Genomic DNA, 50,489 nt, shown 5'->3' with positions numbered 1-50,489 from the left:
GATCGGCAAGATCGACGAGAAAACCCTCCGCACGATTGCCCTCAAGTATGGCGGCGCGAACAATGTCGAGGGCGGCGGTGTTCTTCTCCTCAACAAGGACGACCTGATCGCGTTCGGCGACATTCGCGGGACCAGCGAGAAAAAGGCCGTTTACGAAATTGAGTTTTCCGAGAACAGCACCACCACGGGCACGATCAAGGACGGCGGCCTCGCGGTGAAATTCTGCATTGTGGACGAGCTCCCCGCCCTCTCCAAGACCACCTCGGCGGCGGGCTCCTATTGCATGGCATACGGGAAACCCCTGGCCTATCAGCTCGACTTGTTCGGGCCCTACACCGTGGAAGTCTCCCGCGACTATAAGTTCGCGGAGGGCCTCCTCGCCGTCATGGGCGAGGCTATGATCGGCGGGAATGTTATCACCGAAAACGGATTCCTCCGTATCAAGAAAAAGGCCAGCGCCGGGGCGTAAGGAGGCGGAGCATGAGCGAGAGCACGGGCCGGAGCCCCGCCGCCCGGGAACCCGCGGCGGACGTCTCGGAGGAGTATCTCGCCGCGGGGAGGCAGGCTGTACGAACGAAGTCGACAGCGTTTGACGGGGAGATCGTGGACCTGATCCGCGCCGCCCGGGAGGACCTCGCCCTCGGCGGAGTCCTCCCCGAGCGGGCCCAGGACGAGGAGGACCCACTCATTAAGCGGGCGGTTATGAACTATATCAAGGCGGAGTTTGGCCTCGACAATGAGGACGCGGAAAAATTCCGGGCCGTCTATGAACGCCTCAAGGTCTCCCTCGCTATGTCCTCGGACTACGTCGGCGGGGAGGTGTAGCCGTGTACTGGAGAGACGAGGCCGCCCTCATTCGAGAGGAAAAAAGGGTAAAACCGAACGGCTACAAGGAAACGGTCAAGACGCGGCGGGAGGTATTCGCCAACAAAAAGACCGCCACGCGCTCCGAGTTTTACACGGCAAAACAGGCCGGGGACAAGATCGCCCTCGTCCTGGAGGTGCGGGGCGCGGACTACCAGGAGGAGACCCTCGTGGAGTACGAGGGCCGCCTCTATGAGGTCGTGAGGGCCTACACCGAAAGCGGCGAGACCTACGAGCTAAACTGTAAAGAGGCCCAGGAGCCGCCAGAAACGGCCCAGGAGGGGCCGGACAAGGAGGGGGAGGGGTGAGTATCAATGAAACCTTGCGGGCCGTCCTGGAGCCTATAGCGCCCGCAGAGGCGGACGCCTACGAGGGCAAGAAAGCGGTTTACATCACGTTCAATTACCACACAACCCCGATCAATTACGGGGACGACGAGCCGGAACAGGAGCGGGTCTCCGTCCAGGTCCATCTATACGCCCCTCTCGGCTATGACATTACCGCAAAGCGGCGGGCCGTTAAGAAAGCCCTCGCCTCGGCGGGCTTCACCTATCCGGCCTATACCAACGCCTCGGATAAAGACGGTCAGCACCATGTTTTTGAGTGTGAAACCGTCGAGGGCTTAGAGGAGGAATGAAAGAGAATGGGACGCCTCACCGTGAATGGGCTCGACGCCCTCTCCGACGATTTCGCCGCCCTGGCTCGCCTACCGGATAGCGTGGTTGAGGGGATTCTTGAGGCCGAGGCGGGCGTTATTCTCCCGGCCCAGCGGGCGGAGATTGAAAAACAGTGGACAGGGCCGCACTCTTTGGGGATTTCCTCGAAGTCAGTCAAAAAGGGGAAGGTCAAAAAGGATCGGGACGGGCGCTCCCTCACCATCTACCCCCAGGGGACCCGCAAGCGCGGCGGGAGGTCCACAAGAAACGCCGAGATCGCTTTTATCAACGAATACGGGGCCCCGGGGCGGCACATAGCCGCCCGCCCCGCGATCGACGCCGCGAACAAGAAGAAAGAGAAAGAGGCGATAGACGCCGGAGAGCGGGTCTATAACCAATTTCTCGACAGCAGAAACCTATAAATTTTAGGAGGTTTTACTATGGCAAGTTTTGGGGCGAAATATCCCTATTTTAACCCCGTGGCGGAGGAGCCGGAGGGCAAGCTCCCGGTCTATAAGGACCAGGACCCCGTCCGGGTGGGCCGCCTCGTCAAGGCGGACCTCACCGTAAACCTCGCCTCCGGCAAGCTCTTTGCCGACGACGGCCTCGCCGAGAGCGTGGAGGAGTTTTCCTCCGGCTCTATCGCTATGGAGACCGACGACATGGAGGACCCCGTCGCGGGCGTCGTGTACGGTTGCACCGTAGAGGGGAAAATGGTCCGCTACAATGTCGGGGACGATCCCCCGGCGGGCGGCCTTGCGTACTTCAAGAAACTTATGAGGCGGAAAAAGGTCCTTTACAAGGGCTATTTCTATCCCCTCGTCAAGGCCGCCCTCGGAAACGACACCGCGCAGACCAAAACCGACAGTATCACATTCGGGACCAACAACACGACTTTTACAGTGTTCGCTTGTGAGACGGGCGACTGGAGGTTTACGGAGGAGTTTAAGACGGAGCCCGAGGCGATCGACTGGATCAAGAAACAGCTCAAGGGGAAGAAACGGGCCGCCACGCCCACGGCCACGCCCGCGGCGGGTGCGGTCGCCAGCGGCGCGACCGTTGCCCTCGCCACCACCACGCCGGACGCCGTGATCCGCTATACCACAGACGGCTCCGACCCGACCGAGACCTCCCCCGCCTATTCCTCCCCCATTGAGATTACGGAGGAGACCACGATTAAGGCGATCGCCACCGCTGAGGGATTCGCCGCCTCCGACGTGCTGGAGGCTCACTATACCCTGACGGAGTAACACACAGGGAGGCGGGACAACCCGCCTCCCTACAAGAATTTACAGGAGGGCGCTATGAAAAGCGTAAAAATCAACCTTGCGGGCCGGGTGCGATACCTCGCCTTTACCGTGGAGGCTATGTTTCAAATTCAAGAAGTTTTCGGCGGGTCCGGCGAAATGATCGAAGCTATCAAGGGCGACACACGGGAGGGATTTTCCGCCGCTTGCAAGGCCGCCGCAATCCTGGCAGAACAAGGAGAGCTCGTCCGGCGCGGCCTCGGGTATGACCCGGAACCTATGACGGACGCCGAGACAATCGCGGCGACAATGGCTCCGAGTGAGATCGCCGCCCTCAAGGTTGCGATCCCATCCGCCCTGACCCTCGGCTATGGCCGGGAGATTGAGGCAGACGCCGACGAGGTGGACCTCGGCCTTGCGGAGCTCAACACGCAAAAAAAAACGTAGTAACCCGCGCCCATTACATCCGCATGGGGACAGCGGGCGGCCTCTCAAAAAAAGAGACCCTCCTCTCCACACCTGGAGAGATCGGGGACCTTTGGGAGCTTTACCTCCAGGCCCGGGGCGTAAAGAAGGAGCGGGAGCCGGAGGACGAATAAAGCCGGAGGGGCGAACCCCTCCGGCGGCGGAGATTATTCGTGATAAGCATAGTAAACGACGGGGATTTTTCGGGCGGTATTCCATTCTCCATACTCAAAGAACAAGGTTATTTGATCTCCGGCGGAAAATTCGGGGATCGGAATAAGAAAGGAGTCAACAAAAAGATCGCCGTATTCAGTAGAAAAGCGGATCATTTCCGAATTTCTGACCTCTACCCATTCGGAGACTGTACCGGATATATAGAAAGTATGCCCCTCGTACTCCTCCGTATCATTGAGAACAGAGGGACCGGAAAACACCCCCTCTGGAGCGGGATTAAAAGCATTTTCAGGGAAAGACGTCTCTTGTAACGTGGTTGGATCGGGGATTGATTTCGTATCGGGAGACACGCCGGACAAGTAATAATATACCTCCTCGGGCGTCATAAGCCGCATAGATAAATCACCATCGGGCTCCATGAGCCGCCCGGTATCTTCATCAACGCCGAGAGTGTATGTTAGTACAGGATCACCGATTTTGTCTCCGTTACGCATAGCGGTGTAATAAAAAAACGATATGTCCCCAAAAGAATAATCGTTATATTCCCCCGGCAATTCAATAAAGCGTGTAGCAAGAGAGGAAACAATCAAACCAAAATCGGCACGATCGGCGCTATTCGACAGGACTTCAACAAAAGAATTGATAGTCCCGGACGTGTTCGAGACGCTTATATCCGCCTTGTCACTGTCACAAATACCATAAAGAGCCGCCTCCAGGCGTGGGGCGATTTCCTCCGCTTGCGCCTCTCGCTCGCGATATTGGTCGAGCAATTCCTGATCCGTCGCTCCCTCCCCCGCGCTTGTTCCACAAGCGGAAAGGACAAACGCAAGCATAAGCACAAAACACAAAAGATATTTTTTCCGCATAAAAACACCTCCAATAATAGCGCGAAAATGTTGCATTTCACAAGGGAAATTATCACCCGAAAATATGGTAATGTCAAGTAAAAAATTGATTATTGCCATAGAAAGGAGCCGCCGCGCATGGCAAGGACAATCTCGACAAAACTCGCCGTCGAGGGTGAGGCCCAATATAAACAGGCGATCGCCGCTTGTAATTCCGAACTGTCCACGCTCAAGTCGGGCCTTGCGCTCGTGGAGAGCGAATTTCGCGGAAACGCTAACAGCATGGAGGCCCTCACGGCCAAGGGGGCCGCCCTGGATTCCATGTATAAAAAGCAACAGGAGAAGGTCTCCACCCTGGAGGCCGCCCTCCGCAACGCCCAGCGGGCACAGGAGGAATACTCCTCCCGGGTATCAACGGCACAAAGCAATATAGAGCGGTGTGAGCGGGCCCTTGAAACCTTGCGGAGGTCCACCGGGGACACCTCCAGAGAGCAAGAGGCCCTCACAAAGGAACTCGACAAATGGAACGCCGAACTTGAGGAGGCCCAGGCCGGACAGGCGGCGGCGGAGCGTGGGGTCCAGAACTGGCAAAAACAATTAAACGGAGCAAAGATTGAACTCAACACTTTATCCGACGAGATAGGGAAAAATAACGGATATTTGAGTGAGGCAAGGGCAAGCGCCGACGGGTGCGCGAACTCCATAGACAAATACGGGAAGGAGACAAAAAAAGCAGGAGAGGAGTCCGGGAAATTCGGCGAAAGAGCAAAAAGCGCAATCGACAACCTCGCCACCGTATTAGCGGCGGCGGGAATTGCTAAAACCGTGAAGGAGATCGCAGACACTCTTATGGAGTGTGCAAAGGCCGCAGAAAGTTTTGAAACTTCTATGGCGAAGGTCTCCACACTGGCAGATACAAGCGTCGTCCCATTGGAAACCCTCAAAACGGAACTTGTGACCTTGTCCGGCGAGACAGGCGTCGCCGTGGGGGCACTGGCCGAGGCGGCCTATCAAGCCCTCTCGGCGGGTGTGGATACGGCGGACGTTGTGAACTTTGTCGCCACGGCCACAAAGACCTCGGCGGCGGGCTTTACGGAGGCGTCGACGGCGGTTGACGTTCTGACAACCGCGATTAACTCCTACAAGCTGGAGGGAACAGAGGCCGAGCGCGTGGCCTCTATGCTCGTAAAGACACAGGACGAGGGCAAGACCTCCGTCGGAGAGCTGGCCGCCAACATGGGCCGCGTGATCCCGTCCGCCGCCGCCTACAACGTAAGCCTCGAAAACCTGACGACCGCCTATGCAATCCTTACTAAAAGCGGAACAAATACGGCTATTTCGACGACGAACCTCGGCGCTATGTTTGACGAGCTGGCAAAGAACGGCTCCAACGTGGCCGGGATTCTGGAGGATCAAACCGGAAAGAGCTTCTCCGAACTCATGGCGAGCGGCTCCAATCTCGGGGACATTATGGCGATCCTCTCCGATAGCGCGAACGGGGACGCGACCGCGTTCTCCAACCTCTGGAGTAGCACCACGGCGGGCAAGGCGGCCCTCTCCCTCCTCAATACCGGGGCAGAAGAATTTGACCGGACCCTCGGCGTTATGGCGAACAGCTCCGGGGCCGTCGACCGCAATTTTCAGATCATGGCGGATACAACGGAGTTTGCACACCAGCGAATGACAAACGCCGCGGAAAATCTGAAAATCGCCGTCGGAGACCAATTAAATCCGTCACTTGAAAGATTGTACGACGTAGGGACGGACGCTTTCACATGGGCGGCAGATTTCGCAAACGAACACCCAGCGGTCGTGAAAGCTGTTGCGGCGGTTGTCATAGGGCTCGGCACACTTGCGGCGGGAGTTACTGCCGTGGTAGCGGCAACTGCCGCGCTTGATGTGGTTATGGAGGCTAATCCGATAGGGTTGATTGCGGCGGCCACCGTTGCGGCTGTTGCCGCCGTCGGCGCATTTGCTTTTATGATGACCTCCGCGAGCGAGGAAACAAAAGCCTTTACGGGGTCACTCCAGGAGACAAAGGCGGCCTATGAGGAATTGTCCGAGACAATGGAGGCGGAGCAGGAGTCCACCGCCGCAAGCGCCGCCGCACTGGAGGAACTCCTCGCCGTAGAGGAAAAGTCCGCCGCACAAAAGGCGGCGATCTCTGAACTCGTAAACCAACTAAACGAAAGCGTCCCCGGGCTCAATCTCGCCTATGACGCGGAGCGGGACGCCCTGGAGGGCCTCACCGCCGCCGAGGTTTCGGCTATGGTCGAAAAGGCCGCCGCACAAGAGGAATATGAGGCCCAGGTCGCCCGCTTGTCTGAACTCTACACAGAACAGTCGGAAATATCCGCCCGCCTGGAGGAGGCTCAAGAGGCATTAAACACCGCCCAGGAAACAGGCTCCGGGAACACCAGGACACTCCAAAATGATATTAACGAACTCACCGCCGCCCAGGAAGAAAACGCCGCACAGATCGCGGAACTGGAGGAGGCGTCCCGGGAATACGGGGAGAAACAGGCGGAGGCCGCCGCCAAAACCCAGGAAATGACCTCCCGCGTGGAGGATATAACCGCCAAAATGGAGACCCTCCAAGCGGCCTATGAGGAAAGTTATAACGCCGCTATGGAGAGCATAGACGGACAACTCGGCCTCTTTAATGAGCTGGACGGATCGGCGAAAACCTCCATTGACAACCTGATCGGGACCCTACAAGGACAGGTCTCCTATATGGAAACCTACGCGGCCAACATTCAAAAGGCTATGGAGCTCGGTGTGGACGAGGGCTTAATTAAAAAGCTGTCCGACGGCTCCGAGGAGTCCGCGCAAATTTTGGCGGCCATTGTGGAGGGCGGCGAGGAGGATATAGCTGCCCTCAATGAACAGCTCGCAAAGGTGGAGAAGGGCAAAGAGGCGTTTTCCGAGACCGTGGCCGAAATGGAAACCGATTTTTCGGATCAAATGGAGGAACTTGTCCGGGACCTGGACGACGCGATCCAGGATATGGACCTATCCGACGACGCCTATCAGATCGGCGAAAACAATATGCAAGGGCTCATAGACGGAACGGCCAGTAAAAAGGCGGAGCTCGTGCGGAAGTATGCCGAAATGGGCCGCGCCGCCCTCGCCGCCTACAAGAAGGAGGTCGAACAAGCCTCCCCCTCGAAGAAATTCAACGAGGCGGGCCGCTTTGATATTCAAGGCATTATAAAGGGCGCGGAGGCAGAAAAGGCCAACCTCGCGGAGACCTACGCAGACGCGGGCCGGACCGCTTTGTCGGCTATGGAGAAAAGCCTCCCCTCCAGCGTGGAGGAACCGCCAACCTCGGCGGCCATCAACAGACAGACCGCGGCGATCGTGGCGGCGGTCCGGGGCCAGGACGGCGGAACAACTGGAGGTATCACTATCTATGTGGACAAGCTGGAGGTCCGGGACGATTCCGACGTTGAGCGGGTCGCCCGGGAACTCTACTATCTCACGGAACAGAAAAAGAGGTCGAGAGGAGGCGGCAGTTTATGAGCGGTTTTTCTTTCCGGGGCGTCCATAGTAGCAAATTCGGAATTTATACACAGGACACGAGCCGGATCATTCTCCCCCCGCGGCGGGAGGGAAAGGTCGTGATCCCGGGCCGCTCCGGCTATTATGACGGCGTGGCCGGGAATGTGTACGACGAGCGGGCGGAGACGATTCATTGTGCGTTTAAGTGCCCGAAAGGGAAAACCGTCCCGGAGGTATGCCGGGAGATCGCCTATTGGCTGTCCGGCACCGGGCGGCTCGCCTACGATAAAGAGCCGGATAAATACTATACGGCCCGTATCTCCGGCGGGCCCCCTATGGCGCAACACCTTAAATACGGGGAGTTTGATCTCACGTGGAACTATAACCCGCCTTTTGCCCTCGGGCGGACCGTGACCCAGCCGATCACCTCCGGGGAGAACCCGGTCGACTACCGGGGCACAGCGGAGACCCCTTGCATTATCGTTTTGAGGAACCTCTCCGACGCGGACGTCCTCACCATCACTATAACAGCTATAAAAAGGAGTGTTTGACTATGGACAAAAACAAGATCAAAGAAACGCTCGAAAAGCAGTTACAGCTACTTTCCGAGCGTTCCGCAGAAACAAAAAATCGGGATTATATGGAACTTGCGAAACTATCCGAGTCTATGTGCTTGCTGGCAGAGACTATCAATCGGATTTGTCCGAGCGTTCCGTGAAACGCTTTTGAAGCGTTTCAATAAAATCCGCGATCTCGTTTGCGCTGTCTACGTCGATAGGGTATCTATCGCCGCGGGCCGCGCAAAGGATTTTAGCAATCTCGATTGAATTTGTGATTGCCGCGTTTTCGTTCATTGGAATCATTCGTATCACCCCCTTTTCTGGAAGAAAGTTTACCACAGAAAGGAAAGAGCGGCAACGGAGAAATGCGAAAAGGAGTGTTTAATTATGTACGCTTGCGACTACCTGGAAAATGGGATTTTGAACGCCCTCCGCGGCGTCACCTTTGCGGCTCCGGCGAAATGCTACCTTGCCCTTTACCTCAACGACCCAGGGGAAAGCGGCACGGCAGGAACAGAGGTAAGCTATACCGGATATAAGCGGATGGAAATTGACTTTTCCGCCCCGGCGGATTCCAACGGCGGGATCGGGGTCCAGAACCTCACCGACATTACTTTTCCGACCCCCGTCTCGGCGGCGGGCACCATTACCCATATCGGCGTCGTGGATTCCCTCACGGGCGGGAATATGCTCGCCCGGGGCGAGCTTGTGGAGCCCCTCATTATCGGGGCGGAGGAGCCTCCCGTATTCCTGGCCGGGGACGTGCTTTTCTATCTCACCGGGAACCTCTCCAAGGCGTGGAAAACAAAGGTTTTGAACGTCCTCCGGGGAAACTCTATCCAAGGGATCACACCCTATTTTTCCCTCTGGAACGGATCGCCGGAGTCCTCCGGCTCCGAGCTGTCCGGGGACAATTACCAGCGCGTCCCCCTCACATTCGGGGCCCCGACGGAGCAAACCTCCGGCCAGATTATCGCCCGCAACTCCCAGGCGGCGGCGTTTCCAAGGCCCTCGACCGCGTGGGGGACCTGGACCTATTCCGCCCTCTACTCCGCCGAGACCTCCGGCGAGCCCGTCTATATTAAGCCCCTGACGGAGTCCGTGGAACTCAAGCGCGGATATATGCCCACGATTGCGGAGGGGGCCGTGGAGGTAGGGATCAACTAATCATGTATAACGATAGACGGTATAGCCTCGCCCGGTACTCCGTCAACCAGGAGGCAAAGACGGTCGAGATCGCGGAGAGCTTTTCCGAGGCTATGGGGGCGGTTGCCGGGGCCGCGATCCCCGTTGATTTCCGGGACAAATACGCGGAGGCCCTCCAGGGCTCCGCGCGGGGGACGGTCTCTGTTATTTCCACGTTCTCGGCGGCTGACCGCCTATTTACGACGGCGAGAATGTCGGCGGACGTAGTGACACGGGCCGCCCTCTCCGAGGCCATCCAGGGCTCCATATACGGACAGAAGAACACGCCCGCGGCCCTGACCGTCCGGGACGTGCTGGCCGCCCGGGCCCAGGGCTCGAAGAATGTCCCCGCGCCCCTGGAGCTTGCGGACCGTCTCACCGCGGCGGCGGCGGGCTCGAAGAATGTCACGGCCTCCCTCAAGGTCTCCGAGGTCCTGACCTCCATGTTAGAGGCGACCTCACAGACCACGGAGCGGACAACCCTCCAGCTCACGATCCCGCCCGGGGGAGAATTGCGGATTGACAGCGAGCTTTTTCTCGTTCTCTTGAATGGGGAAAACGCCTTGCATACACAGTCCGGGGACTGGATCAACGTATCCCGGGAACTCCTCCGGCTCATTATCGAAAGCGCCTCCGGCGGCCAGCTCCGGGGACAGCTCATTTATACGGAGAGATACCTATGATAGAAATTTTTGATAAATCGCGGCGGCGGGTAGCGATCGCGGAGAACGCTCACGCCATTTCAGAACAGGAACGGATTAACGCCGTTTGGTATTTCTATTTTTCCCTCCCGTATAAGGACCCGAAAAATGAGTATTGCAAGCCCTTCTATTACGTCCGCCACAACGGCGGGGAGCTTTACCGGATCATGCCCGAGACCCTGACCGTGGACGAGTCCGGGAGCGTGGCCTATCAGTGCGAGCACGTCCTCGCAACTCTGATTGACAATATTCTTTTCGGGTATCACGTTGTCGGGAACCTCGGGACCTATACCCCCGACGTGATCCGGTACGTCCTGGATCACCAGCTTGTGAAAAATTGGGTCCTGGACGAGTGCGACTATAGAAACCAATTTGAATATGGGTGGGAGCAAGAGTCCCTCCTCTCCGCCCTATTTTCCGTGGCGACACCCCTCGCGGGCCCCTACATATGGCGGACAAATACGGCGGTTTATCCGTGGCGGCTGTCTCTCAAACGCCTGGACACCACGGGGCGCCCGGAAATGTACGTCCGGCGGCGGCACAATATGACAAGCTACCAGCGGAGCCGGGACCCTCAAAATATTGTGACCCGCCTCTATCCCCTCGGCTATGGCGAGGGCGTGAACCAGCTCGGGATCGGGAGCGTAAACGGCGGCGTCCCATACCTCCAGAGCCCGAAAGCAATCACGGACAAATACGGGATTATCGAAAGGGTATGGACGGATCGCCGCTATGAGGACCCGGCCTCCCTCAAGGCCGCGGCGGAGGCTATGCTCCGGGAGCTCCAGGAACCCGCCGTCTCCTATTCGGTCGGCTATCAGGAAATGACCGCCTCCGACTTTGACAAGGCCGAGGTCGGAAAACGCCTCCGTATGGTTTACCCGGAGATCGGGGAGAGCGTGGACACGTTCATAACAGAGATTAAGCGGGACTATGAGGACGCGGAGCGGTCCTCCCTGGTTGTGGCGAACAAGGAGACCTCGATCGCCTCCTCCCTGGCCGATATGGCGGACCGCCAGAGGATTGAGCAGACATACGCCCAGGGAGCAACCCAAATTTATAGCCAAGCCCTCCAGGCGAATTGTGACCGCTCCTCCGGGGCGGTAATGGACTTTTTCATCCCGGAGGAAATGCGGATTATAAACAAGGTCCTCGTCAAGGTGCGAATGACAAAATTCCGGGCCTACTCCAAGAGCACGGAGAGCGACGCCGCGAAGGTTGTCACCTCTACCACAAACGACGACCAAACCCGCACGAGCTCGGACGGGGGCCGGACCACCTCAACCACCACCACCAGCGACGACCAAACCCGTACAAGCTCGGACGGGGGCCGGACCACCTCGACCACCACAAGCGGCGGCGGACAAACCACCTCCAGCGGCGGCGGGGCCACCTCCAGCGCGACGGCCCTCGAAAGCTCGAACGTCCTCCCGAGCCAGACCACCGGGCAAGCGGTCCACAACCACGGCCTCCATAACGGAGTGCGGATTGCAATATATGGGGGCGTGGATGAAAACGGGGCCGTGATTGCGGACGGATACGAAGTATGGGTGGATTCCGGTGCCCATATCCACCCGGCCCACTCCCATACCATCCCGCCGCACACGCACACCGTAGACGACCACTCGCACAGGCTCACCATTCCGGCACACTCCCACACGACCACGATCCCCGGCCACTCTCACCGCGTCACCATCCCGGACCATAGGCACACGATCACGATCCCGGGGCACTCCCACAAGGTAACGGTCCCCTCCCATTCCCACAATATCACGCCGGGGATTTATCAATATGGGAACCCTCAAAAATTCGGGCTTTATATCAATGGGATAAAAAAAGCGGATTTCTCCGGGAGGACGGCGGAGCTTGATATTACGGACCTATTGACAGGCTCGGACAACATGATCCCCCGGGGGAGCTGGTTGTCCCTGGAGGTCCGCCCGGACGACCTCGCCTATATCAGCATTGATCTAATTGTCCAGGGCTTTATACAATCCCGCGGGGATAAAACAGTTTAGGAGGTTTTTCTATGGCAACAGTGCTCTATCCCGGTATTGCGTTTTCGCCGCAAGCCACCCTCACAAACAACCTCGGCGCGGCGGATACCATTATTGAGGTCTCGGACGCCTCGGCGTTTCCGCCCGCCCCGAACCTCGCTACCATTGGAACGGACGAGGAGGGAGAGACCATCCTCTACACCGCCAAAACGGAGACCGCCCTCTCCGGGTGCAAGCGGGGGGTCGAGGGTGCGGCCCGGGCCTGGACGGCGGGCGAGCTGATCGGGCGGAACTTCACCGCGAAGGATCACGCCGACCTGATCGCCGCCATTTCGGAGACCCGCGGCGCGGCCACGGCGGCGGCGGGCGCGGCAACGGAGGCGGGGGAGGCCGCAAAGGCCGCCCAGGACGCCGCAAGGGCCGCACAAGAGGCCGCAAGCGAGGCGGAGGGTAAAGCTACAGAGGCGGCGGAAACGGCGGAGAAAGCGGCCCAGGACGCGGGACAGGCAAAGAAGGACGCACAGACCGCGGCGGACGCGGCGGCCACGGCCCAGGGCGCGGCGGAGACGGCACAGACCGCGGCCACTTCCGCCTCCACGGAGGCCAGCAACGCGAAGAAAGAGGCTGGAGAGGCGAAAAAGACCGCGGACGAGGCCCTGGAGACCGCCCAGGCGGCGGGCGGGCTTTACCCTCAAATTATTGTGACCGTGGCGGCGGGGGCCGTTGTGACGTGCTCCAACGGCTCCAAGAGCTACGAGCAGACCTCCACGGGCGCGGCGGTCGTGTTCAATGTCCCGGATTATGGGACCTGGAGCGTCTCGGCGGAGCGGGACGGCCTCCCCTCGAACACCGTCGAGATCGTGGTGGACACGGCGAAGCAGTACGCCGCCGCCCTGGCCTTTTTCGAGTCCACGATTACCGTCAACGTGGAGGCGGGCTCCTCCGTGGTATGTGAGGGCGGCGGAAAAACGCAGACCAAAACCTCCGAGACGGGCTCCGTCGTCTTTACCGTCACCTCGGCGGCCACCTACACCATAACGGCCACCACGGGAGACGAGACCACAAGCGGGACGGTCCAGATCACCGCCTCCGGCGAGGCGAAAACCCTCACCCTTGAATATTTCCGATCCACGATTACCGTCAATATCGCCGCCGGGGCTTTTGTCACTTGTACGGACGGCAAGACCTCCCTCGAAGGGACCTCCAACGGCTCCGTCGTGTTTATGGTCCACAATGCGGGGACGTGGCAGATCACAGGCTCCATGAATGGAGAGACCACGAGCGGGACGGTACAGATCACGGCGGGCGGCCAGTCGAAAGTCCTCAACCTTGAATTTTTCTCCGCTACGATTACCGTCAACGTGGAGAGCAGCTCAACCGTCACTTGTGCGAAGGGCTCCAACACGCAGACAAAGACCTCCACGGGCTCCGTCGTCTTTACAGTAAAGGAGGCGGGCACCTACACCATAACCGCCACCAAGAGCGGACAGGAGGCGAGCGGGACGGTACAGATCACGGCGAACGGCCAGACAAAAACCCTCTCCCTCGCATATGTCCATATTTATAGCGCGGCATGGGACGGCTCCAGCACGACCAAGCTCACAAGAGGCGACGACGCGGCCCTCTTTACGGACCCCGTCCCAGCCGTGGGAAACGGGGCCGGGTCCTCCCCCTTTGACAACCGCCTACCGTGGTCCGGCATGACAAAAGTAACGGACGGGAATAACGTCCTTGTGAAAATTCCGAAATATTGGGTAAAGGTATCTCACGCGCCCTTTAAGGTCCAGATCGCGGACAAGGCGACCCCGGGCTATCAGGTTTCCCCGGCCCACCGGGACCGCGGGGACGGAGTCGGCGAGCGGGATGTTGTCTATATTGGCCGCTATGAGTGCGACGGCTCCTATATGTCCAGGAGCGGACAGGCCCCGAAAGTTTCGACGCCCCTCGCCACCTTCAGGAGCGGGATTCATGCCCTCGGCGCGGAGTATTGGCAAGCGGATATTGCTTTACATTTGACGTGGTGGTTTTTGTATATCGTGGAATATGCGGACTGGAACGGCCAGACGGCGATCGGACAGGGTAACGTAAGCTCCGGCGCAAAGATCAACACCGGGGCCACCGATTCCATGACCTACCACACAGGCCGCGCCGCGGGGACAGACGGCCAGACCGCCGTCCAGTATCGGAACATTGAAAACCCGTGGGGCAACGTCCGCGAGTGGAGAGACGGGATCATTTTCTCCGATACCAATATTTGCACCTATAACAACCCGGCTAACTTCTCCGACGCCTACAACGGGACCGGGGCCGTGGTGCGGAGCAACAAACGGGCCGCGTCGAGTGGATGGATCAAGGCATGGGGCCACGACACCAACGACCCGAGTTTTATTTATCCCTCGGAGATCGGCGGGTCCGAGACGACGTTCGTCCCGGATTATTGCTATTATAACGCCGGGGTCCGGGCCCTCAATATCGGCGGCACTATGGCTACGGCACCAACGCGGGGCCGTTCTGCCTCTACGGCTACAGCACGCCCGCCAACACCTACGCCAGCCTCGGCTCGCGCCTTCAAAAGCTCCCTCGGGCGGCGTAGCCGCCGGGGGGACCGGGGGGTCGCAACCCCCCGGAGGTAACGATAAACACACATTGACGAAAAGGAGGGATACAAATAAAAAGGGACTGGCTACGCTATGCGACCGGGCTTTTTGGCTCCCGCGTCCCGGATTATTGCAATTATAACACCGGGGTCCGGGCCCTCAATATCGGCGGCAACTATGGCAACGGCACCAACGCGGGGCCGTTCTACCTCAACGGCAACAACACGCCCGCCAACACCAACGCCAACCTCGGCTCGCGCCTACTTATTCAAGACATAGTCTCACCGCGTAGCCTTTTCCGTACCGCTCGGTAAAAATTGCCGTAGGGACATGGTTTAGTAAGCCTTTTTGGTTTGAAAGACCGTGAGGTGAATAAGAAAATTTATTTACATCCGAGAGGCGAAACATGAAAAGAATAGGATTCCTCATGGAGAGGCTTTGCAAAAAGGAGAACGCCCTCCAGGCGATCGAGGAAATAAACGAGGATCGCAAAGACAATAAAACCGCTCAATGGGTGGAGCGGACGAAGGAGGAACGGGCGGAGGAGCTTTGCAAGATCGCCCGGAACTTCCACCCGAAACCCGCCCGGACCTTTGAGCGGTACGACCCCACCGCAGGGAAAACCAGGATTATCAACGAGCCCGCCCTCTGGCCGGACCAATATATCCACCACATGATCGTCCAAGTCTTAAAGCCCATCCTTATGCGGGGCATGGATTATTTTTGTTGTGGGAGTATCCCGGGCCGGGGCCCGCACAGGGAGAAAAAAGCGATTGAGAAATGGCTCGACAAAGACCGCAAGGGGACAAAGTACGGCGGCGAGGCGGATATTAAAAAATTCTATGATTCCCTATCTCCTCGCGTGGTTATGAGATTCCTTTGCAGGAAAATCAAGGACCGGGAATTTCTCGCCCTGATATGGAAGATCATCAAGGCCGGGATCAAAATAGGCTTTTATATTTCTCAATGGCTCGCTAACGCCGTACTTGAGCCCCTGGACCACTATATCCGGGAAAAGCTCGGTATCCGCCGATATGGGCGGTATATTGATAATTTTACTTTTTTCGGCCCGAACAAGAAAAGGCTCCACAAGGCGATCCGGGCGATCATGGAATACCTCGCCCGTATGGGCCTACGCCTAAAGGAAAATTGGCAAGTCTACAATACCCGAAAGCGCATGGTCGACGCCGTGGGGTATCGCATGAAACGGGGCTTAACCCTGATCCGCAAGCGGAACCTCCTCCGCCTAAAAAGACAATGCACACGGGCGAGTAAACGGATCGAGGCGCGGCGGCGGGTAGACCCGAAACAGGCCCGGGGGATTCTGTCCAGGGCCGGACAGCTTAAACATTGTGCGGGAAAGAAACAGTATGAAAAGCACGTCCTCCCGATCCGGCCAGTTTTGAAAAACGCCGTCCGGGAGGCGGACAAAAGGAGGAGAAACCTATGCTTGAATACACGATCGGCATAATGAGGGACGGCGGGCGGCCCCGCCGCTACCTCCGTATTAAATCCGACGAGGCGATCCAGGTATTGGACCCCGTCGTATCCTTCACAAGAGCACAGGAGGACAAAAGGAGCGTTTACGAGTGCATAATCGGGGCCCTGATTCACGAGGCCCAGGAAGGAGGCTTTTTCTATGAATGGTACGAGCTGGAGAGCGTCCTTGTGGAGGTGGACCACACCCTCCCCGTTGCCGCGACCGTCCAGCGCATGGGCCCGGAGGCCACGATCGCCGCCGCAAAGATCGCCCGCCTGACGTTGCCGGGGCTGGACCTCGACGACGGCCAGAGGATCGCGGTCTCCGCCCTTTATGAGGACTGGAGCCCCGGGGCCGCCTATAAGGTCGGGGACGTGCGGAACGCGGGCGGCCAGACGTGGGAGTGTTTCCAGGAGCACGACAGCGCGGTTTACCCGGACATTTCCCCGGAGGGGACCGCGTGGCGCACATTCTGGAGGCCCCTCCACGGAAACACGCCGGAGACCGCCCGCCCCTTTGTGGAGGTCCAGGGGGCCCATGATACATATAAGGCGGGCGAGTATATGGTTTGGACAGACGGGACCGTCCGGGAGTGTATCCGGGAGACGAGTTTCGGCCCGGACGACGACCCGGACGCCTGGAGCCTCCCGGACAAGCCCGCGCCCGCGGCGGCGGAGGCCGCAGACCTGGAGGCTATGACGATCCCCCAACTCAAAGAATACGCCAAGGAGCACGGGATCAGCCTCGCCGGGAAAACCCTCAAGGCGGATATTGTGGCGGCCATAAAGGCCGAGCTTTAAGAAGGAGGAACAAAAGACAATGAAAGAAAATATTTTTCGTGGCGTGATCGCCGCCGCCGTGGCCGGAGCCGCGGCATACTTCCAGGAACTCGCCCTCCCCGTGGCGGTCCTTTTCCTTGTTATGGTCGTGGACTATATCTCTGGCATGGTCCGGGCATGGACCCGGGGCGAGCTTTGTTCCCGCGTGGGAATTATGGGGATTGTAAAAAAGGCCGCCTATCTCCTGGCCGTCGTCGTGGCGATTGTGGCCGATTGGGTGGTACAGACGGCGGCGGGCCAGATCGAGGTCGATTTCGGCGGATTCTTCTTTTTCGGCCTCCTCGTGACAATCTGGCTCGTTCTCAATGAGTGTATTTCGATCCTTGAGAACATTTCGCAGATCGGCGTCCCGCTCCCGTCTTTCCTTGTGGCATTGATTGAAAAGCTGAAAAGTACCACGGAAAATAAGGGGGAGGAGTTGCTGAAATGACGGGGGCAGAAAGAGAAAACTATATCTGGAGCCGCCTCACCGCCGCGGGCTTGACGCCCGCGGGGGCGGCGGGGCTCATGGGGAACCTTTACGCCGAGAGCGGCCTCAACCCGGCGAACTTGCAAAACACCCACGAGAAAAAGCTCGGCCTCACAGACGCCGCCTATACCGCCGCCGTGGACGCCGGAACCTATACCAATTTCGCCGGGGACGGCGCGGGGTATGGCCTCGCACAGTGGACCTATAAGACCCGCAAGGCGGCCCTCCTGGCCTATGTCCGGGCGGCGGGTCGGTCCGTGGGGGACCTGGAGACACAGGTCGGTTTTTTGCTCCAGGAGCTCGCCGGGAGTTACAAGGGCGTCCTCTCCACGCTGAAAAGCGCCCAGGACGTCCGAACCGCCTCCGACGCCGTCCTCCTCCAGTTTGAGCGGCCCGCCGACCAGGGCGAGGCCGCCCGGGCCCGCCGCGCCGGGTACGGGAAAACCTACTTTGACCGATACGCTCCGGCGGACACCTCCGGCCTCATGCCCTCCGGCGTGTTTGTGGACAAGCTCCTCACCGTGGCGGGGAATTTCAAAACCCTTTATATCATGGGGTGCTTTGGGGCCCCTATGACGCCGGAGAACAAGGCGAGATATACCAAAAATCACGCCTACAATACAAGCGAGGCACAAAAGGCACGGATCAACGCCGCCTCCGCCGATACATTCGGCTTTGATTGCGTCAACCTCATAAAAGGGATTTTGTGGGGCTGGAGCGGGGACGTCTCCAAAAGATATGGCGGCGCAACCTACCCGACCGCGGCGGCATTTGCGGCGGGGGCTTGCCCGGACGTGTCGGCGGACGGCATGATTAAAATTTGTAAGGAGGTCTCCACCGATTTCTCCCGGATCGTCCCCGGGGCGGCGGTATGGGTAAAGGGGCATATTGGGGTATATATCGGGGACGGCCTCGCGGTCGAATGTACTCCGAAATGGAGGAACAAGGTCCAAGTGACCGCCGTCTCCAATATCGGGACAAAGGCCGGATACAACGCCCGCAAGTGGACCAAGTGGGGGAAAATCCCCTATATCAACTATGAGGAGGAGATCGAGAACATGAGCAAAGAGGAATTAAAGGCACTGATCCGGGAGACCGTCCGGGAGGTCCTCGACGAGGAAAACCCGATCTATAAGGATTTGAAGGACGTCCCGGAATACTGGAAACCCACCGCCGCGGCGCTCCTGGAGGCCGGAGCCGTGAACGGCGGAACCCCGGCGGAGGTATGCGAGACGGACCTCAACCTCCGCAAGGAGACGCTCAAGGCCGTGGTCGTGGCGGCCACATATCACGACGCCCGGGAGGGCAAGCAGTAGAAAAAAGGGCTGGAGGGTAACGCCTCCGGCCCTTTTCTTTGCTTTTGGTACGCCTTTTCTTTTGATAAGCTATGGAATATTACCATGAGTAGGGGGCTTTTTCATGTTAAAGTCAATTAAAATATGGGGTATTTCCATAGCAAGGAGGCGGAACCGTGAAAAAATTCCAGTTTGAGGGAAAGGGGAACATATCCGGGGACCGCGTCCGAGAGCTACGCCTCCGGGCCAGATTGTCACAGTCTGCCCTTGCGGCAAAAATGACCACGGAGGGCGTCATTATGGAACAGGACGTAATAAGCCGGATCGAGAGCGGCTCCCGCCTTGTGACCGACTATGAGCTCCTCGCCTTAACGAAAATTTTCGCCGTCTCGGCGGATTGGCTGATCGGATCGGGATAGAAACACCCGCCGCGGGAAGAATTTCCCCCGGCGGATTTTTGGGGCTTGACTTTGTGGTAAAATTAGCGTAATATAAGAGGCACAAACACAAGGGAGGCGGACAGCATGAGAAAGGGAACAACGGCCAGCACAAGCAAACTCGCAAAACTCCGGGCCGAGCGGGGGCTCGGGCTCCGCGAGCTTGCGGAGCTATCCGGCGTAGGTATCCGGCAAATACAAGGGATAGAGGGCGGGACCTCAAAAGTGGAGAATACCTCCCTAAAGAACGCCCTCGCCCTTGCGGACGCCCTCGGCGTACACCCTCGGGACCTGATATAAACACAACCCCGCCCGGCCAGTGGTCGAGCGGGGATTTTTATATATTGGAGGCTTGCGTTATGGGAAAGCATTATAAACATTTGACCTGGAGGGAGCGGCTACGAATTGAAACCCGCCTCAAGGATGGATGGACCCCCCAAAAGATAGCCGACGAGATCGGGCGGCACGTCTCCACTATTTACCGGGAGATCAAGCGGGGCCTCGGCGTCCAGCGCACGACGGACCTCATAGATTATGAGTGCTATATACCCGAGATCGCCCGGGAGAAATACGAGGCCACATTCTCCGGCAAGGGCCCGGACCTCAAGATCGGGAAGGACCACAAGCTGGCAAACTACCTCGGAGAGGTCCTAAAGGACGGCTATCGGTCCCCGGAGGCCGCCCTCGGGGAAATTGCGGTTAAAGGGATGGAATTTGATACTAAAATATCGCCCCGGACCCTTTACCGCTATATCGAAATGGGGATTATACCGGGCGTTTCAAGCGCAGACCTCCCCATTAAACGGAACCAGGGCAAAAAGAAAGAAAAGCAAAAGCCAAGGGCCGCCCGGAATTGCAGGGGTAAGAGCATAGAGGAGCGCCCCAGGGAGATCAACGCCCGGGAGGAGGTCGGGCATTGGGAAATGGACACAGTAGAGAGCGCCAAGGACGGGAGCCTGGAGCGGGTCCTCGCCCTGACTGGCCGCGTCACAAGGAACCAAATAAACATAAAAATTAAAACGGGCGAGGCGAAAATGGTCGTTGCCGCCCTGGACCGCCTGGAGCGGAAACTCGGGGCTTTGTTCCCGGTTGTGTTCCGTTCAATCACCGTTGACAACGGCTCCGAGTTTGCGGACGTGGAGGGTATGGAGCGGTCTTGTCTACGCCCGGGAGAAAAGAGGACGACGGTCTATTATTGCCATCCGTACAGCTCCAGCGAACGGGGCTCCAATGAGAAACAAAACGGCATGACCCGCCGCCGCCACCCGAAAGGGACGGACTTTAAGAAGGTCTCCCGGAAAAAGCTCCGGGAGACGACAGAATGGATCAATAACTATCCTCGGAAAATGTTCGGATTCCATACCGCGGCGGAGCTTTTCGCCGCCGCTTTTCCTGGCCTCCCCGCATTGTGCTAAAAAAATTTATAAAATTTTTCGCATTTCTCTTGACAAACGGCGCACTTTTTTCGCCCGGCTATTTACATAATGCTGGACCATAAAAGAGTCTGAGAAGGTTTTGCACAGTTTCCACTGGGTTTTCCACATCTGAAAGAAACTGTGCAAACATCCTGGGTGACATAACGCACATCATCCCAGGGCGATATCCCGTGTGGCATAGGCGTTCAGGTCCCAGCCGGCCAGATGTCCTGCCTGGAACTCAAAAAAGCCTTGACAGCCAATCATGGCGGCGTTGTCTCCGCACCAGCACAGCTCCGGGAGGAACAGCCGGTCCCCGCTCTGGGTGCAGGCGGCCTGGAGGTCCGCCCGGATGCGGCGGTTGGCGGCTACCCCTCCGGCCACGGCGATTTTTCCATAGCCCGTCTGCCGGGCGGCGGCCATCACCCGGGGGATCAGGCTGTCGCTCACCGCTTTGCCGAAGCTGGCGGCGAAGGCGGGCAGGTCCAGCGCCTCCCCCTTCTGCTGGGCGTTGTGGATCAGGTTCAGGCTGGCGGTTTTCAGGCCGGAGAAAGACATGTCCAGCTCCGCCCCGGACACGTGGGCGACGGGGAGGGGGTATGCCTGGTCGTCTCCTCCCTGAGCCAGCCGGTCCATGGGACCGCCTCCAGGATAGCCGATGCCCAGCACCCGGGCCACCTTGTCAAAGCACTCCCCGGCGGCGTCGTCCCGAGTGGAACCCAGGACGGCCATGCTGGTATAGGACCGCACGTCCACAATGGCGGTGGTCCCCCCGGAGACGCACAGGCAGACGAAGGGGGGCTCCAGATCGGGGTGGGTGATGTAGTTAGCGGCGATGTGTCCCCGGACGTGGTGGACGGGGATGAGGGGCAGGTCCAGCGCCAGAGCCGCCCCCTTGGCGAAGTTAACCCCCACCAGCACTGCCCCGATGAGGCCGGGGGCGTAGGTGACGGCCACAGCGTCCAAATCCGCTTTGGTCAGCCCGGCGTCGGAGACAGCCTTGTCCGCCAGACCGGAAACGGCCTCCACATGCTTCCGGGAGGCGATTTCAGGCACCACCCCGCCGTAAATGCTGTGCATCTCAATCTGGGAGGACACGCAGCTGGACAGCACCGTCCGCCCGTCCCGGACGACGGCGGCGGCGGTGTCGTCGCAGGAGGACTCAATGGCTAGAATGTTCATGTTGTGCTCTCCTTTGGAAATTCTCTGGTCATAATGACGGCGTCCTCCCGGGGGTGTTGGTAGTAGCCCGGACGCAGGCCGGCCCGCTGAAAGCCGTGCTTCTCATACAGGGCGATGGCGGCGGCGTTGGACTGGCGGACCTCCAGGGTGAGGAAGGCCAGATTGGCCGCCCCGAAGCGGCAGAACACGTCCAGCAGGGCGGAGGCCACCCCGTGCCGCCGGGCGTCGGGGGCCACGGCAATGTTGTCAATGTAGCCCTCGTCCAGAATCGCGTGGAGGCCGGCGTAACCCAGGATGTTGCCCTCCTCTCCGTCCTCGGCCACGATGAAGCTGGCCTGGGGGTCGAACAGGGCGTCCTCCAGCAGATGCTCGCTCCAGGGGTCGGTGAAGCACTCCCGCTCCAGCGCCGCAATCTGAGGGATATGGCTGCGGTCCATGGGGACGATCTCGTAATACATAGAAACACTCCTTCTTAAGGTGTGTAGGGGCGAACAATGTGTACTCCTACAGGATGCCGAACAGAATAAACCCCACCCCGTTAGTACCAAGATTGGCCCCCATGTGGACCAGCCAGGAGGGGAGAACGCCCCCCTCCCGGTCCAGCCAGTTGAAGAGCAGGCCGGCGGCGGTGAGTCCGGCCACCATCAGAACGATAAGAGCGGGGGAGCCCCAGCCGTCGGCAATGGACACGTGGTACAGGGCGAAGGCCAAGGCGGAGAAGCCGTAAGCCAGTTTTTTGAATCCCATCTGGTACAGGGTCAAAAAGGCGAAGCCCCGGAAGAAAAACTCCTCCAGCAGGGAGTTGCACAGGGTAATATAGGCGGCGGCCAGGGGAAAGGTCTCCCGTGTGATACCCTCCTTGGCGGCCAGATTTTCCGGGATGGCGGACAGGTCCAGCCAGGGGGAGAGGAGCACGTAGCCTCCCAGTAGGAACACCAGCACCCCCAGGGCCAGGGGAACGGCCAGCCTCACAGCCACGGCCTTTCGGAGGACACGGAAGGGCCTCCTGTCCCCGGACAGGAGTGTGTACAGCCCGGCGCAGCCCAGGAATACAGCGATTTTCAGGGCGGATTTCACCGGATAGACCGGACGCAGTGCCCCTTCCATCCAGGCCATGATCCCGCAGCCTATCAGAACAAGGAGCATGATCCCATATGCGTTTCTTCTGCTTTTATCCATGCTTTGATTTCTCCCTGAGTACAGCGGACAGTACGAGCAAAATCATTCCAATTACATATGTGTACCAATATAAAAAGCTCCACATCACCAGGTACTCCCAAAATGATGTTCTGCCGCTGTCAAGCAGGCAGCTGACGAGGCAGAAGCCAAGGGCGAACAAAAACGGGACAAGCCCTAACAGCAGCAGTCCCCTCCCGGCCCATTTCCTGCCTTTCATTCAGCTCACCCCCATAAGTACCCGTTTGGCCAGGCGTCCGAAGTGGCGGGCGGTGGTATAGACGGCGTAGCGGGTGGTGGTCTCCACCGGGTAGGAGTCCTCCCCCCAGTCTCCGGCCCGGACAGGAGCGGGTCCCTCATAGATCACATAGGGGGTCAGGCGGCGCTCCAGCGCCCGGACGGTGGGCCGGTCGGCCTCTGTCACCCCGGCCAGCTCATACCGGGCCAGCAGCTTCTGGACAAAGGTGACGCAGGTGTAGGCCCGGGAGATGCTGGGCCGGAGATGGACCAGGGAGGCCAGGGCGGCGGGGGTGTTGTAGATGTACTCCTCCCGCTCGTTCCACAGCCGGTCTAGGCAGTTGTGGAGCCAGGTCAGCTGGAGCTCGGGCACCTCCACCCGGCAGATCTTCACCCGGGCGGCCCCGGCGAAGGACTGATACCGGAGGATGGACTCCACCACGAAGCCGCCGTACAGGGGGATGGCCCGGTGGATTCGGGCGAAGGAGTACATCTTGCGGATGTCCCGGTTAAGGGAGAGGGACACGTGGTTGTACTGGTTTCGAGTAGCCTTGCGGATGAGCCGCCCTGTCCCAGTGGGGGTGGCGGAAAAGACGATATAGACGGCGTTGTCCAAAGAAATCCCTCCTTAGTAGCGGGGGCGCTTTTTCCAGATGAACCAGCCCGCTCCGCTGCCAATCAGGCCCAGGACGCAGGGGAACATAACCAGAATACCCAGCAGGGCGTCCCAGTTGTAGTGGCGGTCCAGATACTGCCAGCCCCACAGAAAGCCCGCTCCGAACAGGACCAGCGGGGCCAGCCGGACCGCTTTGATAGAACACCGGCAAAGGATCAGCTGGAGTCCGCAGAAGGGGGCGCAGAGGATGGCGAAGGTGATGAGGGTGGAGCACAGCGAGAACACAGCACTAATGAGCATTGCGGATATCCCCCTTTTGATACAGCCTACACAGCCCGTAAGCCGCCCAGGCCAGCACGCACCCCGCCGCCGGGGCGGCGCACCACCACAAGACAAGAATCCAGCCCAGAATATGCCACTCAGCGATGCGTAAAAAGGCCAGCCCGACCACGAGCATGGGTAGAAAGGGGAGCAGTTTCCACCACCAGGGCTTGGACAGCCGGAACAGAAGCAGTTGAATCAGAAGCATGGGAATCGCATGGAAGTACAGAATTAAAAATTGGAGCAGAGGGGACGCGCTGATCGGAAACTGGGAAAAGAAGGCTGCGAACATCACAAGGTATGCGGCCAGGGTCAGCACAAACGCAATCAGCAAAATTTGACCAGTACGGTTTTTCATGGGATGACCTCCTCTCAATGTAAGGGCCGCCGCCCTCGGCGGCCCGTTTTCAGGTCATCCTCAGTATATCAAAGGGAATTTGTCCCTGCAAGGAGTTTGGGACAGTCGGTCATTTTGGGCGGATAAATGGTCAGTGGGCCTCCGCCCAGGTTTTTCCGGCGTGGGTCTCGGCCAGCAGGGGGATGGACAGAGCGGCTACGCCCTCCATTTCCTCCTCCACCAGCTTGCAGATGGCGTCCGCCTCCGATTCCGGGCACTCCACGATCAGCTCGTCGTGGACCTGGAGGACCAGCTTGCCCTCCAGCCCCTCGGTTTTCAGCCGGTCCCGCACCCGGATCATGGCCAGCTTGATGATGTCGGCGGCAGTGCCCTGGATGGGGGCGTTGAGGGCTACCCGCTCCCCGAAGGACCGGGTGTTGAAGTTGGAGGATTTGATTTCGGGGATCCACCGCCGCCGTCCCCACAGGGTGGACACATACCCGGCCTGTTTGGCCTGCTCCACCACGGCGTCCATATAGGTCCGCACCCCGGCGTAGTGGGCGAAGTAGAGGTCCATATACGCCTTGGCCTCCTGCACGGTGACCCCGATGTCCTGGGACAGGGAGAAGGGGGAAATGCCGTAGACGATGCCGAAGTTCACCGCCTTGGCGCTCCGGCGCATCTGAGCGGTGACCTCTTCCAGAGGCACGCCGAAGACCTGGGAGGCGGTGATGGTGTGGATGTCCTCCCCGGACCGGAAGCCGTCGATCATGGCCTGGTCCCCGGCCATGTGGGCCAGCAGGCGAAGCTCGATCTGGGAGTAGTCCGCGTCCACCAGCACCCGCCCGGCGGGGGCGGCGAACATTTTCCGCAGCTCTGCCCCCAGCTCGGTGCGGACGGGGATGTTTTGCAGATTGGGTTCGGTGGAGCTGAGCCGCCCAGTGGCGGTGACGGTATTCTGGAAGGAGGTGTGGATGCGTCCGTCCGGACCGATGACCTTGCCTAGACCGTCCGCGTAGGTGGACTTCAGCTTGGTGAGCTGGCGGTACTCCAGGATGTGTTCGATGATGGGGTGCTCGCCCCGCAGCTTTTCCAGCACGTCGGCGTTGGTGGAGTAGCCGGTTTTGGTCTTTTTCACCGGGGGAAGGCCCAGCTTGTCGAATAGGATACCCCCCAGCTGCTGGGTGGAGTTGATGTTAAAGGTGTCCTCCCCGGCCAGGGCGTAGATGGTCTTTTGGACCGCATCAATTCGCCCGGACAGCATGGTTCCGAACTCCGCCAGCGCCCCCCGGTCAATGAGGAAGCCCTCGGTCTCCATCTCAGCCAGCACCTGACACAGGGGGAGGTCCACCGTCTCATACAGCTCCCACATGCCCAGCTCCCGAAGCCGGGCGGTGAAGGTGTCCCGCAGGGCGTCGATGAGGAGGCAGTGGCGCATCATGGCCTGGGCGGGAGGCTCCGGATCGGACAGGGGGCCGAAGGCCCCCTCATCCAGGTAGAGGCTGGCCTTGGGAAATTGCTGGCTGTAGCAGGTCAGGCCCAGCTTTTCCAGCTCATAGCTGCCGTCGGCGGGGGCCAGGAGATAGGCGGCCACCTCGGTGTCAAAGACGAACCCGGCGGGGGAGATGCCCTCGGCCAGCAGGGCCCGGCACAGATTTTTCAGGCCGTGGACCGCCTTTTTGATGGCGGGGTCGGAGAAAAGGACCCGAATCATTTCATTGTAATGCTCCAGCTTGTCCGCCCGCAAAAGGCTGGCGTTCCAGGAGTCGTCGTTCAGATGGCACTCCACGCAGACCGCGTCCAGCGAGGGGAGCGCGACAATGTGGACCACCTCCTTGGTCCGCCACAGCTCCAGCAGGCTCCGGGCGTGCTCCGGGGTGATGTCCGTCTCCAGATAGCAGCCCCCCTCCAGCACGGCGGGGACATCCGATTGGACTGCCTGCTCCCCCTGGGGGGCGGTGAGGTGGTACCGGTCGATGAGCTTGGCAAACTCCAGGTCCAAAAAGAGCTGATATAGCTTGTCGTTGTCCGGGGCCTGGCGCAGATTGTCCTCGGGCTGGAAGGCGATGGGAGCGTCGGTGCGGATGGTGGCCAGGTCGTAGGACAGGAAGGCGCTCTCCTTGCCCTCCTCCAGCTTCTTAATGAGGCCGGGCTTGGCGGGTGTGCCGGGGGCGGAGCAGATGCCAGGCATGTGGTCGTAGAGGCGGGCGATGGTGTGGTAGAGCTGGATCAGGGCCATGGCGGTCTTTTCTCCCACCCCCTTCACGCCGGGGTAGTTGTCGGAGGAGTCCCCCATGAGGGCCTTCAGGTCGATGATGTTTTTTGGGGCGAAGCCGTACTCCTCCTGGAAGGACTCCGGAGTGACATCCTTGGTTGTGGTGCGGCCCATGCGGGTGGATACCAGCTTGACGGTGGTCTTCCCCGTCACCAGCTGGAGGGAATCCTTGTCCCCGGTGACGATCACCGTCTCCCACCCGGCCTCCTCGTCCAGCCTGGCGATGGTGCCCAGCAGATCGTCGGCCTCCCAGCCGTCCAGCTCGTATCTGGGGACGTTCAGGGCAGCCAGCACCTCCTTCAGCAGGGGCATCTGACTGGCCAGCTCCTCGGGCATCCCCTTGCGGTTGGCCTTGTACTGGTCGTAGGTCTGATGGCGGAAGGTGGGGGCAGACCGGTCGAAGGTGACGCACAGCGCGTCGGGGGAAACCTCGTCCAGCAGCTTGTTGAGGATGTTGAGAAAGCCGAAAATGGCGTTGGTGGGCTGGCCCTCCCGGGTGGTCAGGCTCTGGCTCACCCCGTAAAAGGCCCGGTTGACGATGGAATTGCCGTCGAGAACCATCAGTTTTTTCATGGCGGAAGTCTCCCTCAGTTCAGAATCTTGATGTTATAGTATACCAGCTTTTGCCCCCTGGAGCAAGAAAAACAAAAACTTAACTTTCCTTCCTGCTCCGCTTGTGATATACTGGTCCACAACATATTCCAATCTGCGGAGGTTCCTATGCTGTTTAACTCCCTGCCCTTCCTGGTCTTCTTCCCCTGTGTCTTTGTTCTGTATTACGCTCTGCCCTTCCGCCTCCAAAAGTATATGCTGCTCCTTGCCAGCTACTACTTCTATATGTGCTGGAAGCCGGAGTTTATTGTGCTGATTTTGTTCTCCACTCTGGTGGATTACTGCTGCGGCCTGGGGATGGCGCGCTGTCCCAAGAGAAAAAAGTGGCTGCTGGCGGTCAGTCTGACCATGAACCTGGGACTGCTGTTCTTCTTCAAGTACCTGAACTTCTTTGGCGAGACCCTCACCGCCCTGTGCAAGGCGGTTTCCATTCCCTTCTCCGCCCCGGCGCTGAGCATCATCCTGCCAGTGGGCATCTCCTTCTACACCTTCCAGACGCTGAGCTACACCCTGGACGTCTACAAGGGCAAGCTGGAGCCGGAGCGGGACTTTGTCACCTTCGCCCTGTTTGTCTCCTTCTTTCCCCAGCTGGTGGCGGGTCCCATCGAGAAGGCGTCCAACCTGCTGCCCCAGTTGAAGAGGGAGCACCCCTTCGACTATCGCAGCGTCACCTGGGGGGCCAAGCTGATGGCCTGGGGCTTTTTCAAAAAAATGGTGGTGGCCGACCAGCTGGCCGTCCTCATTGTGGACCCGGTTTACCTGAACCTGGAGAACTACCAGGGCGGGGCGCTGGTGCTGGCTACCTGCGCCTTTGCCTTCCAGATTTACTGCGACTTCGGCGGCTACTCCGACATCGCCCGGGGCTGCGCCAAAATGATGGGCGTCGATCTGATGGTCAACTTCAAGTCCCCCTATTTTTTCTCCCACTCCATCAGCAACTACTGGCAGCGCAACCACATCTCCCTGAGCCAGTGGTTCACCGAGTACGTCTACATCCCCCTGGGGGGCAGCCGGAAGGGGAGGGCGAAGCAGTATCTGTTCACCACCATCACCTTCTTCCTCAGCGGCCTGTGGCACGGGGCGGAGTGGTCCTTTGTGATCTGGGGCCTGCTCCAGGCGGTGTACATCAACCTGGAACGGGCTTGTCACCGGTCCAAGGAGCCGCCCAAGCCGCCGCCCCTCCACCTGCTGGCCATCCTGACCACCTTCGCCCTGTCCTGCTTTTCCCTGATCTTCTTCCGGGCGGCCAATATTGGGGACGCCCTCTATGTGGTCCGGCATGCGCTGTGGGGGATCGGTGATCCGGCGCAGTACTGCAAAAACCTTCTGACCAACCTGACGGGCCTGGAGGCCATGGGCCTGGGGCTGCGCCAGGGGGCCTTCCTGCTGGGGGCTCTGCTGCTGCTGTTCCTCTTTGATCTGGCCGACGAGAGGACGGACGCCATCGCCATGGTGTCCCGTTGGCCGCTGGCCGTCCGGTGGGGGTGCTACCTGGGGCTGGCGCTGATTGTGCTGATTTTTGGCGTCTACGGTCCGGGCTACGACGTCAGGGCCTTTGCCTACTTCCAGTTCTGAGGTGGAGTCATGAAGGATAAACGGAAATTTTTCTATAAGACGTTGGCCTTTCTGGCGCTGCTGGGGCTGATCTTGTACCCTGTCCAGCGGGTGATGGCCCGAAAATCCTTGTCCGGAGCCTGGGACATGACCAACAAGGTGGGGGGCTTCTACAACGAGGAGCCGGACCAGTTTGAGGTGATGTTCTTCGGCCCCAGCCACGCCTACGCCGCCTTCAGTCCCCTGGTGATCTGGGAGGAGACGGGGGTCAAGAGCTACGTCTTTGCCACCCAGCAGCAGCCCATCTGGGCCACCTACACCTATATTAAAGAGGCGCTGAAGACCCAGTCGCCCTCCCTGATCGTGCTGGAGTGCCGGATGGCCTTCGGGGACCAGGCGTATTATATCGAGGGCAACAAGGGCAAGGACATCGGGGTGACCTACTCCTATATGGACGAGCTGCCCCTGTCTTGGAACAAGGTGGAGCTGGCGATGCAGTCCGCCCCCGACTGGGAAAACCGTTTGGGGACGCTGTTCAACTTTATGATGTACCACAGCCGCTGGAACGAGCTGAACCGGGCGGACTTTACCTTCCGCCGCTCCCAGGCCCGGGACCCCTACAAGGGCTTTGTCATGCTGGAGCCCCAGGCGGCGCCCCAGCCCCGGCCCGCCATTGAGGGCATCGAGGAGACGGCCCCTCTGCTGGAAAAGAACCAGTATTGGCTGGAGGCAATCATCCGCCTGTGCCAGACGGAGGGGATCGAGCTTTGGATCGTAAAAAGCCCCTCCAACCTGGAGGTGGAGGAGAAGCCCTGCCTCAACACCGTGAGGGCCATTGCTGCCAAATACGGCGTTCCCTTCCACGACTTCAATGAGGACTACTGCGCCATCGGCCTGACCGAGGACATGTTCTACGATGCCCACCACCTGGACGCCCTGGGTGCGACCCGGTTCAGCCGCTACTTTGCCGACGAGCTGGCGGCGGCCCGGCCCGGCCTGAGCGCCGATCCGGACGACCCGGTGTGGGCGGCGGATCTGGAGACCTATCACCAGGCGCTGGCGGCCTTTGGGTGAAAAATTTCTCCAAAAACGGCGGGGAACTGGAAACGTTTCCCGCCGTTTTGACCATTGACTTCCCATATCCCTGGTGCGTATAATACAGAGACGCCCGGACGGACCCGGGCGGTTGTTCTGGAGGGAAGAAATTATGGAATCCTATACTTATCTGCTGTTATTGGCCATTATCCTGCTGTCCACCAAGATTTTCGGCATCCTCACCGAGCGGGTCCATCTGCCCCAGGTGGTGGGGGCGCTGCTGGCGGGCATCATCATGGGTCCCAGCGGCTTCGGCGTGCTGGAGAGCACCGACTTTCTGGTGAAGGCGGCAGAGATCGGCGTTATCATGCTCATGTTCACCGCCGGCATCGACACCGACATGAAGGAGCTGAAGGAGACCGGCATTCAGGCCAGCGTCATCGCGGTGCTGGGGGTGTCGGTGCCCCTGGTGCTGTGCGGCGGGCTGTACTTCTTTTTCTTCTGCGGCGGCGAGCTGACCGCCTATAATCTGCTGAAATCCGCCTTTATGGGTTCGGTGTTCTCCGCTACCTCGGTGTCCATCACGGTGGAGACGCTGAACGAGATGGGCAAGCTGAAGACCAAAACAGGGACCACTCTCCTCAGCGCCGCTCTGATTGACGATATCATCGGCATCGTGGTGCTGTCCGTCCTCAGCGCCTTCAGCTCCGGGGATTCCGACCCGGTGCAGGTGATGGTCCACATCGCGCTCTTCTTCGCCTTTGTGCTGGTGGTGGGGCTGGTGGTCCGCCGCATCTTTACGGTCGTGGCGGAGGAGCACTGGCACAGCCGTCGGGTGGCGGTGTGGTCGCTGGCCTTCTGCCTGCTGATGGCCTACTGCTCCGAGGAGTGGTTCGGGGTGGCGGACATCACAGGGGCCTACTTCGCCGGCCTGATCCTGTGCAACGTGACCAAAGCCCGGAAGTTTGTGGCCAAAAAGTTTACCGTCACCTCCTACATGGTATTTACCCCGGTATTTTTTGCCAGCGTTGGCATGAAGACTAACCTGCGGGATATGAACTCCAGCATTTTGGTCTTTGCCCTGCTGCTGGTGCTGGCCGCGGTGCTGTCCAAGATCATGGGCTGCGGCCTGGGCGGACTGGCCTGCCGCATGAGCCGCCACCAGTCGCTGGTAGTGGGCATCGGCATGGTGGCCCGCAGCGAGGTGGCCCTGATGGTGGCCCAGCGGGGGATCAACGCCGGGATGATTGATCCGGCCATCCTGCCCGCTATCGTCCTGGCGGTCATCTGTTCGGCTCTGCTCACACCGGTGCTGCTGAAAATGGCCATTACCAGAGGCCCGGAGCTGGTCTGACACAAAAAACTCCCATCCGCTGTCCGGCGGATGGGAGTTTTTCAGCTTTGCCCCGCTGCCTGCTGCTCCAGCCAGGCGGCGGTCTGTGCCAGCCCCTCCTCGGAGAGGGGGAAGGCGGCTGTGGCGGTGATCTCGCTCAGCGTCATAGTCAGCGGCCCCTTCCAGACCTGGACGGTGAGCAGTTTTTCCTCCGCACCCTCGGGGGTCTCAGGCTGGATGAAAAAGCGGGTGCTGTCCAGACTGCCGAACCAGCTGTTGCCGTTCTCCCAGAAGAGGAGGGTGGGGATCTCGATGTGATTCAAAGGGCATGCGCCTCCTTTTGCTATAGTATGCCAGAAAAAAACGGTTCTGTAAAGAGTCCGCACCGATGGCGGCGGCCCTCATAGAATGGTATGTGGCACTGCCACATCCACTACTTTGAGTTGAAGGAGTGCGTTATGAATCGATACTATGCTTCTGATTGGGAGCAGAGCAGTCAGAACGGCGTCGTGGCTCATCTGACCGGCAGCAGCTGCGGCTGCGGCTGCAATACCGGCTGCGGCACTGGCTGCGGCTGCAATACCGGTTGTGGCTGCAATACCAACTGTGGCTGCAATACCGGTTGTGGCTGCAATACCGGCTGCGGCTGCGGCTCTGCGCCCACCCTGCCTCCAGTACCTCCCTGTCCCAGTCCGGGGCCAGGTCCCTTCCCGCCCTATCCCGGTACCGGACCAACCGGTCCCACCGGACCTCAGGGGTACCCCGGCCCGGATGGCCCCGCTGGCCCAACCGGTCCCCAGGGGATCCCCGGCCCCGCAGGTCCTGCGGGCGCCACGGGTGCCACCGGAGCCACCGGAGCAGTTGGCCCTGCTGGCGCTCAGGGTCCTGCCGGTCCTGCAGGGCCTATGGGTCCCACAGGCCCTGCCGGAGCCACCGGTGCGACGGGTGCCACCGGCGCGGTTGGCCCCACCGGCCCTGCCGGTGCGACTGGAGCCACCGGTGCGGCTGGCGCAGTCGGCCCCACCGGCCCTGCCGGTGCGACTGGAGCCACCGGTGCGGTTGGTCCCACCGGCCCTGCCGGTCCCGTTGGTGCGACTGGTGCCACCGGCGCGGCTGGCGCAGTCGGCCCCACCGGCCCTGCCGGTGCGACTGGAGCCACCGGTGCGGTTGGCCCCACCGGCCCTGCCGGTCCCGTTGGTGCGACTGGAGCCACCGGTGCGGTTGGCCCCACCGGCCCTGCCGGTCCCGTTGGTGCGACTGGTGCCACTGGCGCGGCTGGCGCAGTCGGCCCCACCGGCCCTGCCGGCCCTGCCGGTGCCGCTGGCGCAGTTGGCCCCACCGGCCCTGCCGGCCCCGTTGGTGCGACTGGTGCCACTGGCGCGGCTGGCGCAGTCGGCCCCACCGGCCCTGCCGGTGCGACGGGTGCCACCGGTGCGGTTGGTCCCACCGGCCCTGCTGGCCCTGCCGGTGCCGCTGGCGCGGTCGGCCCCACTGGCCCTGCCGGCCCTGCTGGCGCGGCTGGTGCAGTAGAGCCGTCAATATATGCACAACACAGAAAACCCCGTAATCATGCGGATTGCACACATCTTAAAGACAATTAAACAGCCCTTATAATTACACCAAAAACGCCGTAGCAAGGTTGGACAAGCCTTGATATGGCGTTTTTAAGTGGGGGATTGTCTGCGCCGTAGGTTTTCAAAATCTGCGGCGTTTTTTCATGTCCAGACGTCGAAAGGAGCGGAGAACCATGCCAGTATTCCGCGTGGAGAGAAACAAGGGGTACACGGTGATGTCCAACTACCACTTGCGGGACAAGTCCCTGTCCCTGAAAGCCAAGGGCCTGCTGTCGCAGATACTTAGGGCCTGCTTCGTAACCTCAAACTGCTTAGAAGACAAGCAATATGGGATGAAATATGGTAGAATAGGTGCAAGGGAATTGGGAAAAAGCAAGGAAAAAGCGTGCACTTATAGGGGGCGGAGTGGATGTATAAGGACAACAGTCAGCTTCGGATGGAAGATTTCATCTTTCCATATGGGAAACTGGACCCAGAAAACGATTGGGTGAAACTGGCGGCGCTGGTTCCGTGGGAGATAGCGGAGGAGCGGTATGCAGCGCGATTCGTGAACAATGGTCACCCGGCCCATCCGGCACGGATGGCATTAGGGGCGCTGCTGATTCAGCGGCGGCTGAAATGCAGCGACCAATGGCTGGTGAAGCACATTGGAGAAAACCCGTATCTGCAATATTTCATCGGCATGAAGGAGTACGGGCCGTGTCCGTTCGGGGCGTCCACGCTGGTGGCGTTCCGGAAACGGTTCAGCGAGGAGGACCTGGCAGCAATTCTGGAGGCGTCTGTCCCAAAAGCGGAGACAGGGAAACAGGATGACTCGGATGACGGGAACGATCCGCCTAACAGCGGGACATTGATTCTGGACGCCACATGCTGCCCCGCGGACATCGCCTATCCTCAGGACATCGATTTACTCAACCAAGTGCGGGAGAAAGCGGAGAAAACGGTGGACGAGCTGTGTAAAGCGGCAGGACAGAAGAAGCCCCGGATGTACCGCAAGCGCGCCCGGAAGGACTATCTCCGTCTGTCCAAAAGCAAGAAGCGCAGTGGGAAAGCAATCCGTTCCGCGATACGCAAACAGCTGCAATACATCCGCCGGGATATCAGGTACATAGCTGAATTGGTTCAAAAAGGTGCAAAATTGTCTTCAAAGCAGGCGGACCGCCTGAATATCATGACTACTGTCTACGAGCAGCAGCGCCTCATGTTTGAATCCGGGACCCACAGCATTCCCCGGCGCATCGTCAGTCTGGCCCAGCCCTGGGTCCGGCCCATCGTTCGGGGAAAAGCCCACGCCAATACCGAGTTTGGCTCAAAACTGCATATCAGTCTGGTGGATGGCTATGCCAGGATCGAACGGCTGGACTTCGAGCCCTTCAACGAATCGGAAGACCTCTGGCGGGCGGTGGCTCGGTACCGGGAGCGCTATGGCTGTTACCCGGAACGTATCCTGGCGGACAAAATCTACCGCAGCCGCCAGACACTGGCTTTTTGCAAAGAGCATGGTATTCGTCTGTCCGGTCCGGCCCTGGGAAAGCCGCCAAAAGCTCCCGGCCTGTCCCGTCAAGCAAAGAAACTGGAGTATCAGGACAACTGCGACCGCAATGCTGTGGAGGGTGTTTTCGGGACGGTCAAGACCGCTTACGGCCTGGACCGCGTCATGGCACGCCTACAGGAAACCGCTGTCTGTGTGATTGGCGTTGCACTGCTGCTCTCAAACCTTTCCTTATCCCTGAGGGCCGCTCTCGCTCTGTTTTGCCTTATGCTTCTGCTGTTTGTCTTGCCGAGGTTGCGGAGCAGAGCCTACTTAGCCTCCCGGAAGATTAGGATTACACTCTGTCCGGCGTGTGCTATATCAACCGAGAGAGCAAGGACGCTATTCGTTCCGCTGTCAACGAATTGGAGCGGGCCGGGTACATCGAGCGCCACCAGACCACGGATGAAAGCGGCAAGTTCAGCAGCAACGAATACATCATCCACGAGCAGCCTGTTTCTTTGCCGCCGTCGTTGGATAAACCGTCGTCGGAAAACCCGACAATAAAGTGTACCCTTAGTCAAGGACAAAATAAGAAATAGACACCCCAAAATTTGGACAGACATCAAAAAGGACAGCAGGCTGAATGAATCTCAACTATTTGTCACCTAATTAAAGGATCAGAAACTATCTCTGGCTCCAAAGTGTGCGCACCAAGCTCATTGGGGGTTTTAGAGATTTCAGGCGGCGAGGGTTTGCTGGGGAGATCAAGAGGATAAATGCCGGTAGTGACAAAGGAGAAATATTCGTTGGGAGAGAGCTTTGCCAAATCCCATTGATACCTCTCGTTGTTGTAATACGACATATAATCGTCAATGATCGCCTTTACCTCATCAAAAGAGGGATCGCCCGTCAAGTCAATCAAATCTTTCATATGCCCGAAGAAGCTCTCCTGTGGCGCATTGTCCCAGCAGTTTCCTTTGCGGGACATAGAGCGGCGAAGCTCGTTGTGTTCAACGAGTTCAATAAATTTGCAGCTGGTATAATGGCAGCCCTGGTCGCTGTGGATCACGGTCTCTGCATGGAGCGAGACGCCATGTTCCCGCATCAAAATATCCACCGCGTCCAGCACAAAGTCAACATCCAAGGATGGACTGAGGGTATAGGAAAGCACCTGCTTTGTATAGGCGTCCATGATCACACAGAGGTAGAGGAACGACCCACCCCAGGGGATATAAGTAATGTCCGTGAGGAGCACAAGCCGGGGGCCATAGCTCTCAAATTCACGGTCTAAAAGGTTAGGCGCATAATGATTCGTTTTCATTGCGTTTTTCATTTTGCGGTAAGGGTTTGCCCTCCGAATCGGACATTGCAAGCCGTATTTTTTCATCAACCGGCGTATCTTTTTCAGGTTCATAACCACCGGCGGAGTATTGTGGATAAGGCACATATAGATGCCCCGCGCCCCTTTGGAATATCTCCGCCGGTTGTATGCCTCCAAAACCAGCTCAAAATCAGCGCGATCCTGTGCTTCCCGCACCTGCCTGGCCGAAGCGGCGTTTAACCACGCATAGTAGCCGGACCTGGAAACCCCCGCTGTCTGGCACATCATGGATACAGATAGTTCGTTCTCACTGTTGGATAACGTCTGGTGGATCAGGGAAAAGATGGTGGAAGCCTCGTTCATGGCCGCGGCCCTTGCTTTCGTCCACCTCTGGCAGAGGATATTTTTTTTAGAAATTCCACCTCCTGCTCCAGATATTTCAGCCGGTGCTGCATCTGCCGCAGCTGAGCCTGGGTAGTTGTGTCTCCGCCTTCAGCAGACCCCTCTCCGCGCCTGCGCTGCGGCCGCTCATGGAACCCTTTCGCTGAAACCGCCTGCTTGCACACTACGTTCTGGATGCCGCTGAGACGATTCCTCCCGAGTACCTCCGGATCATAGCCCAAATCGTACATAATCGTTCTGGGTGTATCCCCTTCCTGGTATCTCCGCCAGAATTCTTCCTTGAATGCGTTTGTGAAGGTGATCTGCGTGGTGGACACATGGAGCGTGTATGGATTTTCTGCCATAACCCGCACCTGCTCTTGGGTAAACATTTTCCGTGCCATGTGTGATGCCCCTTTCTATTGGCCTCATTTTATCACACAGCCCTACCCTTAGAACATACTCTTGTCCTATATCCCTTTTCTTTCATTACTTGTTTCGTCCACTTTTAGGGTACGTCCTTACTTTTTAACCTGTCCACCAACCTGGGTCGCCATTTTTCCTGCTGTCCATAATCTTGGGTACAGTTTACAACGGGAAAACCGACGTCGGAAAATCCAACGCAATTAAATAAAGATAGAGTAACTAAAGACCAAGCTATTACTGACCGATCAATTACCCATTCCTTTCCCTCCCTTTCACCCCCTCCCGCTGGGGCGGCTGTTGCGGCTTCGCCGCCAGAAAGGAACGGAACGGAAGCGGCCACGCAGAGCGCCGTTGAGATTTACCGGGAGCTTATCAAGGAGAATATCGAATACGACCATCTCCTGCACTACTCCAAGATCGACCGGGAGGAATTGGACGGCATCGTGGAATTGCTGGTGGAAACCGTCTGCACGGCCCGCAAGTCTATCCGGGTGGCCGGTGACGACTACCCCGCCGAGCTGGTAAAGGCCAAGCTGCTGAAACTGAACAGCGGCCATATTGAGTTCGTCATGGACTGTATGCGGGAGAACACCACGAAAATCCGCAACATCAAGAAATACCTGCTGGCGGTGCTGTTCAACGCCCCCAGCACCATGGGAAGCTACTACACCGCCCTCGTCGCCCACGATATGGCGGAGGGTAAAATCTGACAAAGGAGGCCCCGAACATGAAACAGGGCGCATTGATCTTCGACGAGCGGACAGACCGCTACGACATCCGCTTTGATCTGGCCGACTATTACGGCGGCCTGCACTGTGAACAATGCTAATGGGGCCCCCGCAAAATCGAAGATTTTGTGGGGAGAGGAGGAGCAAGGGAGCGAACGCAGTTTTCGCCGCAGGCGGAAACGGAGTTGAGCGGACTTTGCGACGACGAGATGGTGGGAGGCCGCTGGAAGCCCACCCGCATTGAGTATGCCGCCGCCTGGTATCTCGTCGGCATCCGGGCCGACGACCTGAACGGCCTGCGGGTGCGTATCTGATGCGGATTTACCTGCGGCGGCTGGTAGTGCTGCCTTAGTTTTTACCCCTGACTTCTGGCAAAGGAGGTATGACGCTTGCAGGAGGAAGTCACTCAAAAGACCATCGCATTATCCATGAAAACCGGGAAGCTGACGGCCCAAGTGCTGCAAATGGCCCTGAAAAAGTTTTTGGATGCCCAGAAGCACGGCCCCAAGCTCCATCAGGGCCAGCAGAGCCTAAAGCAGTTGAAGCAGCACGGGGCGGCGTTGTCCAACATTGAGATCACCGACGCCAACATCGCCGCTTTCAAGCCCTGCGCCAAGAAATACGGCGTGGACTTCACCTTGCGGAAGGACAAGACCACCCAGCCGCCCCACTACATCGTGATCTTCAAGAGCCGGGATGTCAACGCCAATTTGAAATTGTAAGAAAACGCCGAAGAAATTTTGTAGTTTTTCGGCGGTAAGGGGGGACAAAATCAAGCGTTTCCTTGCTCAAAAAGAGTGTTCACGATTTGCTGCTTCTGGCGCATAAATTCCTTGCGTTCTTTCAGGCGGTAAGACTCGCCCTTGATGTTAATGACAGTGCAGTGATGCAGGACGCGGTCCAGGATGGCGGAGGCGATGGTGACGTCGGCAAAGACCTCGTTCCACTGGGAGAAGGTCTTGTTGGAGGTAAAGACGGTAGACGTTTTTTCATACCTTCTGGCAATCAGCTGGAAGAACAGGTTTGCGCCCTGGATGTCCATGGGGAGGTAGCCGATCTCGTCAATGATGAGCATCCTGTACTTGGCGAGAACCTTGAGCTTGTCTGGCAGACGGTTCTCAAAATGGGCCTTCTTGAGCTGCTCAATAAGCTGATGGCAGTTGATGTAGTAGGTGGAAAAGCGGTGCTGTGCCGCCACAAGGCCCAGAGCGGAGGCCAGATGGGTCTTGCCCACGCCGGGCGGGCCAAGGAAGACCACATTCTCCCCGTTTTCCAGGAAGCGCATGGTAGCTAACTCATCGATCTGGCGCTTGTCGATGGAGGGCTGGAAGGAGAAATCGAAATCGTCCAGGGTCTTCTTGATGGGAAAGCCGGACATCTGGATCTGCTTCTCATAGGCCCGTCTCCGTTTGGATTTGGCTTCTTCTGAAAAAATGTGATCCAAAACCTCCACAATGTTGAGGTTTTCAGCCACGGCCCGTTCCAGGTAGTTATCCAGAATCTCCAGGGTGTTTTTCATTTTCAGGGCTTCCAGGTTTTCCCTCAGCCTGTCCATAGTAAATTCAGTCATACAGCACCTCGTCATATCTGGACAAATCGGAGGGCTTCAAGGGGAAATCTATCACTTTGCCCTGTTCCAGCAGAACATTTTCTGCGTCCATCGTCTGCTTCAACGTAAGCCTTCGGTAATGCTGAGGATTGACAACCATGTCCTTCCTTTGATACGATATTCGGTGCAGAGCGATCTGCTTGCCTTCATAGTAGGCTGCCAGCATACTGTCGAGGGCTACGACTGCCACATCTTTGCCGATGTACTCCGCTGGCACGGAGTACTGATTGCCGGCGTACGAGATGAGGCAGTCTTTTTGTACCCGCCTCAGGTTGATTTTGTCGATGATGTACTCACGGGAGAGAGGGCTCAGGCCCTCTTTTTTCAGCCGCTCAAAGGGAATCTCGTTGGTGGTGGCGTGAACCTTGCCATTGACCTTGTTGCACCAGGCCAGGGCCTGTCCGTTCAGGTCTGCCAGGCTGTTGTACTTGATTCCGACCATGAAGTTGTCCCGCACAAACTGCACCGTCCGCTCCACTTTTCCTTTCGTCTGGCCACGGTAGGGCCGGCACAGAATGGGTTTGAATCCGTAGAATCCCGCAAAATCCTCAAACTGCCGGTTCAGTGTGGAGTCCTCCTGCTTCAAAAGCCGTTTGATCACTACCTGCTTCATATTGTCATATAGAATCTCCTCTGGGTATCCTCCAAAGTACCGGAATGCGTTCTGGTGGCACCGTATCAGTGTGTTTGTGCTCATATCCGTTACAAACTCGATGTACCGCATCCGCGAATACCCTAGAATCATGAGAAAGCAGTACAGTTTCTTCCACTTTCCATCCTCGTACACCAGGTGATCCTCGAAGAATCCCCAGTCCATCTGCCCCTGCTTCCCCGGCATCGTCTCAAACCGCACTGTTGCTTTCTCATTCAAGTCCATCTTCCGGCTGCTCACATACGCCTTGACGATGCTGTAGCCCCCGTCAAATCCCATCTCCCGCAGCTTCTCCAGGATCCGCAGCGCTGAATACGGCGCCTCCTCCAGCCACTCGTCCACGATCTGCTTGTACGGGTCCATCTTTGTTGGCTTGGGTTCGCTCAATGTGTACTCCGGCTTCTGCGGCGATTCCGCGTACCGCTTTGCTGTTCGTGGGTCCATGTGGTACTTCCGGCCCAGCTCCACATAGCTCAGCCCTTTTTGTCTGTCGCTTCGGATATCCATCCACTGTACTCCTTTCATTTCCTGACTCCCTTTCCGGGCTCTTTTTCGCCCTGATTGGGAGTCTATCTTTTTTCCTTCACCTCCGCCACAAAACTACATTTTTTCCTCGGCGTTTTCTTTCATTTTATCATTGGCGCTGACACTTTTTATCAGCAATCTGCTCATGTGGTTATTTACTACGGGAATTGCCAGTTTTACGACTATGAACATTTCTCCGCTGGACAGCATAATCGGCTGTATGCTGCTGTTCCTTACTTGCTTGTGGCAACTTCCTTTTGTTATGCTGATTGCAAGCAAAACAGGGTATCTTCCCTCTGTGCTGATAACTTTTGTGGCGAATATTGTTTCATCTACCATTGGTGCAGAAAAAGCATGGTTCTTTCTTAATCCATACGCTATTCCGGCCCGTGTAGTATGCCCATTTTTCAAGATACATCCTAACGGACTTCCCATTGAGGACGGTTCTCCGTTATTGGCTGTTGAGCACATTTTTCCCGCTCTTGCCATTAGCTTGGCATTAGCTGCTGCCTCCTTTTGGATTTGCTCTAAATTGCTTGGAAGTGGGGGAAAGTCCAATGGCTAACTATATCTGCTATTTGAAAAGTGATTTATACAAATTGTGTCATTCCTGTTTTTTCCTTCTGCACGTTATTTTTGCCGTATGCGGGGCGGCTATGATGTTACTGTATGCAGGCGTTTCCCAAAGCGATGACATCAATAAACTGGCTGCTTATTTTCAGATCATGGCCGTTGCTTTTCCCTTTGCAATCGGGATTGTCTGCTATGTTGCAGCAGAACAGGAGGCAAAAGCAGGACATTTTCAAAATATATTGACACTTCCATACAGACAGAAAGCCGCTCTTTCCAAATTGACTATTTTGCTTGTGACTGGACTTTTGGCAACCGTATTGAGTAGTGTACTATTTGGTGCGCTATTTCCACTGGTTGGCGGCACAACTGAAATTCCTTCCGGATTTTATACAGTAATTCCACTTGTCCTTTGGGGCAGTAACATTTTGCTGTATGGTATTCATTTCGTATTAGCAATTCGATTTGGTAAAAATTTGGGAATAGGGATTGGAGTGTTCGGGAGCCTTTTGGTTGCGCTTCTCCAAACAGGATTAGGCACGGGCATCTGGTTTGTTATCCCTTATGGTTGGGGCATTCGTTTTTCTTCTTACGTTCTGGAAACGAGCTTTGGCCTAATGCCGCCAGATAGAATAGGTATGGATTTTGGCATCCTCTTTTGCATATTGTCAACTTGTGCTATAATAGGAATTGTAGTCCTCTGGTTTTCCAGATATAACGGAAATCGGTCAGCCGATTAAGCGTGGAGGTAGAATTGATGAATTGGTTGGGCAATATTATTTGGTTCTTGTGCTGCGGACTGTGGCAGGGAATTTCTTGGCTGGTTGCCGGTGTTTTATGGAGCATTACCATTGTCGGTATTCCGATTGGCCGTCAATGCTTTAAGTTTGCGTCACTTGCTTTCTTCCCTTTTGGAAAAGATGTGAATTATGGCGGCGGTGCTATGTCTGCGATTGCCAATATCTTGTGGCTGCTTATCAGCGGTATCCCTTTGGCGTTGGTGGCGCTGCTGAATGGGGTGCTTTTGTGTTGTACGATTATCGGGATTCCTTTCGGAGTACAGTGCTTCAAAATGGCAAAACTGGCGTTGATGCCTTTTGGCGCAACAGTAATGTAGATGTCCTTGGAGTGCAAATAGGGCCATGAAAAAGAGGTTATCTCAAGCGGGATATATAAACCAAGGCAGAGAGGTGAGATAATGGCGCATATATTGGTAGTGGATGATGATATAGCTATGCTCCAGCTTGTCAGGCGTGTTTTAGAAAAAGATCAGCATTTAGTTACACTGCAATCAAACGCCAAGGCAGTCACAGAAATGGATTTTTCAAAGTTTGGCTTGATTTTGCTGGATGTTATGATGCCGGAAATTGATGGTTTTGACCTCTGCAATCAAATCCGCGACCGTGTAGATTGCCCGATCATTTTCCTTACTGCAAAAACGCAGGAAAGTGAAATTGTTCAGGGATTAGGACTTGGAGCAGATGACTATATCACGAAGCCGTTTGGGACAAACGAACTTAGAGCGCGGGTAAATGCTCACTTGCGGCGTGATGTAAGAGAAAAGAAAAACAGCTTTTCAATATCCGGCGTCATTTTTCACCTCAATGCGAAAGAAGCTGAAATCAACTCAAAAAAGGTTCCGTTGACAAAAAGTGAGTACGAAATATGCGAATATCTGGCGCGACATCATGGACAAACATTTACGCGGGAACAAATCTATGAGGCGGTCTTTGGATTTGACGGAGAAAGTGATAGTTCTGTTATCTCTACTCACGTCAAGAATATACGCGGGAAGTTAGCTGAATTTCATTTGTCAACGATCGAAACAATTTGGGGGGTTGGCTATAAATGGGTGTAAGAAAACTGCGTACTGTTTTTATGAAGTATGCGATATTTCTTGCGCTTGGTGTTTTTCTGGTTGCTTTTGTCAACATAGCCTTCTATCTATTTGGCGTTGAAATTGGATTTATATACCCAATAAATAGAATGAGCGCAGAAATAGAAAATGCGAGGGGAAGTTTACAATCCACAGATCGGATTACAGAAAATGAAATACCACCTCTTTGTGAATATGCCCTTTTCACAAAAGACGGAAAGTATATTGGCGGTTCGCTCGATCTGGAAGAAACAGCTTCCGTTTGGAAAATATGTATTGTGAACAATCAGACAAGCAGCAAGCCTTATCTGTATGCTGTGATAGACAGGACTGACGAAATACTGATTTTAAGGTATAGAATGACCGCCCAATTCAGCAATCCACTGCTGCATAGAATATTTCCTTCGGCAGATTGGGTGTTAATTGCTGTCATTATATTGGAAATCCTGCTTCTCTTGATTGTTTTGTCATATCTATTCGGGAAATACCTTGGGAACAAAATGGATAAATTGCTGACTGCTGTAAAGAAAATTGAGCAGCAGGATTTGAATTTTGAGGTTGAAAAAAGCCATTTATATGAAATCGACTTAACTCTGAACGCACTCAATCACATGAAATTGGCACTAAAAAAATCGCTTACAGAACAATGGCAGGCCGACAAACTGCGGCAAGAACAGATTTCTGCATTAGCCCATGATCTCAAGACACCACTAACCATCATCCGAGGCAATACGGAATTGTTGTATGATACTGACTTAACAATAGAACAACAGGAATGTGCTGACTACATCACAGACAGCTATACGCAGATGCAAGTTTATGTTAAAACCCTGATAGACCTGTCTACGGCTTCAACAGGGTATCAGCTTAATAAAGAAATCTTTAATCTTCCTGATTATCTAAAGCAAGTGAAAGTATCAATAGATGCTTTGTGCAGGACAAAAGAAATTCATTTGCGAATGAGTATGTCCGACATCCCGATGCAACTAACCGCAGATAAGGTTTTGTTAGGACGTGCCATTCAAAATGTGGTAAATAATGCGTTGGACTATTCCCCGCAAGATGGAACACTTCATATAGATGTCTGCGGAAAAGACGATTTCGTTGAAATTTCAGTCACGGACGAGGGGGAAGGATTTTCTAACGAAGCCTTGCAGCACGCGCAAGAACAATTCTTTATGGACGATCAAAGCCGTAATTCAAAGCTGCACTTTGGTATGGGCCTATATATTGCAAAATCCATTATGGAACAACATAGTGGTGAGCTTGTCTTAGAAAACTCCAAAAGTACAGGCGGTGCAAAAGTAATTTTGAAAATTCCATTTTGATAGGATGGGTGGCTTTTATAGCCACCCATTTTTTGCAAATCTTTATGAAACCTTCAAAAACTTCTCTTATTATATCTCTAAAGTAAATGATCTGCCCAGCGGCAGAAAAAAAAACCGTTGCTGGGCAGGCCGATTTCCCAGGCCGGTGATCGAAGCCGCCCGCACCGGGGACGCCGAGGCCGTAGAACGTGTCTTGCGGTACTACGAGGGCTACATAGGCTCTGCTCCGCAACGTCAGCAAGACAAACAGCAGAAGCATAAGGCAAAACAGAGCGAGAGCGGCCCTCAGGGATAAGGAAAGGTTTGAGAGCAGCAGTGCAACGCCAATCACACAGACAGCGGTTTCCTGTAGGCGTGCCATGACGCGGTCCAGGCCGTAAGCGGTCTTGACCGTCCCAAAAACACCCTCCACAGCATTGCGGTCGCAGTTGTCCTGATACTCCAGTTTCTTTGCTTGACGGGACAGGCCGGGAGCTTTTGGCGGCTTTCCCAGGGCCGGACCGGACAGACGAATACCATGCTCTTTGCAAAAAGCCAGTGTCTGGCGGCTGCGGTAGATTTTGTCCGCCAGGATACGTTCCGGGTAACAGCCATAGCGCTCCCGGTACCGAGCCACCGCCCGCCAGAGGTCTTCCGATTCGTTGAAGGGCTCGAAGTCCAGCCGTTCGATCCTGGCATAGCCATCCACCAGACTGATATGCAGTTTTGAGCCAAACTCGGTTTTGGCGTGGGCTTTTCCCCGAACGATGGGCCGGACCCAGGGCTGGGCCAGACTGACGATGCGCCGGGGAATGCTGTGGGTCCCGGATTCAAACATGAGGCGCTGCTGCTCGTAGACAGTAGTCATGATATTCAGGCGGTCCGCCTGCTTTGAAGACAATTTTGCACCTTTTTGAACCAATTCAGCTATGTACCTGATATCCCGGCGGATGTATTGCAGCTGTTTGCGTATCGCGGAACGGATTGCGTTCCCACTGCGCTTCTTGCTTTTGGACAGACGGAGATAGTCCTTCCGGGCGCGCTTGCGGTACATCCGGGGCTTCTTCTGTCCTGCCGCTTTACACAGCTCGTCCACCGTTTTCTCCGCTTTCTCCCGCACTTGGTTGAGTAAATCGATGTCCTGAGGATAGGCGATGTCCGCGGGGCAGCATGTGGCGTCCAGAATCAGTGTCCCGCTGTTAGGCGGATCGTTCCCGTCATCCGAGTCATCCTGTTTCCCTGTCTCCGCTTTTGGGACAGACGCCTCCAGAATTGCTGCCAGGTCCTCCTCGCTGAACCGTTTCCGGAACGCTACCAGCGTGGACGCCCCGAACGGACACGGCCCGTACTCCTTCATGCCGATGAAATATTGCAGATACGGGTTTTCTCCAATGTGCTTCACCAGCCATTGGTCGCTGCATTTCAGCCGCCGCTGAATCAGCAGCGCCCCTAATGCCATCCGTGCCGGATGGGCCGGGTGACCATTGTTCACGAATCGCGCTGCATACCGCTCCTCCGCTATCTCCCACGGAACCAGCGCCGCCAGTTTCACCCAATCGTTTTCTGGGTCCAGTTTCCCATATGGAAAGATGAAATCTTCCATCCGAAGCTGACTGTTGTCCTTATACATCCACTCCGCCCCCTATAAGTGCACGCTTTTTCCTTGCTTTTTCCCAATTCCCTTGCACCTATTCTACCATATTTCATCCCATATTGCTTGTCTTCTAAGCAGTTTGAGGTTACGAAGCAGGCCCTACATAAACAAGCTCTGCACCCGGACGCTGTATGACGAGTACGGCAACCCCTATGTCTGTCTGGACGAGCGCATGAAGCACCACCTGGAAAACAAGCTCATGCAGGCTATCGTCGGTTTAGACTGACGGCAACCGGCCCGGCAGGGCAGGCGGAACACCTTACCCTTTCCATGTTCCCCCGCCTCCGGCCCGGCTCTGCACCTTGACAAAGAAAGCCCGCAAAATAACGGCAGGCATTTTCTGAAAAAGACGCAAAAAACAGATGCCGCTTCGCTCTCGCAAAACGGCCCCTATTCTTCCAGTTTGATTGATCCGTCAATGGTAGCTTCGACGATGGGCAGGTACTTTTCCGGGCATAGCTTCAATTTTTGGCTGACCCGCTGACGCTGGGCGCTGTCCTCCCCAATAAGCTCAGGGCTGAAATAGCGTTCTATCGGCAGGCGACAGACCCTTACCAACTGTAAAATCACAGGGATGCTTGGAATGGTAGGCTTCAATTCGATTTCTGAAAGATACCGCGGGTCAATATTGATCTGTTCTGCCAGCACCTTGATCGTAAGCCCCAGCGCCTCCCTTGCGGCCCGCACATCCTCGCCAAAGGTTTCAAAGCCGGGACAGTCCTCGACTTTCGCCATATCACATCACCCTATAACAGTATATAGTTCATAGGGCATCCTTTGGGATGATATGATATGCGTTTATTCGCGGTTTATAGTTCATGTAAAATGTGGGGGCTTTAAGAACATGGCTTTTGAAGTGTCAAAATCGTCTTATATCCACTCTGCGGCGCGCTTTCAATTTTCATTATTCCACCATGCGCCTCCACGATTTGCCTTACAAGCAAAAGCCCCAGCCCATGCCGCAAGTCCAGCCGTTCATCGGTACTCTCCATGTAGTGCGGTTTTTCTTCCAGCTCCCGCAGCTTTTCGGGGGATAGACCCACGCCATCGTCGGCGACAGTCAGGGAAACGGTGCTGTCCGAACAGTCAAGACGCAGACTGATGGTACAGCCTTGCGGGTTGTGATTGATGCTGTTCTGCACCAGATTGTTGATCGCCCGTGAAATCAGCCGCGCGTCACATTCTATGACAGCAGTTTCGGAGTTTTTTGAAATTTCCACTCCAAATGAGTATTTTTCAGGAATACCAGTATTGAGCAAATCCGCCGCATAAGAGCGCAGCAGTTTAGACAGGCGCACAGGCTCCTTATGGAGCGGCTGCATTTCATATTCTAACTGCGATACCAAATTCAAGTCCTGTACCAAGTCTTTGATCTTTGTACTCTGCGCCCGGATGATTTCTGCCTCCTGCTGAATATTCCCACTGGCCTCGTGATCTCCGGCAATCCGTTGGGCATATCCCATAATCATAGAGAGTGGTGTGCGGATGTCGTGAGAAACGCCGCTGATCCAGTTGGCACGGGCCTGGTTCTGTCTGCTCAACACTTGGGACGCTTGATTGACGCTATCCGCAATTTCCGACAACTCGCCTTGAATGGACAAATCAACAGGTTTACCTGTGGACAGTGTTTTGATAGAGGCCATGATCGGCTCTGTATTTTTTGCAATTTTTCGTTTTGATAGGTAGTAGACCAAAAACAGAAGCACGATGTCTATTGCCAAAATGCCGGTTATAAAGAGCGGGAAAATCCTGATCGCCCGTATTGGGAAATAGTTTCCTGTCAGCTTCATAAAGCTGTCTTTTGGGTAGCCCAACACCAGCAGGCCATTATCTGTGTTCCGCACAAAAACAGGATAGTCTTGCAGATAGCCTTTTGAGAACACAGCCACATCCTGAATGGTGTACTGTGTCGGTATTTCCTCTGGTAAAGACACTTCCCAAATACAACGCCCGCTTGCATCCAATCGCATAGCCCAAATCTGATTGCGGTTTAACTCTTGCAGCCTTTCTTCTGATATGTCGGATGCTGACAGATCAGCGGCCACGGCCTCTAACATATTTGCCGGTGATGCCGAACCGTATTCCCTGAATACGATACCCCCGAACGTCAAGGCAAACGCAAGAATATTGATAAGCAGGAGAACCAGCGCAAAGGCAAAAAAGGAGAGAAGATATTTTGAGATATATTTGCCAAATGCTTTCATCGGTTATTTCACCCCTTTGCTTGTCAATCTGCCGTAAGCTCCACTAATACGATTTCAGGCCGATTATTGAAACGAAACGGAATGATACTGTTTCCAAGGCCACGGCTGACAACCATATTTGTGCCGCCGTCTGAATATAGGCCAGCATCGTACTTTGGGAAAAATCCCTGATTGGGAGCAACCAGCCCGCCGATCAGTGGCAACCGAAATTGACCGCCGTGTGCATGACCGCTTAAAACTAAATCAACACCACAGCTTACATAGGTATCAAACAATTCCGGCCTGTGTGAAAGTAAAATCGTATAGCCAGCCTTATCTTCCGTCAGGTCATTCAACTTGGTGCTTATCATAGCGGGGACTTCATCGAAGATATTACTTTTGATCGTAAAATTAGGGTCTGAAAGTCCCATCAAAGTGACAATACCGCCGTTGTGTTCAAGCTGTATTGCCTTGTCCTCAAGAACGATCACGCCAGCGGCTTCAAGTCCTGTTTTAAGCTCACTATACTGTGACAGGCAGGCTTCGTGATTGCCCGTCACATAATAGACCGGCGCAATTTGAACCGCCTTTTCAGCAAAAGAAAGAGCAACATCTATGTTCGTATGCTGTGCATCTATCAGATCGCCCGTTATTGCAATCATATCCGGCTTGCTCTCGGAAAGGCTGTTTAATAAATGCGAGTTTCCTTCTCCAAATTCAGCGTTATGCAGATCAGAAATCTGTGCAATTCTAAACCCGGAAAACTCCGAGGGTATCTGATTGCCGGAAACAGTAATTGAATTTACCATTAACGCTGTATTTCCCCAAATCGTCCATACAATCAAAGCAAGCAGTATTGTTATCAGGATATAGAAAAGCAAATGTGTTTTGGAATGGCTTTTTTTCATGGCCCTTGTTTATCCCCCACGCATTATTTCCTCGCCAGCAGCTTATAGCCCAGCCCTTTGACTGTCAGCAAGGACACCGGCTTTGACGGGTCTGCCTCGATTTTCTCCCGGACGCGCCGCACATGGGCGTTCAAGCTGTTTTCATAGCCAAAAGGATTGTCGCCCCATAGAGCCTCGCAGAGCGTGTCTACGGTCACGATGCGGCCCTCATTCCTCGCGAGCGTTTCCAGCAGTCTATGCTCCATCGCGGTCAAGGGAAGTATCTCACCGTCCTTATCCACTTCGGCCCGGCTGAAATCCACCGTGCAGCTATCCAGCTTCAAAACGGCTGCGTCCTCTTTGTAGCACCGGCGCAGAACCGCATAGACCCGCAACAAAAATTCCTGGGGCAGAAAGGGCTTCGGGATATAATCGTCCGCTCCAAGGCCCAGCCCCGCCAACTTGTCCGCCGCCTCGTCACGGGCCGTCAGAAAAATCACGGGAATATCCGTCCATGTGCGGATCTGCTCCATCAGAGCAAAGCCGTCGCCGTCCGGGAGCATCACATCCAAAATCGCAAGATCGGGCTTTTCTTCTTTGGCGGAGGTAATCCCCTCTTTCATATTGGCGGCGGTCACAAGGCGCTGAAAGCCCTCATCCGCTAAAATAGCTGTTACCATTTTCAAAAGCTCTGGCTCGTCATCGACCAGCAGGAGCTTTTTGCTGTGTAAAAAGGAATGGTCCATCATAATACCTCTCGGCAAAACATCGGTTTGTATTCTATACGGGCTTAATTAGTTGGTGTTCCAAAAAGGTTTCAAACGTATTTGCAGCGCCGCCATGTTCAACGATTCTTCCGTCTATAAGTTTATCAATATTTACCCCTGTAATTTCCAAAACCTTATTTGTAGGTGTTATTCCGATAAATTCCCCCTTATGCGTCCCCTTCATAACAAATTCCGAAATAATATAATTTTCTGCCGCATATTGGCGGACAATCTTTATGGTATAGTCTGGATACGTTTTTTTCAACGCCAAAAGGTGTTGTTTCATGCCTTCTATTCCTATAAAAATTTCCTTTTCGCCAATTCTCTGTACGCAATCCTCAGCTATATATTCAGGCAGTTCATCAAGCATATTTTCTGAAACAATAACTTCGTAGAAATATTTGACAATATCTTTATGATTCATGATGCACCTCTGCCGCTTCCAATTTTTCGGATTGATTATAACATAGCCTATTTGCTTTGTGAACGTCTTGATAAAAAAGTAAGGTAAAAGTAAGGACGCGAGAATGTAGAAGTCAGGTTGATGCTGTACCATAGGGGCAGAAAGGAGATGTGTCTATGGACTATATCATCGCCACAGAGCAGTTGACGAAGAAATACAAAAACTTTACCTCCGTCAACAATGTTTCTATCCACGTCCGCAGGGGCAGTATTTACGGTTTTCTCGGCCCAAACGGAGCGGGCAAATCCACCACCATGAAGATGCTCCTGGGGCTGACCGCCCCCACAAAGGGCAGCTTCACCATTGATGGAAAACACTTTCCAAATGACCGGCTGAACATCCTGCGGGAGATCGGCTCTTTCATTGAGGCACCCTCGTTCTACGCCAACCTGACGGGCCGGGAAAATCTGGATGTGATACGCCGGATTTTGGGCCTGGGTCAAAACACCGTGGAGGACGCCCTGGAACTGGTAGGGCTGTCCGAATTTGGAGATCGCCTCGCAAAGAAGTATTCCCTGGGTATGAAACAGCGGCTTGGCCTCGCCGGGGCGCTGCTGGGCCGTCCGCCTATCCTCATTCTGGATGAACCGACCAACGGCCTTGACCCCTCCGGCATCCATGAAATTCGCAATCTGGTAAAATCCCTGCCTGATCTGTACGACTGCACCATCCTCATTTCCTCTCATA

51 protein-coding genes and 8 pseudogenes (1 of these 59 cut by a window edge) are annotated in these 50,489 nt (G+C 56.3%); 37 read left to right on the top strand and 22 right to left on the bottom strand.

What is annotated here, in order from left to right; translation table 11 throughout:
- The 7 genes and pseudogenes from VV088_RS09565 to VV088_RS09535 form a co-directional block, all read left to right on the top strand.
- Positions 1–469 (top strand): annotated as a pseudogene (locus tag VV088_RS09565) (hypothetical protein); the annotation flags it as partial.
- An 11-nt stretch (positions 470–480) separates the two neighbouring features.
- Entirely contained in the window at positions 481–825 is a 345-nt protein-coding gene (locus VV088_RS09560; RefSeq protein WP_334598865.1) for a phage head-tail connector protein, read from the top strand.
- A 2-nt stretch (positions 826–827) separates the two neighbouring features.
- On the top strand, positions 828–1,172 hold the full coding sequence (locus tag VV088_RS09555) for a phage head closure protein (RefSeq protein ID WP_334598864.1): 345 nt from the start codon (positions 828–830) through the stop codon (positions 1,170–1,172).
- Complete coding sequence (locus VV088_RS09550; protein WP_334598863.1) at positions 1,169–1,501, top strand: hypothetical protein; 333 nt, start codon at positions 1,169–1,171, stop codon at positions 1,499–1,501. The genes VV088_RS09555 and VV088_RS09550 overlap by 4 nt, the downstream gene beginning before the upstream one ends.
- Before the next feature lie 6 nt (positions 1,502–1,507).
- Positions 1,508–1,942, top strand: coding sequence for a hypothetical protein (locus tag VV088_RS09545; protein ID WP_334598862.1), 435 nt, complete (start codon positions 1,508–1,510; stop codon positions 1,940–1,942).
- A gap of 18 nt (positions 1,943–1,960) precedes the next feature.
- Positions 1,961–2,770: a chitobiase/beta-hexosaminidase C-terminal domain-containing protein gene (locus VV088_RS09540; RefSeq protein ID WP_334600445.1), complete on the top strand. Its 810-nt coding sequence runs from the start codon at positions 1,961–1,963 to the stop codon at positions 2,768–2,770.
- Positions 2,771–2,824: 54 nt separating this feature from the next.
- Positions 2,825–3,214, top strand: coding sequence for a hypothetical protein (locus VV088_RS09535; protein ID WP_325224795.1), 390 nt, complete (start codon positions 2,825–2,827; stop codon positions 3,212–3,214).
- Between the two features lie 185 nt (positions 3,215–3,399).
- On the opposite strand, the gene VV088_RS09530 is transcribed toward VV088_RS09535, so the two are convergent.
- Positions 3,400–4,371 (bottom strand): hypothetical protein, encoded by a 972-nt coding sequence (locus tag VV088_RS09530; RefSeq protein ID WP_334600444.1) that lies wholly within the window; start codon positions 4,369–4,371, stop codon positions 3,400–3,402.
- Positions 4,372–4,389: 18 nt separating this feature from the next.
- Here VV088_RS09530 and VV088_RS09525 point away from each other — a divergent pair, with 18 nt between their 5' ends.
- Positions 4,390–7,773 (top strand): phage tail tape measure protein, encoded by a 3,384-nt coding sequence (locus tag VV088_RS09525; RefSeq protein WP_334600443.1) that lies wholly within the window; start codon positions 4,390–4,392, stop codon positions 7,771–7,773.
- Positions 7,770–8,303, top strand: coding sequence for a phage tail domain-containing protein (locus VV088_RS09520; RefSeq protein ID WP_334600442.1), 534 nt, complete (start codon positions 7,770–7,772; stop codon positions 8,301–8,303). The genes VV088_RS09525 and VV088_RS09520 overlap by 4 nt, the downstream gene beginning before the upstream one ends.
- A gap of 138 nt (positions 8,304–8,441) precedes the next feature.
- Here the strand turns inward: VV088_RS09520 and VV088_RS09515 are convergent, their stop codons facing one another.
- Positions 8,442–8,615, bottom strand: coding sequence for a hypothetical protein (locus VV088_RS09515; protein WP_325293600.1), 174 nt, complete (start codon positions 8,613–8,615; stop codon positions 8,442–8,444).
- Positions 8,616–8,699: 84 nt separating this feature from the next.
- Here VV088_RS09515 and VV088_RS09510 point away from each other — a divergent pair, with 84 nt between their 5' ends.
- The 11 genes from VV088_RS09510 (at position 8,700) to VV088_RS09460 (ending at position 20,727) form a co-directional block, all read left to right on the top strand.
- Positions 8,700–9,479 (top strand): phage tail fiber protein, encoded by a 780-nt coding sequence (locus VV088_RS09510; RefSeq protein ID WP_334600440.1) that lies wholly within the window; start codon positions 8,700–8,702, stop codon positions 9,477–9,479.
- Positions 9,480–9,481: 2 nt separating this feature from the next.
- On the top strand, positions 9,482–10,180 hold the full coding sequence (locus VV088_RS09505; protein ID WP_334600439.1) for a hypothetical protein: 699 nt from the start codon (positions 9,482–9,484) through the stop codon (positions 10,178–10,180).
- Complete coding sequence (locus VV088_RS09500) at positions 10,177–12,216, top strand: phage tail protein (RefSeq protein ID WP_304965849.1); 2,040 nt, start codon at positions 10,177–10,179, stop codon at positions 12,214–12,216. Before VV088_RS09505 ends, VV088_RS09500 begins: the two co-directional genes overlap by 4 nt.
- Positions 12,217–12,227: 11 nt before the next feature.
- Positions 12,228–14,828, top strand: coding sequence for a hypothetical protein (locus tag VV088_RS09495; protein WP_334600438.1), 2,601 nt, complete (start codon positions 12,228–12,230; stop codon positions 14,826–14,828).
- A 370-nt stretch (positions 14,829–15,198) separates the two neighbouring features.
- Positions 15,199–16,263 carry an RNA-directed DNA polymerase gene (locus VV088_RS09490; RefSeq protein ID WP_334600437.1) on the top strand — a complete coding sequence of 355 codons (1,065 nt, stop codon included), beginning with the start codon at positions 15,199–15,201 and terminating at the stop codon, positions 16,261–16,263.
- Complete coding sequence (locus VV088_RS09485; RefSeq protein ID WP_334600436.1) at positions 16,239–17,072, top strand: Rho termination factor N-terminal domain-containing protein; 834 nt, start codon at positions 16,239–16,241, stop codon at positions 17,070–17,072. The genes VV088_RS09490 and VV088_RS09485 overlap by 25 nt, the downstream gene beginning before the upstream one ends.
- 19 nt (positions 17,073–17,091) lie before the next feature.
- Positions 17,092–17,541, top strand: coding sequence for a phage holin family protein (locus VV088_RS09480; RefSeq protein WP_334600435.1), 450 nt, complete (start codon positions 17,092–17,094; stop codon positions 17,539–17,541).
- The gene (locus VV088_RS09475) at positions 17,538–18,896 is read left to right on the top strand and encodes a phage tail tip lysozyme (RefSeq protein WP_334600433.1); all 1,359 of its coding nucleotides are present in this window, start codon (positions 17,538–17,540) and stop codon (positions 18,894–18,896) included. Before VV088_RS09480 ends, VV088_RS09475 begins: the two co-directional genes overlap by 4 nt.
- Before the next feature lie 155 nt (positions 18,897–19,051).
- Positions 19,052–19,294, top strand: a complete 243-nt coding sequence (locus tag VV088_RS09470) for a helix-turn-helix domain-containing protein (protein ID WP_304965974.1) — start codon at positions 19,052–19,054, stop codon at positions 19,292–19,294.
- 105 nt (positions 19,295–19,399) lie between these two features.
- Entirely contained in the window at positions 19,400–19,612 is a 213-nt protein-coding gene (locus VV088_RS09465) for a helix-turn-helix domain-containing protein (protein ID WP_304965975.1), read from the top strand.
- A 59-nt stretch (positions 19,613–19,671) separates the two neighbouring features.
- A complete protein-coding gene (locus tag VV088_RS09460; RefSeq protein ID WP_334600432.1) occupies positions 19,672–20,727 on the top strand; it encodes an IS30 family transposase in 1,056 nt (351 codons plus the stop codon).
- A gap of 171 nt (positions 20,728–20,898) precedes the next feature.
- Here VV088_RS09460 and tsaD read toward each other — a convergent pair whose 3' ends face one another.
- The 8 genes from tsaD to polA form a co-directional block, all read right to left on the bottom strand.
- The gene (gene tsaD, locus VV088_RS09455) at positions 20,899–21,909 is read right to left on the bottom strand and encodes a tRNA (adenosine(37)-N6)-threonylcarbamoyltransferase complex transferase subunit TsaD (protein ID WP_334600431.1); all 1,011 of its coding nucleotides are present in this window, start codon (positions 21,907–21,909) and stop codon (positions 20,899–20,901) included.
- Positions 21,906–22,367 (bottom strand): ribosomal protein S18-alanine N-acetyltransferase, encoded by a 462-nt coding sequence (gene rimI, locus VV088_RS09450; protein WP_334600430.1) that lies wholly within the window; start codon positions 22,365–22,367, stop codon positions 21,906–21,908. Before rimI ends, tsaD begins: the two co-directional genes overlap by 4 nt.
- 46 nt (positions 22,368–22,413) lie before the next feature.
- Complete coding sequence (locus tag VV088_RS09445; RefSeq protein ID WP_334600429.1) at positions 22,414–23,088, bottom strand: CPBP family intramembrane glutamic endopeptidase; 675 nt, start codon at positions 23,086–23,088, stop codon at positions 22,414–22,416.
- Complete coding sequence (locus VV088_RS09440) at positions 23,081–23,305, bottom strand: hypothetical protein (protein WP_334600428.1); 225 nt, start codon at positions 23,303–23,305, stop codon at positions 23,081–23,083. Before VV088_RS09440 ends, VV088_RS09445 begins: the two co-directional genes overlap by 8 nt.
- Entirely contained in the window at positions 23,306–23,938 is a 633-nt protein-coding gene (locus VV088_RS09435) for a hypothetical protein (protein ID WP_334600427.1), read from the bottom strand.
- Between the two features lie 12 nt (positions 23,939–23,950).
- A complete protein-coding gene (locus VV088_RS09430; RefSeq protein WP_334600426.1) occupies positions 23,951–24,238 on the bottom strand; it encodes a hypothetical protein in 288 nt (95 codons plus the stop codon).
- A complete protein-coding gene (locus tag VV088_RS09425; protein ID WP_334600425.1) occupies positions 24,228–24,617 on the bottom strand; it encodes a hypothetical protein in 390 nt (129 codons plus the stop codon). The genes VV088_RS09430 and VV088_RS09425 overlap by 11 nt, the downstream gene beginning before the upstream one ends.
- Before the next feature lie 130 nt (positions 24,618–24,747).
- Positions 24,748–27,444, bottom strand: coding sequence for a DNA polymerase I (gene polA / locus VV088_RS09420; protein ID WP_334600424.1), 2,697 nt, complete (start codon positions 27,442–27,444; stop codon positions 24,748–24,750).
- A 147-nt stretch (positions 27,445–27,591) separates the two neighbouring features.
- On the opposite strand from polA, the gene VV088_RS09415 reads away from it, so the two are divergent.
- From VV088_RS09415 to VV088_RS09405, 3 genes are all read left to right on the top strand, one after another.
- A complete protein-coding gene (locus tag VV088_RS09415; protein ID WP_334600423.1) occupies positions 27,592–29,058 on the top strand; it encodes an MBOAT family O-acyltransferase in 1,467 nt (488 codons plus the stop codon).
- A 9-nt stretch (positions 29,059–29,067) separates the two neighbouring features.
- Positions 29,068–30,111 (top strand): hypothetical protein, encoded by a 1,044-nt coding sequence (locus VV088_RS09410; RefSeq protein ID WP_334600422.1) that lies wholly within the window; start codon positions 29,068–29,070, stop codon positions 30,109–30,111.
- Positions 30,112–30,244: 133 nt separating this feature from the next.
- Positions 30,245–31,426, top strand: a complete 1,182-nt coding sequence (locus VV088_RS09405) for a cation:proton antiporter (RefSeq protein ID WP_334600421.1) — start codon at positions 30,245–30,247, stop codon at positions 31,424–31,426.
- Between the two features lie 41 nt (positions 31,427–31,467).
- On the opposite strand, the gene VV088_RS09400 is transcribed toward VV088_RS09405, so the two are convergent.
- Positions 31,468–31,728: a hypothetical protein gene (locus tag VV088_RS09400; protein WP_334600420.1), complete on the bottom strand. Its 261-nt coding sequence runs from the start codon at positions 31,726–31,728 to the stop codon at positions 31,468–31,470.
- Positions 31,729–31,863: 135 nt separating this feature from the next.
- Here VV088_RS09400 and VV088_RS09395 point away from each other — a divergent pair, with 135 nt between their 5' ends.
- The 4 genes and pseudogenes from VV088_RS09395 to VV088_RS09380 form a co-directional block, all read left to right on the top strand.
- Positions 31,864–33,006 carry a hypothetical protein gene (locus tag VV088_RS09395; RefSeq protein ID WP_334600419.1) on the top strand — a complete coding sequence of 381 codons (1,143 nt, stop codon included), beginning with the start codon at positions 31,864–31,866 and terminating at the stop codon, positions 33,004–33,006.
- Positions 33,007–33,152: 146 nt separating this feature from the next.
- Positions 33,153–33,263: pseudogene (locus tag VV088_RS09390) on the top strand (helix-turn-helix domain-containing protein); the annotation flags it as partial.
- Between the two features lie 125 nt (positions 33,264–33,388).
- Positions 33,389–34,702 (top strand): annotated as a pseudogene (locus tag VV088_RS09385) (IS5 family transposase); the annotation flags it as partial.
- Between the two features lie 77 nt (positions 34,703–34,779).
- Positions 34,780–35,010, top strand: a pseudogene (locus tag VV088_RS09380) (helix-turn-helix domain-containing protein); the annotation flags it as partial.
- Between the two features lie 104 nt (positions 35,011–35,114).
- Here VV088_RS09380 and VV088_RS09375 read toward each other — a convergent pair.
- Positions 35,115–36,137 carry an IS3 family transposase gene (locus VV088_RS09375; protein ID WP_334600186.1) on the bottom strand — a complete coding sequence of 341 codons (1,023 nt, stop codon included), beginning with the start codon at positions 36,135–36,137 and terminating at the stop codon, positions 35,115–35,117.
- On the bottom strand, positions 36,134–36,559 hold the full coding sequence (locus tag VV088_RS09370) for an HTH domain-containing protein (protein WP_334599158.1): 426 nt from the start codon (positions 36,557–36,559) through the stop codon (positions 36,134–36,136). The genes VV088_RS09375 and VV088_RS09370 overlap by 4 nt, the downstream gene beginning before the upstream one ends.
- Before the next feature lie 186 nt (positions 36,560–36,745).
- On the opposite strand from VV088_RS09370, the pseudogene VV088_RS09365 reads away from it, so the two are divergent.
- The 3 pseudogenes from VV088_RS09365 to VV088_RS09355 all read left to right on the top strand — a co-directional run.
- Positions 36,746–37,291 (top strand): annotated as a pseudogene (locus VV088_RS09365) (DUF6017 domain-containing protein); the annotation flags it as partial.
- A 17-nt stretch (positions 37,292–37,308) separates the two neighbouring features.
- A pseudogene (locus tag VV088_RS09360) lies at positions 37,309–37,623 on the top strand (DUF5348 domain-containing protein).
- Between the two features lie 75 nt (positions 37,624–37,698).
- Positions 37,699–38,013, top strand: a pseudogene (locus VV088_RS09355) (PcfB family protein); the annotation flags it as partial.
- 68 nt (positions 38,014–38,081) lie between these two features.
- Here VV088_RS09355 and istB read toward each other — a convergent pair.
- From istB to VV088_RS09340, 3 genes are all read right to left on the bottom strand, one after another.
- Positions 38,082–38,879 carry an IS21-like element helper ATPase IstB gene (gene istB / locus VV088_RS09350; RefSeq protein WP_334599536.1) on the bottom strand — a complete coding sequence of 266 codons (798 nt, stop codon included), beginning with the start codon at positions 38,877–38,879 and terminating at the stop codon, positions 38,082–38,084.
- Positions 38,872–40,095, bottom strand: coding sequence for an IS21 family transposase (gene istA, locus VV088_RS09345; RefSeq protein WP_334599537.1), 1,224 nt, complete (start codon positions 40,093–40,095; stop codon positions 38,872–38,874). The genes istB and istA overlap by 8 nt, the downstream gene beginning before the upstream one ends.
- Positions 40,096–40,170: 75 nt before the next feature.
- Complete coding sequence (locus tag VV088_RS09340; protein ID WP_334600418.1) at positions 40,171–40,530, bottom strand: hypothetical protein; 360 nt, start codon at positions 40,528–40,530, stop codon at positions 40,171–40,173.
- Positions 40,531–40,652: 122 nt separating this feature from the next.
- Here VV088_RS09340 and VV088_RS09335 point away from each other — a divergent pair, with 122 nt between their 5' ends.
- From VV088_RS09335 to VV088_RS09315, 5 genes are all read left to right on the top strand, one after another.
- Positions 40,653–41,405, top strand: coding sequence for a lantibiotic immunity ABC transporter MutG family permease subunit (locus tag VV088_RS09335; RefSeq protein ID WP_334600417.1), 753 nt, complete (start codon positions 40,653–40,655; stop codon positions 41,403–41,405).
- Between the two features lie 17 nt (positions 41,406–41,422).
- On the top strand, positions 41,423–41,782 hold the full coding sequence (locus tag VV088_RS09330; protein WP_160636315.1) for a YccF domain-containing protein: 360 nt from the start codon (positions 41,423–41,425) through the stop codon (positions 41,780–41,782).
- Positions 41,783–41,863: 81 nt separating this feature from the next.
- Positions 41,864–42,523, top strand: a complete 660-nt coding sequence (locus VV088_RS09325) for a response regulator transcription factor (protein WP_160237488.1) — start codon at positions 41,864–41,866, stop codon at positions 42,521–42,523.
- On the top strand, positions 42,514–43,869 hold the full coding sequence (locus VV088_RS09320) for a sensor histidine kinase (protein ID WP_334600415.1): 1,356 nt from the start codon (positions 42,514–42,516) through the stop codon (positions 43,867–43,869). Before VV088_RS09325 ends, VV088_RS09320 begins: the two co-directional genes overlap by 10 nt.
- 4 nt (positions 43,870–43,873) lie before the next feature.
- Positions 43,874–44,164, top strand: coding sequence for a helix-turn-helix domain-containing protein (locus VV088_RS09315; protein ID WP_334600482.1), 291 nt, complete (start codon positions 43,874–43,876; stop codon positions 44,162–44,164).
- Here the strand turns inward: VV088_RS09315 and VV088_RS09310 are convergent.
- A pseudogene (locus VV088_RS09310) lies at positions 44,069–45,478 on the bottom strand (IS5 family transposase); the annotation flags it as partial. The gene VV088_RS09315 and the pseudogene VV088_RS09310 sit on opposite strands and share 96 nt — an antisense overlap.
- A 103-nt stretch (positions 45,479–45,581) precedes the next feature.
- Between VV088_RS09310 and VV088_RS09305 the strand changes: the two are divergent.
- Complete coding sequence (locus VV088_RS09305) at positions 45,582–45,728, top strand: helix-turn-helix domain-containing protein (RefSeq protein WP_442913127.1); 147 nt, start codon at positions 45,582–45,584, stop codon at positions 45,726–45,728.
- A gap of 164 nt (positions 45,729–45,892) precedes the next feature.
- On the opposite strand, the gene VV088_RS09300 is transcribed toward VV088_RS09305, so the two are convergent.
- From VV088_RS09300 to VV088_RS09280, 5 genes are all read right to left on the bottom strand, one after another.
- The gene (locus VV088_RS09300) at positions 45,893–46,237 is read right to left on the bottom strand and encodes a helix-turn-helix domain-containing protein (protein WP_334600414.1); all 345 of its coding nucleotides are present in this window, start codon (positions 46,235–46,237) and stop codon (positions 45,893–45,895) included.
- 101 nt (positions 46,238–46,338) lie between these two features.
- Positions 46,339–47,706 carry a sensor histidine kinase gene (locus VV088_RS09295; protein ID WP_334600413.1) on the bottom strand — a complete coding sequence of 456 codons (1,368 nt, stop codon included), beginning with the start codon at positions 47,704–47,706 and terminating at the stop codon, positions 46,339–46,341.
- A 23-nt stretch (positions 47,707–47,729) separates the two neighbouring features.
- Positions 47,730–48,593 carry a metallophosphoesterase gene (locus VV088_RS09290; protein WP_334600412.1) on the bottom strand — a complete coding sequence of 288 codons (864 nt, stop codon included), beginning with the start codon at positions 48,591–48,593 and terminating at the stop codon, positions 47,730–47,732.
- Between the two features lie 23 nt (positions 48,594–48,616).
- On the bottom strand, positions 48,617–49,321 hold the full coding sequence (locus VV088_RS09285; RefSeq protein WP_442913126.1) for a response regulator transcription factor: 705 nt from the start codon (positions 49,319–49,321) through the stop codon (positions 48,617–48,619).
- Between the two features lie 31 nt (positions 49,322–49,352).
- Positions 49,353–49,763 (bottom strand): ester cyclase, encoded by a 411-nt coding sequence (locus VV088_RS09280; RefSeq protein ID WP_334600411.1) that lies wholly within the window; start codon positions 49,761–49,763, stop codon positions 49,353–49,355.
- A gap of 155 nt (positions 49,764–49,918) precedes the next feature.
- Here VV088_RS09280 and VV088_RS09275 point away from each other — a divergent pair, with 155 nt between their 5' ends.
- Positions 49,919–50,489 carry the 5' portion of an ABC transporter ATP-binding protein gene (locus tag VV088_RS09275; protein WP_334600410.1) on the top strand. The gene runs 194 nt beyond the window's last position, so 571 of the gene's 765 nt are visible here — the first part of the coding sequence; the start codon lies at positions 49,919–49,921; its stop codon lies beyond the right edge, outside the window.

Origin of the sequence: Lawsonibacter sp. JLR.KK007, from assembly GCF_036941135.1 — a bacterium.
Lineage (GTDB): Bacteria > Bacillota > Clostridia > Oscillospirales > Oscillospiraceae > Lawsonibacter.
This window is presented reverse-complemented; position numbering and strand designations above follow the sequence as displayed.

What these genes read in the sequence shown, in the direction of transcription:
- VV088_RS09560 (WP_334598865.1), top strand. Translation starts at nt 481, where the DNA reads ATGAGCGAGAGCACGGGCCGGAGCCCCGCCGCCCGGGAACCCGCGGCG.
- VV088_RS09545 (WP_334598862.1), top strand. Translation starts at nt 1,508, where the DNA reads ATGGGACGCCTCACCGTGAATGGGCTCGACGCCCTCTCCGACGATTTC.
- VV088_RS09540 (WP_334600445.1), top strand. Translation starts at nt 1,961, where the DNA reads ATGGCAAGTTTTGGGGCGAAATATCCCTATTTTAACCCCGTGGCGGAG.
- VV088_RS09535 (WP_325224795.1), top strand. Translation starts at nt 2,825, where the DNA reads ATGAAAAGCGTAAAAATCAACCTTGCGGGCCGGGTGCGATACCTCGCC.
- VV088_RS09530 (WP_334600444.1), bottom strand. Translation starts at nt 4,371, where the DNA reads ATGGCAATAATCAATTTTTTACTTGACATTACCATATTTTCGGGTGAT.
- VV088_RS09525 (WP_334600443.1), top strand. Translation starts at nt 4,390, where the DNA reads ATGGCAAGGACAATCTCGACAAAACTCGCCGTCGAGGGTGAGGCCCAA.
- VV088_RS09520 (WP_334600442.1), top strand. Translation starts at nt 7,770, where the DNA reads ATGAGCGGTTTTTCTTTCCGGGGCGTCCATAGTAGCAAATTCGGAATT.
- VV088_RS09515 (WP_325293600.1), bottom strand. Translation starts at nt 8,615, where the DNA reads ATGATTCCAATGAACGAAAACGCGGCAATCACAAATTCAATCGAGATT.
- VV088_RS09510 (WP_334600440.1), top strand. Translation starts at nt 8,700, where the DNA reads ATGTACGCTTGCGACTACCTGGAAAATGGGATTTTGAACGCCCTCCGC.
- VV088_RS09505 (WP_334600439.1), top strand. Translation starts at nt 9,482, where the DNA reads ATGTATAACGATAGACGGTATAGCCTCGCCCGGTACTCCGTCAACCAG.
- VV088_RS09500 (WP_304965849.1), top strand. Translation starts at nt 10,177, where the DNA reads ATGATAGAAATTTTTGATAAATCGCGGCGGCGGGTAGCGATCGCGGAG.
- VV088_RS09495 (WP_334600438.1), top strand. Translation starts at nt 12,228, where the DNA reads ATGGCAACAGTGCTCTATCCCGGTATTGCGTTTTCGCCGCAAGCCACC.
- VV088_RS09490 (WP_334600437.1), top strand. Translation starts at nt 15,199, where the DNA reads ATGAAAAGAATAGGATTCCTCATGGAGAGGCTTTGCAAAAAGGAGAAC.
- VV088_RS09485 (WP_334600436.1), top strand. Translation starts at nt 16,239, where the DNA reads ATGCTTGAATACACGATCGGCATAATGAGGGACGGCGGGCGGCCCCGC.
- VV088_RS09480 (WP_334600435.1), top strand. Translation starts at nt 17,092, where the DNA reads ATGAAAGAAAATATTTTTCGTGGCGTGATCGCCGCCGCCGTGGCCGGA.
- VV088_RS09475 (WP_334600433.1), top strand. Translation starts at nt 17,538, where the DNA reads ATGACGGGGGCAGAAAGAGAAAACTATATCTGGAGCCGCCTCACCGCC.
- VV088_RS09465 (WP_304965975.1), top strand. Translation starts at nt 19,400, where the DNA reads ATGAGAAAGGGAACAACGGCCAGCACAAGCAAACTCGCAAAACTCCGG.
- VV088_RS09460 (WP_334600432.1), top strand. Translation starts at nt 19,672, where the DNA reads ATGGGAAAGCATTATAAACATTTGACCTGGAGGGAGCGGCTACGAATT.
- tsaD (WP_334600431.1), bottom strand. Translation starts at nt 21,909, where the DNA reads ATGAACATTCTAGCCATTGAGTCCTCCTGCGACGACACCGCCGCCGCC.
- rimI (WP_334600430.1), bottom strand. Translation starts at nt 22,367, where the DNA reads ATGTATTACGAGATCGTCCCCATGGACCGCAGCCATATCCCTCAGATT.
- VV088_RS09445 (WP_334600429.1), bottom strand. Translation starts at nt 23,088, where the DNA reads ATGGATAAAAGCAGAAGAAACGCATATGGGATCATGCTCCTTGTTCTG.
- VV088_RS09440 (WP_334600428.1), bottom strand. Translation starts at nt 23,305, where the DNA reads ATGAAAGGCAGGAAATGGGCCGGGAGGGGACTGCTGCTGTTAGGGCTT.
- VV088_RS09430 (WP_334600426.1), bottom strand. Translation starts at nt 24,238, where the DNA reads ATGCTCATTAGTGCTGTGTTCTCGCTGTGCTCCACCCTCATCACCTTC.
- VV088_RS09425 (WP_334600425.1), bottom strand. Translation starts at nt 24,617, where the DNA reads ATGAAAAACCGTACTGGTCAAATTTTGCTGATTGCGTTTGTGCTGACC.
- polA (WP_334600424.1), bottom strand. Translation starts at nt 27,444, where the DNA reads ATGAAAAAACTGATGGTTCTCGACGGCAATTCCATCGTCAACCGGGCC.
- VV088_RS09415 (WP_334600423.1), top strand. Translation starts at nt 27,592, where the DNA reads ATGCTGTTTAACTCCCTGCCCTTCCTGGTCTTCTTCCCCTGTGTCTTT.
- VV088_RS09410 (WP_334600422.1), top strand. Translation starts at nt 29,068, where the DNA reads ATGAAGGATAAACGGAAATTTTTCTATAAGACGTTGGCCTTTCTGGCG.
- VV088_RS09405 (WP_334600421.1), top strand. Translation starts at nt 30,245, where the DNA reads ATGGAATCCTATACTTATCTGCTGTTATTGGCCATTATCCTGCTGTCC.
- VV088_RS09395 (WP_334600419.1), top strand. Translation starts at nt 31,864, where the DNA reads ATGAATCGATACTATGCTTCTGATTGGGAGCAGAGCAGTCAGAACGGC.
- VV088_RS09375 (WP_334600186.1), bottom strand. Translation starts at nt 36,137, where the DNA reads ATGAACGAGGCTTCCACCATCTTTTCCCTGATCCACCAGACGTTATCC.
- VV088_RS09370 (WP_334599158.1), bottom strand. Translation starts at nt 36,559, where the DNA reads ATGGCACGGAAAATGTTTACCCAAGAGCAGGTGCGGGTTATGGCAGAA.
- istB (WP_334599536.1), bottom strand. Translation starts at nt 38,879, where the DNA reads ATGACTGAATTTACTATGGACAGGCTGAGGGAAAACCTGGAAGCCCTG.
- istA (WP_334599537.1), bottom strand. Translation starts at nt 40,095, where the DNA reads ATGAAAGGAGTACAGTGGATGGATATCCGAAGCGACAGACAAAAAGGG.
- VV088_RS09340 (WP_334600418.1), bottom strand. Translation starts at nt 40,530, where the DNA reads ATGGGAAGTCCGTTAGGATGTATCTTGAAAAATGGGCATACTACACGG.
- VV088_RS09335 (WP_334600417.1), top strand. Translation starts at nt 40,653, where the DNA reads ATGGCTAACTATATCTGCTATTTGAAAAGTGATTTATACAAATTGTGT.
- VV088_RS09330 (WP_160636315.1), top strand. Translation starts at nt 41,423, where the DNA reads ATGAATTGGTTGGGCAATATTATTTGGTTCTTGTGCTGCGGACTGTGG.
- VV088_RS09325 (WP_160237488.1), top strand. Translation starts at nt 41,864, where the DNA reads ATGGCGCATATATTGGTAGTGGATGATGATATAGCTATGCTCCAGCTT.
- VV088_RS09320 (WP_334600415.1), top strand. Translation starts at nt 42,514, where the DNA reads ATGGGTGTAAGAAAACTGCGTACTGTTTTTATGAAGTATGCGATATTT.
- VV088_RS09315 (WP_334600482.1), top strand. Translation starts at nt 43,874, where the DNA reads ATGGGTGGCTTTTATAGCCACCCATTTTTTGCAAATCTTTATGAAACC.
- VV088_RS09300 (WP_334600414.1), bottom strand. Translation starts at nt 46,237, where the DNA reads ATGGCGAAAGTCGAGGACTGTCCCGGCTTTGAAACCTTTGGCGAGGAT.
- VV088_RS09295 (WP_334600413.1), bottom strand. Translation starts at nt 47,706, where the DNA reads ATGAAAGCATTTGGCAAATATATCTCAAAATATCTTCTCTCCTTTTTT.
- VV088_RS09290 (WP_334600412.1), bottom strand. Translation starts at nt 48,593, where the DNA reads ATGAAAAAAAGCCATTCCAAAACACATTTGCTTTTCTATATCCTGATA.
- VV088_RS09285 (WP_442913126.1), bottom strand. Translation starts at nt 49,321, where the DNA reads ATGATGGACCATTCCTTTTTACACAGCAAAAAGCTCCTGCTGGTCGAT.
- VV088_RS09280 (WP_334600411.1), bottom strand. Translation starts at nt 49,763, where the DNA reads ATGAATCATAAAGATATTGTCAAATATTTCTACGAAGTTATTGTTTCA.